Raw genomic sequence first — 55,628 nt, forward strand, 5'->3', positions numbered from 1 at the left:
CCTGCGCCTGCTCGATGCCCGCTACGAAATGTTCGGCGAAACTTCCGAGGAGGTCAGCGACGACTCGGCAAGGGGTTACTACCAGTGGAGCGCCTTGTTGCGCGCCCTGACGTCCTACGAAGCCTTCAACGAAATCTACCGCAACGCGCCCAGCGCACGGCCGGTGTCGGAGCTGTTACTGCTGCGCGTCGACGTGCCACGGTCATTGCATGCCTGCATCGAAGAGCTCGACCAGATCCTCGCCGCGCTGCCTGGCACTACCGGCCGCGCCGCACAACGGATGGCTGCCGAACTCAACGCGCGGCTGCGCTACACCGCCATCGATGAAATTCTCGAAGCCGGGCTGCACCTGTGGCTGACCGACTTCATCGGCCGCATCCACCAACTGGGCCAGACCGTGCACAATTCCTACCTGGAGGTCGTATGAAACTGTCCATTCGCCACGACACCACCTACAGCTACGCCAGTGACGTGTGCAACAGCATCCAGTTCCTGCGCCTGACACCACGCAGCAGCGAGCGCCAGCGCATCCTCGAGTGGCAACTGGACCTGCCCTGCAAGGTGAACAGCCAGATCGACCCGTATGGCAATATCCTGCACGTACTGACCCTGGACAAACCCCATGGCCACCTGGCCCTTACCGCCAGTGGCCAGGTGGAAATCGACCCGGGCTGTGAACATGAGGCCGGCGGCCAGTCGCCCCTGCCTTTTCTGCGCAGCAGCCACCTCACCCAGGCCAGTGACGCACTCAAGGCCTTTGCCACCCAGCAGTGCGGCGAGCGCCGCGACCGGGGCGCGCTGACCGCCCTGATGCAAGGGCTGGCCGACCATATGCCCTACAGCCCGGGGGCTACTTCGGTGGGCACCACCGCCAGCGAGTCATTTGCCGGCGCCGCCGGGGTGTGCCAGGACCATACCCACGCCTTCCTGGCCTGCGCCCGTAGCCTGGGCGTCCCGGCGCGCTACGTGTCCGGCTACCTGTGTACCGAAGACGAAACCCACCTGGCCAGCCACGCCTGGGCCGAAGCCTGGATCGATGATGCCTGGTACAGCTTCGACGTCACCAACCGCCTCACCCGGCCCGAACGGCACCTGAAACTGGCGGTCGGTCTGGATTACCTCGACGCCTGCCCGGTCCGGGGCGTGCGCCGCGGTGGCGGCGTCGAATCCATGCAGGCCAGCGTCCACGTGCACCGCCAGTAAGCGCCTGGCGCAACGCTAGCGGCCCCGTCGCGCCCTGCGCGGCGGGGCCGCTCCATTCCAAGAACAAGGTAGAAAGCATGACCTACTGCGTCGCTATGCATTTGGCGGACGGGCTGGTATTCATCTGCGACTCCCGCACCAATGCCGGGATCGACCAGATATCCACGTTTCGCAAACTGTTCGTTTTCAGCGTGCCGGGGGACCGGCTGATCGTCCTGCAGACCGCCGGCAACCTTGCCACCTCGCAATCGGTGGTCAACCTGCTTGAGCAACGTAGCCGAGGTACCGGCAGCCACCTGCTGAACGTCGGCACGCTCTACGACGCGGCGGCACTGGTGGCCGAAACCCTTCGCGAAGTCATCACCCGTGACCGCAGCAAGCTGACGGCGCAGATCGACCTGAGCGCCTCGTTCATGGTGGGCGGCCAGATCGCGGGCAGCGCCATGGGCATCTACAACGTCTACGCCCAAGGCAACTTCTTCCAGGCAACGCCGGACACGCCGTTCCTGCAATTGGGCGAGAGCAAGTACGGCAGACCGATTCTCGACCGCAACCTGACCTACGACACGCCCTTGGACGAAGCGCTGCGCTGCGGCTTGATCTCATTCGACTCGACCATTCGCAGCAACCTGTCGGTCGGCATGCCGCTGGACCTTTTGGTGTATGGCAGGGACAGCCTCACGGCCAGGGAGCCGGTGCGCATCCATCAAGACGACCCCTACTACAGCCATATCCGCAAACAATGGGGTGACGGTTTGAAAAGCCTGCTGGGCGAGCTGACCCCGCCACCGCCGGGCTTCATGGCCGAATGAGCCAGGCCCCCTCGGTCAAGCCAGTAGGCTTATCACCAGATCCGCGATGTTGATAGGCACGTATGCCACGGTCAACAGCGAATAGGCCTTACGCGACCGGGCTGCAAACACGCACAGGGGGATCACGATCATCATCACGTCAAAAGCGCCCCAAAGCGCCAGCGGCGAGGCGCCGAACAGCAGCATGTTGACGATGAACCCAAGCAGGTAAAAGCCCGACAGGAACAGCAGCGCGTACCGGCCATCCTGCTCGAAGTACAGGCGCAGCCCTCCCACTTCGTCCTCGCTTCGGCTGGGCAACATCAGCGCCGAGGAAACGAACAGCGAAAGCGCCAGCAGCACCAGCAGCAAAAATTCCTGGAACGAGAAGGTCGCCCTTACTTGTGGCAGTGCATTGACCGCCCACCAGAAATCCATCTGTGTGGTGAAGAGCATGACCGCCCAGACCAGGGCCACCCAATCAGGGGCAGCGCTACGCCGAATACGAAAGACCGTCAGCGCGCCCAGCAGCAGGCGGGTGACCGACAGCCCCAAGATCATCGAGAGGACGGTAGCAACGATAGGGAAATTGCTCATGGTGCTTCCTGCCAGCCACTGTTGTGGACAGCGTAGGCGGCGCACAGCAAACTTTGAAAAAATGAGTCGGTAGTTTGGGCTTGGCGTGGGATTTTCAGTGCCTGTGACCCCGAGCGCCACCCTGCGCCCGACGCAGGTGGTTGCGCCCCAGGAAAACAGCGGCGACATCAATCCAAGGAGCCTGCATGTCAGAACGCAGTAACAGCGAGGTGAAGTCCTGCGACTCTGCCTGGTCGGTCTTTCTGATTTTCCTGCGCCTGGGGCTGACTTCCTTCGGTGGTCCCATTGCGCACCTGGGCTACTTTCGCGAAGCGTTGGTATCGCGCCGCCAATGGCTCAGTGAACGCAGTTACGCCGAACTGGTCGCCCTGTGCCAGGTCCTCCCCGGCCCGGCGAGCAGCCAGGTCGGGATAGGCCTTGGCCTCTCACGCGCAGGTTTCGCGGGCGCGGTGGCTGCCTGGGCAGGCTTCACATTGCCATCGGCCATGATGCTGATCCTGTTGGCCCAGGGCATCTCGGCATGGGGCGGCGCCTTCCCTGGTGGTTTGCTGCACGGCCTGAAGATCGTTGCAGTCGCGGTTGTCGCCCAAGCGGTGTGGGGCATGGCACGCAGCCTTTGCACCGATGTTGCGCGTGTGACCATCGCCTTGTGCGCCACCTGCGCGGCGCTTGTGTGGCCCACTGCGCTGGGGCAGACCAGCGTGATCGTGTGTTCTGCCTTGGCAGGCTGGGTGCTGTTCAAGTCCACGCCACCTCCGGCAGCGGAAAGACTACCGTTTTCAGTCAGCCGCAAAACCGGCCTGATCGCGCTGACAGTGTTCTTTGCTCTGTTGCTCGGGCTACCGCTGCTGGCCCAGGTCTGGCCGTCGCAGGTCCTGGCGATGGTGAACGCCTTCTACAACGCAGGCTCACTCGTCTTCGGTGGTGGGCATGTGGTGCTGCCGTTGCTGCAGTCGGCGACAGTGCCCAATGGCTGGGTCAGCAACGACACCTTTCTGGCGGGTTATGGCCTGGCACAGGCGGTACCGGGGCCCCTCTTCACCTTTGCGGCATTTCTGGGGGCATCCATGACCGTGCAGCCCTCCGGCTGGGTGGGCGCTACGGTCTGCATTCTGGCCATTTTCACTCCCTCCTTCCTGCTGGTGGTCGGCGTCTTGCCCTTCTGGCAAACACTGCGGCACAGCGCGCGTAGCCAGGCCGCGCTGGGTGGTGTGAACGCAAGCGTGGTAGGGCTGCTATTAGCCGCCCTGTACCACCCGGTCTGGACGAGCGCCATTGCCAGCCCATCGGACTTCGCTTTTGCGCTCACAGCCCTCGTGGCCCTGATGTTCTGGAAGATGCCACCCTGGCTGGTGGTCCTGGGCTGCGGCCTGTTTGGCTGGCTGCTTACTGCAATGCAAACGTCAGGGTAGCTGCCAGCCCGCCGCTGGCCCTGTTCTCAAGGCGCACCTGGCCGCCCATGCGCTCGGTGATGGTAGCCACGATCGAGAGCCCAAGCCCTGCCCCATTGGGGCTATTGCGGCTGTAGAAGCGCTCGAACACCCGCCCGAGGCTGGCCTCGTCGATGCCCGGCCCTTCATCTTCGACAACCAGTTCGAGGCGATTGGCCAGGCGCTTGAGTGATACGGTGATGCGCCCACCGGGCGGTGAATGCTCCACTGCATTGGACACCAGGTTCTGCAGGGCGATGGCCAACGCACCAGCATCGATCAGCAGACCGTGGTCACCCTCGCTGATATCCAGCGAGGGCTCAAGGCCGCGGTCCAGTATCCAGGGTGTGAGATCCGCCAGCACATCGGTGACCACTTCACTCAGGTCGACAAGGGCGGTGGGACGCTGACCGAGGCGCGGCTCGACACGGGCCAAGGTCAGCAACTGGTTGACTACCCGGGTCAGCCGGTCCACACCGCCAATCAGAAAGCCCAAGGCTTTCTGGCGCTCGGCATCGGTAGTGGCGGCTTGTGCGTTTTGCGCATGCAGGCGCAGGATCGCCAGCGGGGTGCGCATCTCATGGGCGGCGTCTGCGATGAACCGATGCTCGCGCCGCAACAGGTCCTCGATCTGCGCCAGCAGGCGGTTGATGGCAGCCTGCATGGGTTCCAGTTCGGTCGGCAACGGCACCAGTTGCAAAGGCTCCAGGGAGTCGGCATGGCGCGCACGAATCACATCGGCCATGTTCTGCAACGGCCGCAATCCCCAGCCGATGGCTGCCCAGACCAGCACTACCAGGCCCAGGCTGCCGAGCAGAAACGGTAACAGGGTATGGCGCACGATGCGGTCGATCAGGTCGTAGCGCACATCGTCGCGCTCACCCACCCAGATCACCCATTGCTTCTCGGGCACCGGTAGAACGAAGCCACGCCATTGCTCGCCACCGCTGGCGAAATCATAAAAGCCAGGGGCCGTGGGCGGTGCGTCGAGCGTCGGCGCACTGGGCGTGTGCACCAGCAGCCGCCCTCCCTCACCCCATACCTGGAACGCCAGCTTGCTTTCATAGGGGTGGCCCACGCGATGGCGCCCGGCCTTGCCCAGCGCTTCGTTGAACGCCCGATACAGTTTTTCGCGATTGCCATCCTGCACCGGCAGGTTCATGACACCCTGCAGCAGCCGGGCATTCTGAGCCATGTGGGCATCGTAGACTTCGTTGATCTCGCGCCGGCTGTCGTGATAGTTGTACAGCGCCAACAAACCGGTGCCGAGCAGCATCAGCGCCATCACCCGCCACAGCGTACGCTGGCGCAGCGAGCTCATAGCTTGCCCTCGACCAGATACCCGATACCGCGCACCGTGCGGATCAGGCCGTTGAACAGCTTCTTGCGCAGGTGATAGATGTTCACTTCCAGCGTGTTGCTTTCAGGCTCCTCGTCCCAGCCGTACAGCAGCTGGGTCAGCCGCTCACGGGTAAACACTTTGCCCGGTTGCGCCAGCAGCTCGTGCAGCAGCCGATACTCCTTGGGCGTCAATACCACAGGTACGCCGTTGTAGTGCACCTGCTGAGTGGCAGGGTCAAGGCTTACGCCTGCGTGCTCGATGAGCACCGTGGCCCGGCCGGCACTGCGCCTGAGCAAGGCGCGCAGCCGAGCCTTGAGCTCGTTGAGGTCGAAGGGCTTGACCAGGTAGTCGTCGGCACCGGCATCCAGGCCGATGATGCGATCCTCGGTGGCATCGCGCGCGGTAAGGATCAGAACCGGCAGGCTGTCGCCTCCTGCCCTGACCCGTCGCAGCAACTCGATGCCACCCAGGCGCGGCAGGCCGAGGTCGAGGATCACCAGGTCGAACATTTCGTTTTGCAGGGCATGCAGCCCGCTCAGGCCATCGCGCAACCAGTCGAGGGTATAACCCTCCTGGCGCAACCCGTCGCAGATCCCCTCACCCAGGGCGGTATCATCCTCAACCAGCAGCAGCCGCATGTTCAGTCCTGTTTGTCCTTGATGGCCTTGAGTAAAGCATCGATATCCCTGCGCCGGCCTTGGTCGGCCAACTCGCGTCCCGGGCGTGGCGGCGCCTGCCGGGCTTTTTCCAGGGCGGCAGTGGCCTGCGCATAGCGCTTTTGCCGGAACAGATGATCGGCCCAGAAGTAGTTGCTGTCGATACCATTGGGGTTGATCTGCAGCGCCTTGCGCAACAAGGTGTCGGCCTTGTCACTGTCACCAAAACCGATAGGCCAGCCGGGCACCTGGTCGTACAAGGTACCCAGGCTGGTATACGCCGAGCCCTGCAGGGCACTGGGGTCGAGTTTGATCGCCTCTTCCAGGCTGGCCTTGGCCGACTTGACCTTGCCCAACGCCCCCAGCCCGCCAATGGCACCTGCCCAACTGCTGTTGATGATGCCCTCCCAGATCAAGGGTTCGGCCGAACCAGGGTGCTGATGAACCAGCGTGGAGGCGTCGCTTGCCAGTCTCTCGAACGCCCCGGCGCGCTTGCTTTCAGGCATCTGGTACTGAATCTGCGCCCAGCGCTGTTGCAAGTCAGCCAGTTGTTGGCTGCCAGCCTGGTCCAGCGCCCAGGTGAGCGGTGCGAAGGCCAGCAGGCCAGCGATGAACAGACCTTTCATTTGAGCGACTCCTTGGAATGACTGGCGATGTATCGATGGATCACCGGCAGTTGCTTGCGCAGCGCACGGTCGACCACACCGGGCAACATGCCGTTGATGCGCACGAAGAGCTTTTCCGGCCACCCCAGGTACAGCTCGTTGCGTTCTGACTGCACGGCCTTGAGCACCGCGCGGGCCACATCCGCAGGGTCGTCCATGCCGACCTTCAGTGCCTGGTTGAGCGCCGTGGCGGCGGTGCTGTTCATCGCGGTGCGGGTTGCCCGGGGTGCGGCGTACATGACATTCACCGAGGTATCGGCCAGCTCCCGGCGTAGCGCCTCGGAAAAACCGCGCAGGGCGAATTTGCTGGCGCAGTAGGTGGCGTAACCTGGGTAACCGATCGAGCCGTAGGTGGAGCCGACGTTGACCACCATCGCCCGGGGTTGTTCGCGCAGCAGCGGCAGGCACACACGGGTCAGTTGCACCGCGGCCTTGAGGTTGATGTCCAGCAGTTCGTCCAGCGCCTCCTCGTCTAGCTGATCAAGCAGGGCAAAGCGGTTCACGCCTGCAGCATTGATCAGGACGTTGACGCCCCCCATCGCCCGGGCGCGGGCAAGCACCTGTTCACGCCCCTGATGGCTGCGCAGGTCGGCCGACTGCCACAGCAGCCTGTCGTGGTAACGGTTCATCAGGCCGGCGAGTTTGCCCATCTGCCGGCTCACCGCCAACACCCGGGCACCGGCTGCGCACAACTGTTCGGCCAGCTCCAGGCCGATGCCTCCGCTGGCGCCGGTGAGGATCACTACGCACTCAGGCAAGCGCATGACGCACCTCATGCAGGCCCGCACGCGGCAGCCCCTGGAACATGTCGGTGTACAGGCGGTAAACCACTTTGGCCGCATGGATCACAGCGCGCTGGTCATCAGCGTCATCAAGGCGGTCCATCAGGCGCTTGTAAGTGACCATATGGTCCTGGTCCAGAGCGCCGTGGGAGCTGAGGTAACTGAAGGCCCGGTCCGGCAACGCCAACGTGCTCTGGATCGTGCCGGCAGCCTGGGTGGCCAAGGCAACGCTGGTGCCTTCGAGCACGTTGACCATGCCAAACAGCCCGACCGGGTTGCCACGGGCGATCAGGTCGTAAAGGTACGCGACCATCAGCTCGATCGGCAGTGCTGGCCGAGCGTCACGCACCGCTTCCCAGTCACCGCCACAGGCATTGATGTCATTGAGGATCCACTGCTCGTGGCCATACTCCTCCTCGATGTATTCGCACACAGCGCCGCGCAGCCATTCCAGGCGCGAAGGCAGGCGCGCCCCGCACGCCATCATCAGCGGCACAGTGTGGCGTACATGGTGGTATGCCTGGGTCAGGAAGGCCACATAACTGTCGAGGCTGACGTGGCCCGCCAACGCATCGCGTATGACCGGCACGGCGAACAGGGCCTGGCGCTCCTGGGTGGTTTGCAGTTGCAGCGTGTCGAAAAAAGACATGGCAGCCCTCACAACGGGGTATCGGATAACAGGGAGTGGTAACGCCGCAGGATGGCCTCGCGTCGCGGGCGGCCGTTGGCGGTCAGGGTGTCGTCGGTACTGGACAGCGGGCACGGCAGGCGACGCCAGGCATGTACCCGGGCATAGTCCGGCAGCAAGGCATTGCACTGCTGTACGGCCTGGTCGATGAGGGTGTCGGGGGTGGCAGGGTCCAGCGGCCAGAGCAATGCCAGGTTCTTTGGCTGGGCCTCGCCATGCACGAACGCTTGGGCGATCACACCGCCCTGGGTCAGTTCGGCCTCGACCCATTCCGGGTTGACGTTGCGCCCGAAACTGGTGATGAACTGGTGTTTCTTGCGGCCATCGAGGTACAGGTAGCCCTCCTCGTCGAGGTGGCCGAGGTCGCCTGTAGCCCACCAGCTATCGCAGACGGGTGGTTCCTCCAGGTAGCCGAGCAACACTGAGCCCGCCACCAGCACCTCCCCGTCCTCGGCGATACGCACCTGCACGTGGGGCAGCGGTTTGCCGACACTGCCCCGGCGGGTTGCGCCAGGCCGGTTCAAGGCCACCACCGAAGCGCACTCGGACAAGCCATAGCCTTCGAACACCGGCAGGCCGATCGCTTCGGCGCGGGCCAACAGGCTGGGCGCCACCCGGGCACCGCCGACCGCAACGAAGCGCAGCGCCCCCACCGGCATCAGCCCGCGCTCGATGGCAGTGACCAACCCCATCAGCAGCTGCGGCACCAGGATCAGGCTTTGCGCGCCGCTCAGGGCGATTGCCCCCAGCAAGCGCTTGAAATCGACCTGGCTGGCCCCCCCCATCCCCAGTTGTGCCTGGGGATACAGCAATACACTCGCGCCAGCCATCAGTGCGGCATAAACACCAAGGTTTTCCAGCAGCACACCCAGCGGCAGCACCACCAGGTAACGCTGCGGCTCACTGGGACGGCTGGCCACCTCCAGTTCTCGGGCTACCCGCAACAGGGCTTCGGCAGACAGGCACACGCCTTTGGGCTTGCCCGTGCTGCCAGAGGTGTAGGTGATCTTGGCAGTACCGGGCGGCAGCGCCGCAGTGGCGTCTGCCTCGCGAACCCAAAACCCATCCTGTTGGGCGAACCCAAGCTCAGCGAGCGGCGCGCACCATTGCGAGCCGCACAGCACATGGCTGGGGCCGCTCTGCGCGATGCAGTGGCTGAATTGGGCAACACTGAAGAACGGGGGCACGACCACGCAGGGGCGCTGGGTAAAAAGCGCCGCCAGATCCCAGAAGAGCAACTGCGGGCCATTATCCAGGGCCAGTACCAGCGTGCCTGGCGAACGCGTGCGCAAATCTTGGATGCGCAAACCCACTTCTGCCAGTAGTTGCCTGAATGTGAAGCGCTCTGTCGAATCTTGTACGGCGATTGCGTCACCGTGGTCGCGGGCATACGAGACCAGCAGCTGATGAAAACGCTCCAGCTCATGCGGCATGGCCAGTTTCCTCAAAAACCATTGGCAAGCCCAGGCGCTGGAACACCCCTGCCCTGCTCAAGGCATCGAAGCCACTACCGATATTGCCGGCAAAGACTTTCGGGTGCTGGGCGTAGTAGGTCCCCCACTGGTCCACCTGCCCGTTCAACCGGGCTGGGTCGGCCGACGCCAGTACCGATGGCACCAGCCCCAAGCGCTGAAAGCTGTTGATCAATGTCGTCGCGCCGGTGAACGCCACCCACCTCAAGCCGCGCAGGGCCAGCAACCAGGTCACCGCGATGATCATGATCCGCGCGCTACCGGCACTGAGCGCGGCCAAGTTGCCGACTTCGACCATGCACGCGCGCTCAAGGGTGCAGCCCGCCACGCGAGAAACTGCAGCTTCCAGCGGTTCATCCAGGTAGTGCTCCAGGAACAGCGGCCCGCTGCTGGCCGGGCGCATGCCTGCGGCAGCGACCAGCCGCCCCTGGCTGTCATGCAACGCCAGCAGTTCGGGCAGGTAATGGTGCACATCAGCGTGATGCACGTTGGCAAAACACTGATGGATGAAATGCTCAAGCTCATCGCGCCCCGGGGCCTTGTGCAGATGAAGCGACAAGTGAGCCTGGTGGTCGACGTGGCTGCCGATAGGCAATGGGAGCAGGCTGCTCCACTGAGACTGGGTCATGAAACTCCCCCCGTTTGGGCTTGATGGGGTGAGTATCTGTGGTCAATCTGAAGGCAATCTGAAGTTACGGATTTGACCTGCGTTGTTGGGCTGCTCCCCCACCATCGTCATCGCCGGCAAGCCAGCGCCTAATTGGCAGGTGGGTGATCTTTATCAATCCCCTGCTGATTTTCAGTTGTAGAACCGACACGATGGCCATTACCGGCCACACTTCGCTCAGAGCCGCAGGGGAGCCGTCGATGCTGACCGTCACGCTGATCAACGCGCTGGTCGTGGTGCTGGTGGTGGTGATCCATTATGAATGCCTGCTGCGCCTGAACGACTGGCTACCGCGGCTCAAGCTCTGGAGCCGGTTCCGCATCGTCATCGGGGTGCTCGGCGCACTGGCGGCCCATGCACTGGAAGTGTGGTGCTTTGCCCTGGCCTATTACCTGATGGCCAGTACCGAGGGCTGGGGCACGCTGAGTGGCAACTTCGACGGCACGTTCATGGACTGCGTGTATTTCTCGTTCACCACCTATACCACCATCGGTTTCGGCGACATCACGCCCAGCGGCGACCTCAAATACCTCACAGGCCTGCAGGCACTCACGGGGCTGGTGATGATCACCTGGACGGCCTCCTTTCTGTTTCTGGAAATGCAGAAATACTGGAAGGCCAAGTAGCGAGGCGTGGGCCTATCAACCCGGCAATTGACAACGATCAAGCGCGCCAAAGGCAACGCCTTGAAACTGAACCTCCTTTGAACACCCGCAAACTAAAAGGAGGCTTGCCATGGCATCCGCCGACACACCCCGTCCACAAGCAGCACCGGCATTTCCTGCGACCACCGGCGAACACTGGATCGAAGCACTCGGCAATGGCACCCATGTGCTGATCAGGCCCTTGCAGCCCAAGGATCGTGAACGCGAAAAGAACTTCATCGAACGCCTGTCTCCTCAGTCGCGCCACTTCCGTTTTCTGTCCCAGCTCAAGGAGCCTGGGGAAGCCCTGCTGGACCAACTGATGGTGGTTGATCAGGACCAGCATATGGCCTATGTGGCCCTCGCGCATGTCGACGGTGAGCTGCAGGAAGTCGGTATCTCCCGCTACGCCACCGGTGCGGATAACCAAGCATGCGAATGCGCCGTTACCGTGCTCGACAGCTGGCAGCGTCACGGCCTGGGTACATTGCTGCTCCGGCACCTGATCGACCACGCACGGGCCAAGGGCCTGCGCCAGATGTATTCGATTGACGCTGCGGCCAATGTGGCGATGCGCGACCTGGCCCAGGCAGCTGGGTTTACCACGGCCAGAGACCCGGACGACCCAAGCCAGGTGATTCACCGGCTATCGCTGGCCTGAGGCGGTGCTGCGGCGGTAGCCTCGGGCAGCAGGTCCAGTTGCTCCAGGCACCGCCGCTCATCAGTCTCGGTCAGCCCTTTGAAAGCACTGACCTCCAGCAACGGCGTATTGAACAGCGCCAGCCGAAGGACGCCATTGCGCTCCAGAAACGTCTGCGCCAGGCACTGACAGACGGGCTTGGCGATCAACGCGGCGAGCGCTTGGTCCTCTGGCAGATCGACCTGTGCCTGCAGGTTGGTCTCGCAGCCGTTGACGATGCCTTGCACGGAGCGGCTGGCGAGCCCTAGTGTGCCGACGCCCAGCATCGCCAGCAGTAGCAGCATGCCCAGCAGAATGTTCGACTCTCTGGCCACATCCCGGACAATGGCAAGCCTTGCCTGCCAACCTGTGGCCTGCCCGGAAAAAATGGTGGTGCCCACTGTTTTCTTGAAAACCCGGTGCACGCCCAACCCGACCGCCGCGCTCAGCGTCAGCAGCGTCAACGCAATGGCCGGCTCATGCATCGGCAGGCGCCAGGCTGGGCCCAGTACCTGGTAAACCGAGGCGGCAATGGCCAATGTGGCGATGGCCGCGATCCACCCAATGCTGCCCTTGGGCCGTCTTGCCCAGGCGCTTAGCCTGACCCTGGTTTGCATGTTCATGAAAGCCTCCAGCCCCGGGTCAACGCACAGGGTCTATGGCAACGGTTTCCATGTGCTCGGGCACGCACACCTGCCAGCCGAGCTCAAGGCTTATCCGCCGACGCAAGGTGTCCGCAGCATGCGGTTCGCCATGAATGACGTAGGTTTGCCGCGGTGGCCGGGTGAAACCGCGCAACCACTCCATGATTTCGTCCGCGTCGGCATGGGCCGACAGATTGTCCATGGCGAAGACGTGCGCGCGAATCGGCACGTCTTCGCCATGCAGGCGCACGCTGCGCGCCCCGGCAACGATATCCGCGCCCCGGGTCCCACCCGCCTGAAAACCAGAGAACAGGATGCTGTTGTGCGCGTTGGGCGCCAGCGCTTTGAGGTGATGCAACACCCGCCCCCCCGTGGCCATGCCGCTGGCGGCAATGATCACCGCTGGTTCGCGCAACTGGTCCAGGCGCCTGGACTCATCGACCGTGCGGATGATCTGCGTACCCTTGCACATCTGCGCGCATTCCAGCGCCGTCAGGCGGTGCTCACGCCTGAACTGCTGGTACAGGGCGGTGGCATCCGTGGCCATCGGGCTGTTCAGGTACACGGGGATGTCGGGTATCAGCCCGTCACGCTTGAGCCTGTACAGGTAATACAGCAACAGTTGCGCACGGCCCACCGCGAAAGACGGCACCAACGTGATGCCATGGCGCAGCAGGGTCTGGTTGATCACGTCGGCCAAGTAGCGTTCCGGGGCTTGGGCGGGGTGTGAGCGGTCACCGTAGGTCGACTCCACCAGCAGCACATCGGCCGCACCGATCAGCTCGGGTGCACGCATCACGGGATCGTTGGGCCGCCCCAGGTCACCTGATGACACCAGCGTCTGACCATCCACCGTCAGTTGCACGGTCGCCGCGCCCAGAATGTGCCCGGCCGTGCGCAGCAACAGTTCGACACCCGGTGCGATCGGGGTACGCTGGTGCAACTCGACGGGCCTGAACAGCTGCAGCGCACGTTTGGCATCCTGCTCGGTGTACAAGGGCCGGGCCGGCGAATGCTTGGAATAGCCATGACGATTGGCATGGTCGGCCTGTTCCTCCTGCAACCGGGCGCTGTCGAGCAACAGGATTTCAGCAAGGGCACAGGTTGCCGGGGTGGCATACACAGGCCCGCTGAAGCCCTCGCGCGCCAGCACCGGCAGGTAGCCGCTGTGGTCCAGGTGGGCATGTGTGAGCACTACCGCATCGACCGCCCGCAGCGCCGCCGGCAGTGGCTCCCAATTACGCAGGCGCAGTTGCTTGTAACCCTGGAAAAGCCCGCAGTCGATCAACACCCGTGTCGAATCACGCGTCAGCAGGAACTTGCTGCCCGTCACCGTGCCCGTACCGCCGAAGAAGGTCAGTTGCATGGTGGCGGCTCCCAAGTATCGATCACGCAGGGGTGAACGGACAGCACGCTGCACGGTGGGTCGCTCACTATGCGCTCGGTGGTGTCGCCCAGCAGCTTGCTCAGCCCCCTGGGCTGCACAACCCCCATAACCACCACGTCGATGTCCAGGGCCGCCACTTGCTCGCGAATCACTTGCACTGCCCCTCCTTCCTTGAAGTGCCGGCAATCGTGGGGCACACCTTCGGCATCGGCCAATGCATCGAACGACACCTGCAAGGCATCTCGCATCTCCTCGACCCAGGTCTGCGTCACCAGCATTTCTGGGGCGAACACACCCGCCAGGTCATATGCACCCAGCAGATGCAACTGCGCATCGCATTGCAACGCCAGGGCATCGGCTGCACGGATGAGGGCGCGATTGAACAGCATCTGGTCATGGGGTTCATCGTGCAGGGCGGTGTCCACGGCGACCAGTATGCGTTTTGGCAAGGACGCGGCTGCCCGAGGTACGAAATGCAGCAAGCACTGGCACGCTCGCAGCAGCGCGCAGTCCAGTGGCGTGGCGAAAAATCGGGCCAGTGCCGGTGTTTTTTCGGTGTCCTTGATGACCATATCGGGCTTGAGCTCGCGGATGTAATCGGCGGCCTGCTCGCGCAGGTCTTCGGCCTTGACGGTATCGAACGTCAGGCAGGCATCGCTGGGCCGGTGACGCTCGACCAGGGCCTCGAGCTGCTCGCGATAGCGCCCGTATTGGCGCTGCATCTCGGCTTCGTTCAGCTGTTCCTGGCGTAACGAATGGTCCGCGTGTGGCTCGAACAGCCCAACGATATGCACCGCTGCGCCGCTGACATGCGCCAGGGCAAGCGCCCGGCGCAAAGCCGCCGAGTGCGGGTCGATGTCGGTAAGCAGCACCAGCAGTTGTCGATACTGACCCATGGGAAACCTCCGGCCGCACGCGGCGATGGCAAGTAGCATCGATCTTCGAACACCCTGCCATAGCGCGTTTGATGCAGATCAGAAAGTCACCAGTGGCGCACCAAGTTGATCAATGTCAGAACCATGACGCCGCCTCACGGTACAACCAGTACAGCCCACGTTGGTCGAGCCCTCTGGAGGCCCTATGAACAAGCCGTTGCTGGAAACCGAAGATTCAAGCGAGCACTGGATAGACACCCTTGCTGACGGCACAGCCGTGCTGATTCGGCCGCTACGCGATGATGATCACGAACGGGACAGTCGCTTTGTGAGCACGATCAGCCATGAGGCCCGCCGTTTTCGTTTTCTCGCCGGGCTCAGCGGTGGTTTGCCCGGCCTGGACGCGCAGTTGATGCCGGTCGACGGTCACCAGCACATGGCCTACGTAGCGCTGGCCCATGACAATGGCCAGCTGCATCAGCTTGGCGTCAGCCGCTATGCCGCGATACCGGGCAGCCACAATTGCGAATGCGCCGTGGCTGTCGACGAGCGCTGGCAGCGCAAGGGGCTGGGCAAGCTGTTGCTGCAGCACCTGATCGCCGCGGCACGGCGCAATGGTTACCAGTGCATGGTGTCCAGGGACCTCTCGAACAACTACGCCATGCACCGGCTGACCAAGGCGCTGGGGTTCACATCGCGCTACCTGGGCGGCGATGTCAGCGAAATCCTCCATGAACTTGACCTGCGCAGGTGAAACAAGGCCCTTGCGGGCCTTGCCCCTCTAACCTTGCGAATGTTCGGGTGATAACACCAGCACACTGGTGCTGAGCCGGTGCAGGATCCGCTCGGCCGTACTGCCGATGAACCAGCCGATGCCGTGATGGTGGTAGCTGCCCATCACCAGCACATCGATGTCGTTGTTGTCCATGAACAGCGCCAGCACCTTGGCCGGGTCCCCCACCCGCATGTGGCGGTGCTCGAAGGCAATCCCGTTGCGCTCGGCCAATGCCTGGAAGGCATCGGCCTGGGCCTCGTGAAGTGTCCGCGAACGGTTCGAATCGAACAGGAACGAATGCTCCCGAGTGCCTTCGGCGTTCAGGTACATCGCGCCCATGTCGTAGGCATACAGCAGTTCGATCTGAGCGTTGCATTGCAGGGCCAGCTTGAGCGCTTCGCTGATGATCAGGTCGTTGAAGCCTTCGAACTGATCCTCCGGCCGCGACAGGTCGACCGCTGCCAGTATCCGGCGCGGCAAGGCATTACTGGCGTTGTGCACCAGGTGCAGCGCAATCCGGGTGTCACGCAGCAGCTGCACGTCCAGCGAGGTGAACATGGCTCGTATCCACCAAGGCTCATGTTCGAGCCCCTTGATCAGCATGGCAAACGGCTGTTCACGTAGATGCACCTGGATCTCGTCCAAGGGGTGCTGTACCCACAACACCTCGGTAGTGACCGTCACACCATTGCGGCGCATCGACGATGCCTGGGTTTCCAGCCATTGACGATGTTGCTGCACATACCCCTCGCGCATGACTGCCAAGGCCTGGTCGTTGACCAGGCCGGCAGTGGCCAGGCCCTCGAGGTAGTCGAACGCCACGATGTGCAATGGCATGCCCTTGGCTTTGGCCAGCGCCGCCGCTCGATCAAAGACCGGCGTGCGGCGCATCAAGGGCGAAGCGATGAAAAGAAGTCTTTGCGAGTTGGTCATGGCACACCTCTGCGGGCTCGATGAGTACCTCGATGCTCTGCTGCCGGCGGCTGCCCGGTTTGATGTATGTCAACAGTGCAAGCGAGCAGACCAACGGCTGTTGCCGCTTACCGGGCAATTGACACGGATCAAGACTTATTGGTTTTTTCGGCGCACGCTGTACCTAGCCTCGCTGCTGACAAGGACGCCATTGCGCCTCGAATCAATCGCTATTGCTTGCCCATGCAGGCACTGGAGGTTCCGATGAACGTCTACGTCGAGAAAAGCGCCAATGACAACCGCTGGTGGGTCCACATGGACGAATGGCGGGTGAGTTTTAGAACCCCCATAGAAGCCGAACAGTTCGTCGGCGTGCTGACCGCCCGGCTTAACGCGCCCCATTCACTGAGCAAGATCGCCACCGTCGCTTCCAGACCGGCGAGGGAGGCCTGAGATGTCGGGCCTGATCGACGTTCAGTCGCTCGGCGAGCCGGTACAGCTGCGCCCGCCCCCACCCATTCACCTGCAACCACTGGCATCGCGCTGCAATGGGTGCCGGGTCAATGGCTTGTGCTTGCCCACGGGGTTGCCGCTGCGCGACAACAGCAGCCTGGGCACATTGATCGGCCCGCGCATCCGCATCAGGAAGGGGGCTGCGCTCTTCAATGCCAATATGCCCCTGAGCGCTTTGTACGCCGTGTATTCAGGCAGTTTCAAGACCAACCTGAACAATGCCGAAGGCCAGGGTGTTGTCATCAATTTCTGGATGCCGGGCGACGTACTGGGGCTCGACGCCATCGCCACCGAGCACCATGTCTGTGACGCCATTGCCCTGGAAGACAGCGAAGTCTGCCCCGTCCCATACCATCGGCTGCAGGCCCTGGCGCGTGATTTTCCCACGCTGCAGCAGAGTTTGAACCGCCTGATGAGCAGGGAAATCATCCGCGAGCATGAGCGCGTGCTGATGCTGTGCAACCTCTCTGCCGAGCAGCGGCTGGCCAGTTTTCTGCTGGGCTTGTCCCGACGCTTCGTCAGTCGCGGCTATTCATCCCACGGCTTCATGCTACGCATGTCGCGCGAGGACATGGCCTCCTACCTGGGGCTGCGCCTGGAAACCATCTGCCGCTCGGTCGCCCACTTGCGCGCCCTGGGTATCGTCAACCTGCACGGTCGGCTGGTGGAAATTCTGGACATGCCTGCGCTGATGGCACTGGAACTGGGTTACCCAAACAGCCCGCCTCACTGAACTGCCAGTTGCCTGCGTGCACCTGGCTTGCAGCGCATCGCCTCGCAACAGCTGAAGGTATCGGACATGGCAAATTTTCATCTGGCTTACCTGCCGTTGGTCACCTATCCGGATGTGCTCCCCGATGACGCTGTGGCAGCCGGTGTACACCTGGCCGTCGCGCTGGGGTATGACCTGCATGTCATGACCTTTGCGGTAAGGATCCCCTACCTTTCGCCGTCCATTGGCAGCACCCTGCTGAATATCCCCGACATGATTCAAACCACCGAAAGCAACAGTCGAACGCAGTGCAAAGCGCTGCAGGCCATGGTGGGCGGCCTGGAACACGGCCAGAGCAGTGTGGAATTCTCCACCAGAGAGGTAGTGCCGGGCCTGACGGGTACCGCAGCGGCGGAGGCGTCAAGGTATTTCGACCTGACCTTCCTGCCGTGGGCAGTCGACAAACCCGTCATCCAAGAGCTGGCAGAGTCGGTGATTTTTGGCGCTGGCAGGCCATGCGTCCTCGTTCCCCCTTTGCCCAGCAAGCCCATCAGGCACATGGCGTTGGCCTGGGACGGCAGCCGCGTCGCGGCGCGAGCACTCGCTGACGCGTCACACCTGATGACTGCCGACATGCTCATCACGGTCCTGACCGTGCAGGGCGAAAAGCCACTCGAGCACGCCGACATCGCGCAGGACATGGCCCATGCCTTACAGCACCGAGGCCTGAACGCTCGGCCGCTGAGCGTGAAGCTGGCCGGGCGACCGATCGCTGAGTGCCTGCAGCAAGAAGCCCTCACCGTCGGGGCCGATCTGCTGGTCATGGGCGGGTTCGGTCATTCGCGCTTGAAAGCATTCGTCCTGGGCGGCGCTACCCGCGGGGTTCTGCAAGCCCTTCGAATGCCCATACTGCTGTCGCACTGAACCCCGGCGATCAGTGCCTTCATCACAACATGCGATACAGGGAAAATCGTGTAGCCCAGAAAGTGATGCTTTGCCTTGGCTGACAGATCATTGCAGCCAAGGCGGCGGCGGTTCTTCGCCCTTGACCGGCCCATGCTCGGCTTCGGTCCGTGCAGCTCGGCGGCGGGCATCGTCCAAGCGGGCAGCGTCGATTTCGCGCATCACGCCCCCCACGTCCGCGACATGCTCATCGTCCTCGAATTCGCCTGTCAACGGGCTGTCCGCACGCAGTTCACCGGCCTCGTACAGCGCCCACATTTCCTGGGCAAAGCGGGTGTCTTTCAATTCCGGGGCAAAGCGCCCGAAATAGTGAGCCATGTTCGCCACGTCACGCTGCAGCATGCTGAATGCATGGTTGTTGCCGGCTGCATCCACCGCCTGTGGCAGGTCGATGATCACCGGGCCGTCCGGGCCCAGCAGCACATTGAATTCGGAGAGGTCGCCATGCACCAGGCCGGCACACAGCATCAGCACGATCTGGCGAATGACGAAGGCGTGGTACTCACGCGCCTCCTCAGCCTCCAGGTGCACGTCGTTCAGGCGCGGGGCCACATCGCCATCGGCGTCGGTCACCAGCTCCATCAGCAGTACGCCATCCTGGAAATCATAGGGTTTGGGCACCCGCACTCCGGCATTGGCCAGGCGGAACAGCGCCGCCACTTCAGCGTTCTGCCAGGCGTCCTCGGCTTCCTTGCGGCCGTACTTGCTGCCCTTGGCCATCGCCCGGGCCTGGCGGCTGTTGCGTACCTTGCGGCCTTCCTGGTATTCGGCGGCCTGGCGGAAACTGCGCTTGTTGGCCTCTTTGTAGACCTTGGCGCACCGTACCTGGGCGCCGCAACGCACCACGTAGACGGCTGCTTCCTTGCCGCTCATCAAGGGTCGCAGTACTTCGTCGACCAGTCCGTCTTCAATCAGCGGTTCGATTCGTTTTGGCGTCTTCATCAGGCTTGTGTTCGGGGTCCTGTCTGGCCTTATGGCTTGGTTGGCGAACATCCTCTCACAGGCTGATGCGTCTTGCTCGTTTGTCTGCTCAGGCGGCGGCCCAGCGCTGCGGTATCCAGTGCCGAACCTCATGTGTAACCGGGGCCGCTTCGCGGCCCATCGCCGTCAAGCGCGGCGCCCACAGGTACACGACATGCCTGAAGGCTGCCTGGACTGCCCACAAGGGTCGGATGGGGTCCAAGGTCTTGGGGGCAGTCCATTTTGTGTGAGCCGGCTTGCCGGCGATGAGGCCGGTACTGACTCATCAGGGCGTGAGGCGGACGCTCGTGGTAAATGGCTAGCGGCCAATGAAGGCCATCAATCGAAGGTGGTCTGCGAGCACGCCGATAGGCTGAGGAACCTTCGGTAATGCAGGCCATAACAGATGCATGAATTCCACTGCCAGCCGCCCCTCCCGGAGTTCCACGAGAGATAAGCATCATGGACTTTGCAGCAATCGTGCTTCTTGGCATATGGCCCTACGCGATCGATTGCCGTGCAAAATCTTCGCTGAAAAGCCACGGAAAAACTTCGGAAAATAGGTAGATCATGTAGCCGAGCAACATGTGCGGCATATCGACAGGAATTGTGGACGTCCTTGTAATTCCTAATGCAGACCACGCAAAATAAACCAGCTCGCACTGATGCACCACGCCCGACCCTGGAAGTCGGATGTGTGCTGCCAGGGCGCCCTGATTGAGCTTCATCGCCACGGACGACAACTAAATCTACAAGGGAATGTATGCCGGCAAAAATTCTGTTGCTTTTAACCGTGTTATCGCTAGGCGGCTGCTTCAGCACGATTGGCCACATGAGTGGAGAACGTTGCGTATATCACGGTACCCGCGCATCCTGGGCCTGGGCAAATCACCCAAAAACGTTGAGCAGTTGGCCATTTCTAATCGATACGCCGTTTTCTTTTGCGTTGGACACGCTGTTGCTGCCCTATGACCTGACGGCCTTTTTACCCGACAGCCTGGGTGGCGACCGAAGCGAATGCGTAATCAAGGGCGGGTTGAACGTCATCATGTAACCCGCCCCTTTACCCACGAACACGGGTAAAGCCCGTGCCGTCGTCCGAGTTACCAGCTTCGCCGTGAACCAACACAGGAGTGACGATGAAAGAACACAACTACGCTGTAACCATCAATTGGATAGGCAACACAGGTGAGGGTACTGCCAGCTATATGGCTTACCAGAGAGACTTCACTGTCGAGGCGCCAGGGAAAGCGCCTATCCTTGGTTCAGCCGACCCTGCTTTTCGTGGTAAACCCGAATGCTGGAACCCTGAAGACATGTTGCTGGCCTCGATCTCGGCCTGCCACAAGCTCTGGTATCTTCATCTGTGCGCCGTCAACAATGTGTGCGTGCTGGAGTACGTCGATTACCCGGTGGGCCGGATGGTCGAAGGAGATGGCGAGCGCAAGGGCCATTTCGTGGAAGCAGAGCTAAGACCTCAAATCATCATTGGTAGCCAATCAGATAAAGATCTTGCAATGCGCTTGCATGACGATGCTCACCACGAGTGTTTCATTGCCAACTCGGTCAACTTCCCAATCAAATGCAGGCCTGTTATCAACTATCGAAGCTAACGAAAGACTGGGGCTACGGGGATGGTACAAATCTCTGCGTAGCCCCTCTGGAATCCACCATGAGTCACCTGCGATAGCTTCATCGATAACAGCGACTCTTGCGACTTGGCTTTCCTTTAGAAATGCCAACCTTGAAAAGCATTGATGTAAGGTAGGCGGTGGCAGCTTTTGATCAAATGATCATATCGCTGCGACCTACTCACACCTCTTCGCGAGACGGTGCCTTATAGAAGCTGGGAGCGAATCGCCGAGCTTCTGCCGAATCAGTGGAACGCGCTCAGAAATCGTCCCTCCTGATGGCTATCGACGCGCCGTGCAGTGCATTTCCGGAGCCTGATAGCCCCACACTACGGTGGCCTCGCCATGGTGCTCCCATAAACTCTCATTTTGCCCCTTGTAGCGCGCGCCGCTGGCGCTCTGTTCTATGTACATCAGCGAACTGCGGTCACCGAACTCGACGATAGCCGTGGGCGGCTCGGTGCGGAAGAAGAAGGCAACCACTTCCTTGGCCGGGTTGCCGTCACACTGGTAGGACACCGGACCGATGGCCTCGACCAGCCGATAGCGAGCCTGCAGTTCGGCGATGCGCAGGCGGTAGCTGTCGGCGATGCAAGTGGGCTGGTCCGCGCTTTTCCAGCAATCGTTGCGACCCTTGATCCAGCCCCGTTGCTCGGCCTTGAGCACCGGCGGATGTTCATTGCCGGCCTTCTGCTGTGCGGCTGTGTAGGCCTCGGCCATTTGCCGGTCCAGTGCCGAGAGCGACTCGCTCTGGCAGATCTGTTGTTCGATGCTGCCGGCCTCGACCTGAGTGCAGTTGAAGGCAGGTCCCGCAGCTTGGGCGTGCGACTGAGGCAAGATGAGCAGCAGGGGAAGAAGCCAGTGCTTCATGGGAGCCACCATTAGCGATTCAGAATACTGGGCTCAGTCTAGCGCTGTGCTCAGTTGCGTGGAGGATGCCCCAGTTTTTTTCGGCGGCTAATAGCTGCTAATGGCCATAGCTGCCCTCCATGAAGGGCAGCTATGGGCCGTTGGCAGTCATCCACCGCCACCGGCGGTAGCACGCTGCACATTCGACAGTGGTTGGGCGTCGCTGATGTCGCTGCCTGACTGTTCGAACGAGGAAAACCGACGATGTGCCGTTGGTCGCAAATCAACTCAACCCGCTGCCCATCTACGCCTGCCGCTGACTCGCTATTACTAGGGTGTGTCGCAGGATGCGCTGGCCGAATCACAGGTATTCATCGACTGAGCTTGCAATTGACCTCCTCGCCCATTGCCGTAAAATCCCGCGCCCGAAATTTAGCAGGCATGGCGAGAGGGAGCTTCAATGCAACGGGTGATGATCGTTGGTCAGCCAGGGTCTGGGAAAAGTACCCTCGCGCGCAAACTCGGTGAACGTACAGGCTTGCCGGTCGTGCATATCGACACGATTCATTGGCAGGCAGGGTGGGTCGAGCGGAGCCGGGACGAGAAGACGCGTCTTTGTCACGAGGTCGAGGCCCGTGAGAGCTGGATCTTCGAAGGCGGGCATTCGGCCACATGGAACAACCGAGTGGCCCGGGCTGACATGTTGATTTGGATTGATCGCTCGGCACCGCTTCGATTCTGGCGCGTGTTCCTCAGAGCGATGTGGAACCGCGGTCGCACCCGACCCGACTTGCCGGACAACTGTCCGGATTTACTGGCCAACCTGCCGGAGTTTTTCAGGTTCATGTGGCGGACGAAAACCTCGTCGCGGGAGGCGATGAAGCGATTGGTGCTAACGGCCCCGTCGAGCTGTCGCGTGGTCTGCCTGCGGAGTAATCGAGATACCGATGTTTTTCTCGCGAGTGTGGGCACACAGCCCGGTCAGGTTACCCCAGGTCATTAGATGCTAAATCGCGAGTGAGGCGCTGCTGCGTGAACGCCAAGAATTTTTGATGGATCGCTAATGAAAGCGTAAGGAAGACACCGAGTAGCTATATGCTCGTGTGAAACAGCGATCAGTCTGAAGCCGTGTCCCGAATGTCTGCTATGTATCGATAGCGGCCTGTCGTGAACGGCTATCGACCCATAGCGGCCAGCTGCGGAAGATAAACTTCCCAGGTTAATCAGGCGGCCCACAATCCAAAGCGCCGCGTAGGACCCCAATAACGTCATCAACAGAGGGGCCTTGTACCGATGGTGGCACAGGGCGTTCACAAAATTCCCGCCAGACAAACAGCATCAGTTCTGCACCATCCGTTTGCAGTAGCGCGCTGTCGATCGAGCCGAAGGTTTGCAGCAGCCTATACCTTTCGTCCAGCCAGAATAATGCTTCCACCCAGTCATACACTGGGATGAAGTGGAAGTGTATGGAGTAACCGGCATCATGCCCAAAGCGACCGATATACAGGCGTTTGGGTCGAAGATCAGCTTCAATGGCATGCTGGATTCGCGCCTGCAACACGCCCAGCTCCGCTTGCGCTTTGATCGGCAGCGCTGCCAGGGAACTGGTCATCTGCTTGGCACTGAGTATCAAATAGCCCGGCAACGCACTGTCCGTGCGGTGATTGAGAATCCAATACCTGGATTCATGGATGATGAAGCTAGACGGTACGTCCATTGGGCTGCCCTGAGTGGATCAGCTGCAGGGTAGCATTGCGACAGATCGATGTCCGATTATGGCGGTTTGCAGCCCTTCTAGAAGGGCTGCTAGGGGTCAAGATCTGCCGACCGTGACTGGCTGCTTTCGACCTAAAGCGACCCTTGATGGAAGGCAGCAAACGGTTGCAGGGCTTCCAGGCCGAGACCCGCAAGGTGCCGCACCTGCTCATCGGTATCCTGGGTTGCCAGGCGTAGCGCCTCGATAGCTCGAAGCGCGTCGTCGGGCAGCAGGCCACGGTTATTCAACCCACTCACGGCGTGACGACGAATGGCTACGTGGGGTGAAGCCAAACCGCGCAAGGCTTCGTTGACATCGGCGGTGGTGGTGTCGATCTGACCGTAGACGTCTTCAAGGGCCCCTTCAACAGCAGCCGCGAGCTCAGGACGCTGATCCAGCAGACGCTCAACAGGCGTGTAGTCCAGCACCGGTGGCTCCACGCCCCGCCAGCGGAAACCGTCAAAGTTGGCGCAGACTCCCGCCACAGCGACGTCGAACGCTTGCTGCATGAGCCAGTCGAAATCCTTGAGGTAACCCAAGGCCTTTGCGCACCAGTTGCGGGTCGGTTGTTCACAGGCCTCTGTAGCCTGCCGGCGCAGAGCCTGAATGACGGGCTCATCAGCCATGCCAGCCAGCCCGAGAATGCGCGCAGCAGCGGTAGGCTCTTTGTGCCCGTTGAGCTGTTCGATAAGCGCTGCCTGTGCCGGACGGCCGTTGGCAATCAGCCAGCGCTCTGCGCCCTCCCCCGAAACGCCATCCGAACAATGCAAACGGCTGACGTAGAACGCGGCCTGCTCGGCGAGCGGCAAGGCAGCGACTGCGCGCTGGGTGTTTTCAATGGCCAGTTCGACCGGGAAATTTTCCTCGAACTGCTCGCGGGTCATGCTGCGCTTGGCCAAGGCCATATAGCCAGCAAAGTCATGAAAGATCACCACGAAACCAGGCGTCACGCCAGGATGCTGAGCGAAATGGCGGCCCAGCGCCCTGGCGGCACGGCTAACGGTGACCAGCAAGCGTTGCTCAGCCGCTTGCCATTGGCGCGGGCCAAGCCGGTTGGCGTGGGCTTGCAGCTCATCATCAATCCGCGTGAACGACTCACCCGCGCAAATCTCCCAATCCCAGCGCCAGTCCACCGGGTTCCACTTCACCGAACTGAAGCTTTCATCTTCCTCGTCGGGGTAGTCTTCGCTGAGTGCTTGCAGGCTGTTTGCGGCAAAGCTGGGCAGCGACAAAACCGCTCCTTCTTCTCGGTAGCTGGCATGAAGGCTGCGGCGTACAAAGGGCTGCCGCCCTCATCGAGCAGCGTTTGCAATGCCTGCCTGGCGGCGTCGAACAGCGCCAGTTCCAGAGCTTTCCAATTCATCATTCAGGTCCTTGCCGACAAGTAGAGTTCAGCCGAGCAGATCGAGCATTCCCTCAAGAGTGCTTTCCAGACGGGCTAATTCAATGTGCGTGCCATCGCCATATTCAGCGGTACGCAGCGCACATTCAATGATCACCGTGAGCCCCCGAGGGGCTCGATGGCCGGGGTATTTGCGCAGCTTGAGTTCGACCCGGGTCGGGCTCAACCAGGTGCTGAGGTCTGCTGACCATAGAGGATCCTGAAAACCAAACACCACGTTTGCGTTTTGGGTATCGATGATTTGCGGCGGGAACACCCAGTGCGTGTTGCCTGCTTCCCACGGCGTCGCCTGGACTTGGTAGCGACCGTCTGGAGACGAGGACAGTGTTTCAATTTCACTCATGAGTGTGCGTTCGCAAAGGAGTGGCCATCGAAGGCGCCTACTTGGAACGGGTCGAAGATGTATTTGACATGGCAGGTAATCATGAAATCAGTCCTTGATTCGGGAGCCCATCATAGGGGGTAACGGCTTCCGGTCAAGACTGACTGCTTTCGGCCCAGGCTGTGTGAAAACGCCCGCAGTTGTCTAACCTTCTGACCGTCGTGATCGTGGCGGGGACAATCATGAAGCGGTTCATCGAAGGTGAAGCTCGGACGCAGGTCACATTGCTGCCAGAGTGCCTGGATGACTACATCACCAATGAAAACCCAGTGCGAGTGGTCGATGTCTTTGTTGATGAACTCGACCTGAGCGCGCTCGGTTTCGCAGGCGTCGATCCGGCAGCAACAGGTCGCCCGGCCTACCATCCAGCGGTCCTGCTGAAGATCTACATCTACGGCTACCTAAACCGCATTCAGTCCAGCCGCCGGCTCGAGCGTGAAGCTGAACGCAATGTCGAGTTGATGTGGCTTACGGGGCGTCTGGCTCCAGATTTCAAAACCATCGCCGACTTTCGCAAGGACAACGGTAAAGCCATTCGCAGTGTCTGCCGTCAGTTCGTGATCCTCTGTCGCAACCTCAACCTGTTCTCTGACTCAATCATTGCCATCGACGGCAGCAAGTTCAAAGCCGTGAACAATCGCGACCGTAACTTCACCCAGGCCAAGGTGAAGGCCCGTATGCAGCAAGTCGAGCAGAGCATTGAGCGCTATCTGACAGCGATGGATTCGGCGGACCGGGCAATGCCGGAGGTGGCTGTGGCCAAGGCCGAGCGACTGAAAGAGAAGATCGAAACGCTGAAACAGCAGATGCAGAAGCTCAAAGACATTGAAACGCAGCTACTTCAAACCCCAGACAAACAAATTTCTCTCACAGATCCCGATGCTCGCTCCATGTCAGTTGGTGGTCGGGGCAGTGGCACCGTTGGCTATAACGTGCAGACGGCCGTTGACGATCAGCACCATCTGATCGTTGCACATGAGGTGACGAATGTCGGTCATGATCGCGGCCAGTTGAGCAACATGGCGAAGCAAGCGCGTGACCAAATCGGTACTGAATCGCTGAATGTCGTTGCCGACCGGGGCTACTACACAGGCACGGAAATCGTTGCATGTGAGCAAGCTGGAATCTCGCCCTTCGTACCGAAACCACTGACCTCTAGCAGCAAAGCCGAAGGTCGATTTGGCAAGCAGGATTTCCTATACGTCTCGGCATCGGATGAGTATCGATGCCCTGCGGAGCAATTACTGACCAAGCGTTACTCAACTTGGGAAGACGGGATGCTGATGCATGTTTATTGGTTCTCGGGCTGCCAGTCCTGCGCGATGCACAAGCAATGTACGACGGGCAAAGAGCGCCGGTTGAAACGCTGGGAACATGAAGCGACCCTCGACTCGATGCAGGTTCAACTGGAGCACGATCCGGGGAAAATGAAGGTGCGCCGCCAAACCGTTGAGCATCCATTTGGAACGCTCAAGTACTGGATGGGGGCGACCCACTTCCTGACCAGGACCCTGCCAAGGGTCAGTACTGAAATGAGCCTCCATGTGCTCGCTTACAACCTCAAGCGAATGATGAGCATCTTGGGCATCAGGGGGCTGCTCGAAGCGCTCAAAAGGTGAAATGGCCTACTGAGCCGCCAGTTAGGGGCCCCAAAGTCTCCACGAAGGACTCATACCGGCCAGATGCACCCTTGCGAGGCCAACTGAGCTAATCCAGGCAATTTCCTGCCAGTTTTGCAAGCGCCCCTAGATAGCCACGACCTTCAACGCATTCCGCGAGTTTTCACACAGCCTGGGTCGCAAGCTTCCGGTCGTGGATGACCGCTACCGACCCATTGCGGTCGTTTGTGAAAGGGAACAAACGCCGGTTAGCGACCGTCCATCGTATCGAGTTCATCCTGTTCTCCCTTAACGCGGAGGACAACCCATGAAAACCGCTGCTACCTACACTCATCGCCTATGGAACAAGGGAAAGCTAGTCGGGCAGAAAGCCCCGCTCCGACTCAGAGATATCTGGGCCATCCGGGTAAGGCTCCAGATCGCGGAGAAATCTAGGGATCTGGCGTTGTTCAACTTGGCCATCGACAGCAAGCTGCGAGCCTGCGACTTAACTAAGCTTCGTGTACGGGACGTAGCCCATGGAGAGCATGTGCCGTCACGAGCGATCATGATGCAGCAGAAAATTCAACATCCGGTGCAATTTGAGATCACCGAGCAAACCCGTATGGCTTTGGAAACCTGGATGCATCAGGCTCACCTCCGTAGCGAGGACTGTCTGTTTCCGAGTCGGCTACACGGTTCAGATCATCTCTCCACCAGACAATACGCTCGAATAGTGAAAGCCTGGGTGACAGCCATTGGCCTTGACCCAGTCATGTACGGCACTCACACGCTGCGGCGAACGAAGGCCTCCTTGATCTATCGTAGAACAAAGAATCTAAGGGCAGTCCAACTCCTGCTTGGCCACACGAAGCTTGAAAGCACCGTCAGATATCTAGGCATTGAGGTCGACGATGCCTTGGAGATGGCAGAACAGACTGAGGCCTGACCATCCAAAGCGACGGTCGAGATCAGACCGTCGCTGCACTCTCAATACTTAGTCTGAGACTTGCAGGAGTGGAGATTGGATTACTGCGAACGCTTTAGCCTCCCCTTACATGGTCGGCCGAACTACAATTTGATTGGTCTTGGTGCAGTTACCAATGAACAATAATCAGCCCACTCCATCTCGAGCATGTTTGCAAGCTGGCCATGGGCAGCCAGCAGCGCACTGCTGAACTGTTCGACGCTTCGAGAGGCGCAAATGACCTCCAGCTCCCACTGAGCAATATGCAATTGGCGCGCTACCTGACTCATGCGTTCATCCCGGTGAGCTGAAGGGGTGAGGACGTCGTCCATAAGGCGCTCAAGCTTGTTCAGCCCATGGTTGTGCGCAACCATGGCGGCCAAGTGGCACGCGACATCTGGACAGTTTGGAGCACGGACGTCTTTCAGAAACTCGAACATGGCTGACGTGCCTCTTTGAACGAATGCTGTGAAGCGGATTTCCGTATGCGGTCCATTACCAAACCTGCCAGCTCGTCAGGACGAAACTTGGCGAGAAACTGGTCCGCGCCGACTTTTTTCACCATGCTCTCATTGAACGCGCCGGATAGGGAGGTGTGCAGCACGATGTGCAAGCTCGATAAATACGGGTCGGAGCGAACCTCGGCGGTAAGTGTGTAACCATCCATCTCCGGCATTTCGATGTCAGAGATCATCATCAACAGGTCCTCGGGCTGTTGGCTGCCGTCCTTGAGCATCTCTTTTAGCAGTGAAAGGGCTTGGCGGCCGTCATTGCAGGTCAATACCTGTACCCCCACTGCCTGCAGGCAGCGGCTGACCTGCCGTCGAGCCACCGAAGAATCATCGACGATCAGGACCCGAAACCGGCTCGCCTGCTGCCGAATGTCTTTATCAATGCTGCCATCGCTAAGGTACTCCGGTACAGGTGAAACCTCGTTGAGCACTTTCTCCACATCGATGATCTCGACTAGCTCACCATCCATATTTGTTACGGCAGTCAGGTAATTATGCTGGCCACTACCACGGGGGGGAGGATGAATGCCTTCCCAGTTCAGATTGACGATGTGTTCGACGGAGCTGACCAGAAAGCCCTGCGTGCGGCCGTTGTACTCGGTGATGATCACATAGGCATTCTCGCGGTCACGCAGCGCTAGCAGTCCAGTGGCCTGCGCAAGGTCAAGGATCGATATTGACTTGCCGCGGACATTCGCTACGCCGCATACCACGTGGTGGGAGCCAGGCAGGTGAGACATTGGCGGGCATTTAAGAATTTCTCGCACTTTGAACACATTGATACCGTAGAGCTGCTTGTCGTCAAAACGAAATAGCAACAGCTCCAGGCGGTTTTTACCAGCCAGTTGCGTCCGGCTGTCGACGGTTTCCAATAGACCAGCCATTTTTCACCTCGTGGATGCAGCTGGGTGTGGGTCAGCCGTTGAAGCGGGTGACCAATGCGTTGAGTGCGTGCGCCGTGTTCTCCAGGTCCCCGCCCAACGCGCAGGAGTTCTCAGCGATATCGGCGTTCTGGTCCGAAACCTGTGCAATGCTGGTGATCTGTCGGGAGATTTCTTCCGCGACGTGGGCTTGCTCTTCGGAGGCAGTGGCCATTTGCTGGCTCATCTCGTGAATACGACCGACTGCAGTGTTGATACCGTCTAACGCCTGCTGGGTGCTGATCACCTGTGCAACCCCATTGACGGCCTCACCGCTACCCTGACGTGCGACTGTGACCGCCTGGTTGGCCACATCTTGAAGGGTCTGGATAATGCGCTGGATGGTTTGCGTGGACTCTTGGGTTTTGGACGCAAGTGCCCGTACCTCATCGGCAACCACGGCAAACCCCCGTCCTTGTTCGCCTGCCCGAGCGGCCTCGATCGCAGCGTTGAGTGCGAGCAAGTTGGTCTGTTCGGCGATCGATCGAATCATGTTTGCCGCTTGCTGGATGGTCTGGGTTTCATTGGCCAAGCCTTCCACCGAGTGGCTTACTGCTTCCACCGTATCAGCCAGCTTCTCGATCACATTGCGGGTTTTTTGGGCTTCCTGCGAACCGGTTTGGGTGAGCAGATTGACTTCATCGGCTGCTTTGGCAGTGTGATTGATATGCACTGCAACTTCGGCAATAGACATCGCCATCTGGTTCATGGCGGTGGCAGCCATGTCGGCTTCATCACGTTGTTTGGTCAATGCTTGCTCTGACTGACGCGACAGCGACTGGCTCTGTGTGGCAAGGGCAGCGGTCTGGTTCGCAAAGTCGCCTAAGCGGCTCAATGCGGTGCGGATCTTGGCCTGCTCGCTGATCAGGATCATCTGCAGTTGTCCAGCCATGCCGCGCTCGTCGGTGTAGGTCCGGGCGATTAGCTCACTGTCGAAGCTGCCTGCAGAGACACTGCGGATACTGTTGAGGGTCCTGCGGGTCAACAATTCGGCAAATCCTTGCAAGGCAAACATCCCGACTGCAGCAGTGAGCGCGCCAGGTATTGTGCCTGCCAGTTCGAAAACCCCTGCACTGGCTGCAGCAACCAGTGCCGGCGGCAACACCATTCGAACCCAGAAACCGACACGCTCGCGTACAGGTCGGCTTTGCTTGTTGTCTCTGAGCCTGGCGTATAAATTGATCGCCCGTTGCACCTGCTCTCGTTCAGGCTTTACCCGAACCGACTCATAGCCGGTGAGTACACCCTGAGCGAATATCGGCGTGACGTAGGCGTTGACCCAGTAATGATCGCCGTTGCTACAACGGTTTTTCACCACCCCCATCCAGCTTTTGCCGTCCTTGAGATAGGACCACATGTGGGCAAAAACTGCACTGGGCATATCAGGGTGGCGGACGATGTTGTGGGGGCTACCGAGCAGTTGCTCGCGTGTGTAACCGCTTACCGCAACGAATTCGTCATTGCAGTACGTCAGTTTGCCGTGCAAATCGGTAGCGGAGATCAGGCGCTGGCCTGCTGAGAATTCGAGTTCTTTCTGGGTGACCGGAAGGTTAGTTCGCATGATGCAAACCTCTGTGAACGCACTGGGCAATTTTTTGTAATGCTTATCCATTAGCTCAATTGCGCGTCCTGCAGTTTTCGCGAGCGGGTCGGTGAGGGTCTAAGTGGTGGCACCTGCATGGCTGGGTTGATGAATTGGAGGTTAATTGATGGCCTTATGATGTCAAACAAGGCGAGAGAAAAATCTTGTTACACATGCTCGAATCCTTACCTTTCGTTGAGCTGAATCAGTATTTAGCGAGCTAATCATTGGTAAGGACGACCCATCTTCATCCGAGAGTTGAAAGCAGCTGGTAGCCGGTGTGATTTGCAAATGGATGTTATTTGCCATGGCTCTAATACAACCAATTGACGGTTGGCAATGTAAAAAAGCTTTCTAAAATGAACCGACGAAGGGACTTTGTATTTCTGGCCCATTGGCGATAAAAATAGTGTCGAATGGCCATTATCGTTCATGTCAACTGGCATGCAGGAGGCGAAATGAGCAAGGGCCCTGGTCGGATCCTGTTGCGCCAGTGGATGTGGCGAGCGTTCTTGCGCAGCGCGCTTATTCCCTTGATTCTCGTTGAGACAGTACTGATAGGTTGCTACCTGTTCACCAACCAGGCTATCCGGGATGCCCAGTTGGGCTATCTTGACCGCAGTGCCAGCCAGAGCCTGTCTGCGAGTGCAGAGCAGAATGCGCGCATAATCGAGAACCAGTTGAAACATATCGGTGATACGGCAAGCTTGCTTGCCCGGCTCACCGTACTTGTCTTGGAGCAACCGCCAGCAGTTTCCACGGAAACCCTGGCAGTATCCCCGCAAGGCGCTCGGTTCAGCCCTGCCGACCGGGGGGGGTCAGCGTCTTTCTATTCCTCGGCAACGCCTCTGGATCAGCAGGACCTCGATAAGGTCCGCCGTCTAGCATCCCTCGATCCCATGCTCAAGGAAATCAAGACTCACGATTCAACCATCGCCAGCCTGTATTTCAACAGCTGGGACAGCTATAACCGCATTTATCCGTGGTTCCGCACTGAGGAGCAGTACCCGCATGACATGCGTATCCCGGACTTCAACTTCTACTACCTGGCTGATCTGGCGCACAACCCGGAGCGCAGCACCCGCTGGACCGAGGTTTACCTAGACCCGGCAGGCCACGGCTGGATGATGTCGGCAGTGGCACCTGTTTACTCCGGGGATTTTCTGGAAGGTGTAGTGGGTATTGATGTGACCATTGGCGGAATTTTGCCGCAGCTTGAAGAGTTAAAAGTGCCTTGGGACGGCTACCTACTGCTCGTGGGGCGTGATGGGACGATCATGGCCATGCCCAAGAAGTCCGAGCACGATTTCGATCTTCAGGAACTGATCGATGTACCGACCCAGAGCAAGCTCAGTAGCGAGCATTTCAAACCGCAGAACTTTAACTTGATGTCGCGGGACGATACCCGGCAATTGGCGGCCCGGTTGAGCGAAGGCGGCTCCGGCAATATGCAATTGCCCCTGAAAGGGCGTGAGCATCTTGTCGCCTGGAGCGCGATCAGCAGTACCGGATGGCACTTGTTGGCTGTGGTCGATAAAGAAAGTGTCATGAGCGTTACCAATGAGCTGGCTGCCCATTACCGTACGATTGGCTATCTCATGATTGGCGGCCTGGTCGTGTTTTATTTGGCCTACTTCAGTGTGTTGTGGGTGCGTTCGCGAAGGCTGAGTGAGCGCTTGCGCGAAACCATTGCTGATATCAGCTCAATGCTCAGAGAGATCGGGCGAGGGCATTGGCAGCCCGAGCGGGCCCGATCGCAAATCCACGAGCTGGATCAAATGGCCGGCGATGTACTGACCATGGGAGGGCAATTAGCGACCAGCGATTTGCATCGACGAATGGCCCAGCAGCGGCTGATGCTGATCATGGACTACCCCACCTCGGGAATGTGGGAGTTCCATCTGGATGATGACTGTCTGAGCCTGCATGGCGGGTTGTGCAAGCGTCTGGGCTGGACAAGCAACCATATTTCCCGAGAAGCGTTTCTGGAGAAACTTGACGCGCAAAGTGCCGGGCAATTCCAAGGGGTGCTCGATCGCCTGCGCTCAGGGATGCAGCAGCGTATCGAAGTGGAGTTGAGAGTATGCAAGGGCGATGGCAGCGCATTATGGCTGCTGTGCCAAGGTCAAATGCTGGACGTCTCGTTCGACGCCGGTCGAACAGCGCTCGGCACCTTGGTCGATATCGATATGCTCAAACTGGCCGAGGCGGATCTCAAGGAGCGAACACATCAAGCGCAAGCGGCGAACCAGGCGAAGTCCCGGTTTATCTCCAGTATCAGCCACGAACTACGCACGCCTCTCAACGCCATTCATGGCTTCGGCCAGCTGTTGCAACTGCAAGTGCAGGATGCCGTTGCCAAAGATCAGGCCCAGGAAATTCTGGCTGCGAGCAGCCACCTGACTACATTGGTCGACGACTTGCTGGACTGGTCGAGTCTGCAGGCAGAACCGCAGCACCTCAGCCTAGTATCGGTTCCGGTCGCCAGTTTGCTGGAGCACTGTTCTGAGATGATGGCTCCCCAGGCTATGGCAGCAGGACTGGAGCTGCGGCTTTGTCCAGTGCCCAGGGACTGTTGCGTGCAGTCGGAGCCCAGGCGTCTGCGCCAAGTAATGTTGAACTTGCTTTCCAACGCCATCAAGTACAACCGACCTGGAGGCAAGTTGCTGGTCGGCGCCGAGTTGCTCTCTGGTGTTGTGCGCCTATATGTCGAGGACGGTGGCATGGGTATCGAGCCTGAACTGCAGGCGGAACTGTTCGAGCCGTTTCAACGTTTGGGCAAGGAAAACACTTCGATTCAGGGCACCGGTATCGGGCTGGCGCTGTGCCGTGAGCTGGCAGGCCTCATGGGTGGCTCAATGGGGCTGCGCAGTACACCGGGTGAGGGCAGCCGCTTCTGGATCGAATTGCTCGACGCCACACAGCTAGAGTGCCCCGAGGAAGTGAGCGATCCGCTCCTGTTTTATGCTGGTAGTGATGTCGAAATCATCACGCAACTGCCAGATTTGCTAAGCGTTGCGACCCGCTTCGAGTATGGCACGCTAGATGAGTGCCTGATTCAGGCTCGCGAACAGGGTGCCCCCAATGTACTGCTGCTCGACTGTGATGGGTACGAGGCACCCGCACTTGGTGCATTGGGACGAATCCGTCGCACTGCTGGTGCGCAATTCATGTCGCTGGTGCTGGTCGGCAGCCAGCCGCGCAAGCTGGCGTTACTGGGCGTTGAGTTTCAGGGGGTTCTCGCCAAACCTGTGGCCCGGGAAGAGCTAGCCGGATTGCTTGGGGCATTATTGGAAAAGGAGTCCACCGATGTTCACTGATATTCCTGACGATGTGCGAATTGTCGTGATAGACGACGTTAGCGCCAACTTGCGTTTACTGGCCTCGAGCCTGAAAGCTTTTGGTTTGACCAATGTGGTGTCATTCTCGGACTCCGCAGCTGGGCTGCAATGGTTGATCAATAATCCATGGGATCTATTGCTGCTCGATCTGGATATGCCGGAGCCGGATGGTTTTCAAATTCTCGAGCGGTTGAAGGGGAGGGACCGCTCCCGCCAGCCGGTCATCATCCTCACCGCGTTGACCGACGCACTTAGTAGACGCAAAGGGCTGGAATCAGGCGCCAATGACTATCTGCCTAAGCCTTTGGACCTGCCTGAGCTGGTATTGAGGGTTCGCAATTGCTTGCGGTTGGCTCAGGCAACGCGCAACTTGCAGGAAGCCAATCTGAATCTGGAGTTGCAAGTATTGCAGCGCACTGCGCAGTTGCAGGACAGCTACTGCGCTGCCATTCGTGCGTTGGGCAGAGCGGCAACCTATCGGGATAACGAAACCGGCGATCATATTCAGCGTATAGGTAATTCAGCCGCGTTGATCGCACACGCGATTGGGCAGCCTGCCAGCTGGTGTGAGCGCCTAAGAATGGCGGCGCCAATGCATGACCTGGGTAAAATCGGCATTGCCGACCACATTCTCCTCAAGGAAGGTCCCCTTACGGCAGAAGAACGGCAAGTAATCATGGAGCATCCAGGCATCGGTTATAGCATATTGCACACCGAGAACATGGATGAGTTGACCGAAATGGCCGCGGAAATCGCTTACTGTCATCACGAAAAATGGGATGGTTCAGGCTACCCGCGTGGCCTGAGCGGCGAGGCTATCCCCCTTGCTGCCAGGATTGTTGCCCTGTGTGATGTTTACGACGCGTTGCGGATATCCCGCCCGTACAAAGCAGCTTGGAGCGTAATGCGAGCACAGGCATTCATCAGGGAGCAATCTGGTCGGCATTTCGATCCCAATCTGGTCGAGGCCATACAGGGATGTTTTGAGCAAATTGAGAAGTACTTTGAACAGTCCAAGATAATTTCGGATGCGCCCAAAAGGGAAGAGCTTCACAGCAAGCAAGGGCAGTCTCGTGCGGCTGGGCCTGACTAAGTGAACCTCAGTAAAATATCAGCGCTATAATTGCTTGTTAGTAAGCGCGGATGAAATGCAACTGAGGTTCACTCCACCATCGGGCATTTGACTGCTATGGGTCAGTAAAGACGTTGGCTGAGCGTCCGCTTCTGGCTCAAACACCCGCTGGGTGGCTGAAGATAGAGTTCGTCGAACGGCCGCTCTGGGTCCAGGCTGTGTGAAAACTCGCGGAATGCGTTGAAGGTCGTGGCTATCTAGGGGCGCTTGCAAAACTGGCAGGAAATTGCCTGGATTAGCTCAGTTGGCCTCGCAAGGGTGCATCTGGCCGGTATGAGTCCTTCGTGGAGACTTTGGGGCCCCTAACTGGCGGCTCAGTAGGCCATTTCACCTTTTGAGCGCTTCGAGCAGCCCCCTGATGCCCAAGATGCTCATCATTCGCTTGAGGTTGTAAGCGAGCACATGGAGGCTCATTTCAGTACTGACCCTTGGCAGGGTCCTGGTCAGGAAGTGGGTCGCCCCCATCCAGTACTTGAGCGTTCCAAATGGATGCTCAACGGTTTGGCGGCGCACCTTCATTTTCCCCGGATCGTGCTCCAGTTGAACCTGCATCGAGTCGAGGGTCGCTTCATGTTCCCAGCGTTTCAACCGGCGCTCTTTGCCCGTCGTACATTGCTTGTGCATCGCGCAGGACTGGCAGCCCGAGAACCAATAAACATGCATCAGCATCCCGTCTTCCCAAGTTGAGTAACGCTTGGTCAGTAATTGCTCCGCAGGGCATCGATACTCATCCGATGCCGAGACGTATAGGAAATCCTGCTTGCCAAATCGACCTTCGGCTTTGCTGCTAGAGGTCAGTGGTTTCGGTACGAAGGGCGAGATTCCAGCTTGCTCACATGCAACGATTTCCGTGCCTGTGTAGTAGCCCCGGTCGGCAACGACATTCAGCGATTCAGTACCGATTTGGTCACGCGCTTGCTTCGCCATGTTGCTCAACTGGCCGCGATCATGACCGACATTCGTCACCTCATGTGCAACGATCAGATGGTGCTGATCGTCAACGGCCGTCTGCACGTTATAGCCAACGGTGCCACTGCCCCGACCACCAACTGACATGGAGCGAGCATCGGGATCTGTGAGAGAAATTTGTTTGTCTGGGGTTTGAAGTAGCTGCGTTTCAATGTCTTTGAGCTTCTGCATCTGCTGTTTCAGCGTTTCGATCTTCTCTTTCAGTCGCTCGGCCTTGGCCACAGCCACCTCCGGCATTGCCCGGTCCGCCGAATCCATCGCTGTCAGATAGCGCTCAATGCTCTGCTCGACTTGCTGCATACGGGCCTTCACCTTGGCCTGGGTGAAGTTACGGTCGCGATTGTTCACGGCTTTGAACTTGCTGCCGTCGATGGCAATGATTGAGTCAGAGAACAGGTTGAGGTTGCGACAGAGGATCACGAACTGACGGCAGACACTGCGAATGGCTTTACCGTTGTCCTTGCGAAAGTCGGCGATGGTTTTGAAATCTGGAGCCAGACGCCCCGTAAGCCACATCAACTCGACATTGCGTTCAGCTTCACGCTCGAGCCGGCGGCTGGACTGAATGCGGTTTAGGTAGCCGTAGATGTAGATCTTCAGCAGGACCGCTGGATGGTAGGCCGGGCGACCTGTTGCTGCCGGATCGACGCCTGCGAAACCGAGCGCGCTCAGGTCGAGTTCATCAACAAAGACATCGACCACTCGCACTGGGTTTTCATTGGTGATGTAGTCATCCAGGCACTCTGGCAGCAATGTGACCTGCGTCCGAGCTTCACCTTCGATGAACCGCTTCATGATTGTCCCCGCCACGATCACGACGGTCAGAAGGTTAGACAACTGCGGGCGTTTTCACACAGCCTGGACCCATACCAGTCATCCCTTTCATCGGCTTCGCGGCAATTACGATTACCTTGACCGGGCGCTCCTCTGACCTCCTGCGCCAGTTTCAGACGACGCACAGGCATGCCCATGATGTGACCTGGCGTGCGGTCGAAATCAGCCTGATCCAGGCGCTGCATGCCATAGGGCACGGGATCGCCGGACAGGTCGTTGAAAGGCTCCAGATCTGGCAGATGGACTCGCGTACCAGGCGCAAGCACCAAGTCACCAAGCACTTCCTCCCACAGAGGTATCACCAGTCACCGGGCCTGCGCAGTACCTGTGGGAGCCGGGCTTGCCGGCGATGGGCCGCGAAGCGGCCCCGGCCTTCGGATGTCCGCCATGAGCCGAAATAAGTCATTGCTGACTGAGTGCTTTCGACCCAGAGCCGCCGGTGAAGTTGGCAGTGATTCTGTGGGAGCGGGCTTGTCCCGCGAAGAGGCCGACCCATGCGATGGAGTTACCTGGCACGGGCTTGCCCCGCGAAGAGGTCGGCCCATGAAATACAGTTGCCTGGCACGGGCTACCCCCGTGATCGCGGAACAAGGCCGCTCCCCCCAGCTCAGCGGCGGTTGTTCCAGGGCCGAATTAGTAATCGGTTTGCGATGTCAGTCAAACGATCAGAACGCCGGAACCACATCGCCGTGATAACGCTCAAGGATGAACTGCTTGACCTGAGGCGAGTTCAACAACGCACCAAGCTTCTGCACAGCTGGGTCACTGGCTTTGTCCCTGCGCACGTACAGGTAGTTGGCGTACGGCGATTCCGAGCTTTCGATGAACAGCGCGTCCTTGTGCGGCACCAGCTTGGCTTCCAGCGCGTAGTTGGCATTAATCAGCGCCATGTCCACCTGGCCCAGGACACGTGGCAGCATGGCCGCTTCAAGTTCCCTGAACTTCAGGCGCTTCGGGTTACTGGTGATGTCGGCGGCGGTTGCCATGATGTTGCTGGGGTCTTTAAGCGTGATCAGGCCCTGTTTGGCTATCAGCAGCAGTGCACGCCCGGAGTTGGTGGGGTCGTTGGGAATGGCAACGGTGGCGCCATCTTTCAGCTCGGCGACCGATTTGACCTTACTCGAGTAAGCGCCGAACGGCTCGATGTGAACGGCTACAATCGGTACCTGGTCGCTGCTCGGGCGGTCTTTCTTGTAGGCCTCGTAATACGGCTTGCTCTGGAAGTAGTTGGCATCCAACCGCCCCTCGTCAACCTGGCGATCCGGCTGGATATAGTCGGTGAATACCTTCACCTCCAGCTCAACGCCCTGCTTGGCCAACTCAGGTTTGAGGAACTCCAGAATCTCGGCGTGAGGCACGGGCACTACGGCAATCTTGAGCGTTTCGGCCTGTGCAGCACCGAGGGAGGCAGCCAGCAAGGCAAGGGAAAGGGCAATTCGCTTCACAGTTTTTTTCCTTCGAATCGTTCAAGGGTGAAAGAGGAAAGATCAAGGTCGGTAGTGCCGCGTGTACACCACTGCGCGAAGGCCTCGCCCAGGGCCGCCGAGTGTTTGAAACCGTGGCCAGAGCAGGCGGACACCACCAGGGTGTGCTTGAGTGTGGGGTGCTGATCTATGATGAAATGTCGGTCCGGGGTAACGGTATAGGCGCAAACGGCCGATTTGAGGACCTTGTTTGTGACCCCGGCAATACGGCCCAGCACCTGCTGCTGGTACATCTCGAGTTCTTCCTCGGCAGAAACCGTGCGGTCCAGCAGGTCGGGCTGCGAGACCGTGTGGTACTGGGCCGTGGCGATCTTCAGGCTGCCCTCGCCGGGCTGCGCAGGGAAGCCGTAGTTGATTTTGTCGTCTCCCCGCCCATGGGTGAGGATGAACGTGGGCGACGCGCCCTCTAGGCCCGAGCCGTCTTGAAGCTCAAACCAGAACAGCTTCTGCCGGTAGACACTCAGCAACCGGTCAAAAGGCTCACCCAGCAACCCACCGGCCCAGTTTCCGGCGCTGAACACCAGCTTGCGGGCCTTCACCGTGCGCAGGTCGGTCGTGACAGTCACGCCTTGTTCATCCGAGCTGATCTGGGTAACCGTTTCGCCTGTGTGCAAGGTCGCGCCGTGCTGCACCGCCAAACGCAACTGCACCTCAATGCAACGCTCTGGGCGCACGAAGCCACCTCCCGGCTCGAAGTAACCGATAGCGTCGTCGTGTACGTTCGCGAATTGCGGGAAGCGCTGTCGGATCTGTTCGGCGTCGAGCACTTCGTGATCGATCCCGTAGGTCTGGGCCAACCCTATGGTGCGCAAGGTGAAGTCGGTTTTATCCTCGGGATCGAAGTCGGGGCTGGAAGTCAGGGCAAGCAAGCCGGACTGTTCGAACAAAGACTCGCCAGACTGCGCTTCCAGATCTCGCCAGATCTGCTGAGCCCGCTTCACGATAGGCACGTACTGCGCACCCTCGCCCACGGAGAGTCGGGTAATTCGCGTATCACCGTGGCTTGAGCCAAAGGTATGCGGGGGATGGAAGCGGTCGATGCCCACCACATCGACACCCGCCTTGGCCAACTGAAACGTGGTGGCGGCGCCCATGGCGCCCAGACCGATGACAACTACTTCACAGTGTTCCACGAACAGCGCTCGCTCAAAAAGGCGCTAGTTGAAAATATATGCTCTCATGTGACAAAGAATTTAAGGGTATATGGTTATTTCTTAATGCTTTGCTATTGCCTGGTAGCGCGTAATCAAACCAGGAACGGGGGCACGCTGCATAGGTTGCTCGACATTTGAAGGTCGAGAAAGACCGCTACGGCTTGCACAATGGCAGCTATGGGTCGAATCACGACGGTCATTCCTCGACCGTCGCTGGACGCTGTCAGACCTCCGTCTGCTCTGCCATCTCCAATGCGTCATCGACTTCAATGCCCAGGTATCGCACCGTGCTTTCAAGCTTTGTATGGCCGAGCAGGAGCTGAACTGCTCTCAGGTTCTTTGTCCTGCGATAGATCAGCGATGCCTTTGTACGTCTCATCGTGTGGGTGCCGTACATAGCAGGATCTAGCCCAATAGACTTTATCCACGCTTTGACGATTCGGGCGTACTGCCGGGTGGAGAGATGCGCTGAGGCGTGTAGCCGGCTTGGAAAAAGACAATCCTCGCTGTGGAGTTGGGCTTGATGTATCCAGGCCTGTAGGGCCAGCCGCGTTTGCTCTGTAATTTCAAACTGTACGGGACGTTGGGTTCTCTGCTGCATCACTATCGCCCGCGATGACACGTGCTCCCCATGAGCAACGTCGCGTACGCGAAGCTTGGTCAGATCGCAGGCTCCAAGCTTGCTATCGATGGCCAGATCGAAAAGGGGTAAATCACGAGCTTCCTCCGCGATTTGGAGCCTTACCCGAATGGCTCAGATATCTTTCAGTCGGAGCGGAGCTTTCTGCCCGACCAATTTTCCTTTGTTCCAAGACTGATGGTTGCTGGTCGTAATGGCGTTCATGGCTTGTTCTCCATGTGAGGTAGGACAAGGATGGTCAACCCAATCCAGAGGCGCTAACCGACCCAAAACTGCCGTTCGCGACAGGCAGCTAACGGCCAGAAGGAGGCGCTGGCAAGTGCACAAGTTTTGAGGGAACATTCGGATCATTGGGTACTAGCCACCAAGGAACGGAAATGGCATTGACCAGCAAGATCACCCCCTACAACCCCACGTGGCCCGCCCGCTTTCTGGCAGACAAGCCACTCATCGCTTCGGCCTTTGGCGATGAACTGATTGCCATCCAACATGTTGGAAGTACCTCCGTTCCAGGACTCGCGGCGAAGCCCGAGATCGATGTACTCATCGAGGTTCACGATCATAGCAACGTCTCGGCGCGGGACGAGGTGTTGATGGGTTTGGGGTATATACGAGGAAGTGATCTGTCGGAAGGGCATCATTTCTATCGGCGTAATGTGGATGGGATTCGCACGCACAAGCTCCACGCTTGTGTTCGTGGCCACATTGCGATCACCCAGATGCTGGGGTTCAGAGATTTGCTCAGATGCAATGCCTCAACGCGCCAGCAGTATGAAGCGTTGAAGCTCCAACTGGAGTCGAGCAATACGGGTGGAATGGCTGAGTATCTGGAGAAAAAGTCTCCGTTTATTATCGCGGCACTACTACATGCCGGTATTGCCGTTCCTGGATGACTGAAAGATCGCTAAGCGACCCAATATCAAGTGTCTGCATTGGGTGGAAAGCAACTCATCCCGACCGGCAGCTTTCAACCCGAAGCAGGCATTGGTAACGGGGGCCGCTTTGCGGCCCATCGCCGGCAAGCGCGGCTCCCACAGGGGGGGGCGCAGGCCCGGAGGCTGGTGACATACCTCTGGGCGACGTGTGCCGCCGGTGTAGGCAGCTACCGACGCGTCGCGCAAATGCCAAAATTGCTCAACTGCAGCTCGTGGAGTTCAGGTCGTTGATCACATCGTCGAACGCGCTACCGAAGAACTTGGCATCATGTTCGATCGGGTTGTTGTGCTTCCATGCCATCTGGCGTTGCTCATTGTATTTGTAGCCACCGGATCTGGCGGTATCGATAGCTTCACGGCCCTTGCCGACAAACTGATTCAGGCGGCTGAGCATCACGCTGCAGCCTGGGCCGGTTGCCGTGTTCTGCTTGTGCCAGCCTTCAATCATCTGCGCGGTTTTACCCAGGCTTTCTTCAAACGGCTTGACCGACGCCTCGGCCCCGGCCGACTGGAAGAAGTCGGTGGACAAGCGCATCGATTGCTTGGCGTATAGCACGATCCCGGCGCGGTAATACGCCAGCGAGTCCTTTTCGGCCTCGTCGAACGCCTGTCGGGTGTTGACTTCATCGCGCTTGGCCAGGCCGTCATAGAACTTGGCCTGCTCGATGGCAACGCCCTCGAGCGCTGCATCCAGGGCCGGCTCCATCGCCCTGGCCTTCTGGCCACCATCGCTCAGGTAGCCTTTGGAGGCGGCGTAGTTGGCGAGTTCGCTGTGGACGGGCTGGAGCTTGTCCAGCGCCACCAGCATCGCTTTTGCTGGCGCGTCCAGGTCCGGCATGGGTGACGGCAAGGCCAGGGCCTTGTTCAGGTTGTCGCGCAGGAGGCTGATGTCGTAGGCGTTGAACAGGTAGTACTCCGACAGCTTGTTCTTGGACTGCAGGTCCTTCGAATACTCTGTTCGGCGGTGATCCAGAATGGCCGCAAAATTGCCACCGCTGTTGGCGGCATCGACATAGGCGTTGTACTTCTCGATCTCGATTTGTTCGGCGCTGGGTTGTTCGGCCGCAACCTGGCCTTGAGGGGCCGTCGCACTGCGAGGTGCTTGCGCGTTGTCACAACCGGCCAGCAGAACCCCTGCGGCGATCAGCAGTCCTAGCCATACCCTGCTTGCTTGCATCGTCTTCATCCTTGTCTTGTCCTGGGGCGACCAGCTGCTGACACATTGCCATCAGCCGGGCGCGGTATTCTAGAGGCTCAATACTCGATGAAGTTCAAGCAGGGCCTGCCTTTTTACATTTTTGTGGCCGGTCTCGCATTCTGCCTCGGTGACAGCACCGTAAACTTGCATTCGGAACGAAAAGGAATTCGCCATGATTGTCGGGATTGACCTTGGTACGACCAACAGCCTGGTCGCGGTATGGAACGAAAACACCAGTGAGCTGGTGCCCAATGCCCTGGGGCAATTGCTGACGCCCTCTGTGGTCGGGCTCGACGACGAAGGCCGGATACTGGTCGGGCAGGCTGCCCGCGAACGCTTGTGCACGCACCCGTCACTGACCGCAGCGCTATTCAAACGGCATATGGGCAGTGCCCGCACGCTGCAGCTGGGCGCGACGCCGTTTCGTGCCGAAGAGCTGTCGGCGATGCTGCTCAGAAGCCTCAAGGCAGATGTCGAGCGCGCCTATGGCGAGGTAGTCACCGAAGCGGTGATCAGCGTGCCGGCCTACTTCAACGATGCCCAGCGCAAGGCGACCCGCATCGCCGGTGAGCTGGCCGGACTGAAAGTCGACAAGCTGATCAATGAGCCTACCGCCGCGGCGCTCGCCTACGGCCTGCCCCAGCACGGCAGTGAGTCGTCGTTTCTGGTGTTCGACCTGGGCGGTGGCACCTTCGACGTGTCGATCCTCGAGCTGTTCGACGGCGTGATGGAGGTACGTGCCAGCGCAGGCGACAACTACCTGGGTGGCGAGGACTTCGATCAATTGCTGGCCAGGCAGTTTATCCAGGCCCACGCTGAAGATCCGGACTTCCCGGATAGCGCGTCGATCAGCCCGCTACTGCGCCGCGAGGCCGAGCGGGTACGCATCGCACTGGGCCACTCCCCCACCAGCGAATTCGTGCTGCAGGTCGGTGCGCGACGCTGGCAGCACACCTTCACCCAGCAGGCCATGGCCACGCTGTTCGAGCCCTTGCTGGAGCGGCTGCGCAACCCTGTGGAACGCGCCCTGCGCGATGCCCGCATACGCAGCGACGAGCTGGACCAGGTGCTGCTGGTGGGCGGCGCCACGCGCATGCCGCTGGTCCGCAAGCTGGCTGCCAGCCTGTTCGGCCGCTTCCCTTCGGTGCAGTTGAACCCGGACGAAACCGTAGCGCTGGGCGCTGCGGTGCAGGCCGCCTTGAAGGCACGGCACGCGGCCCTGGAAGAAGTGGTGCTGACCGACGTCTGTCCCTATACCCTCGGCATCGCGACCCTGCGGCGGGTGGGCAACGAACATGAGAGTGGGCACTATCTGCCGATCATCGAGCGCAATTCCACCGTCCCCGTCAGCCGGGTGAAAACCGTGTGCACGGTGCATGAGGCGCAAGAGCTCGTGCGGGTACAGATCTACCAGGGCGAGAGCCGCCTGGTGCGTGACAACATCGCCTTGGGCGAACTGGAAATCCCGGTGCCGCCGAACAAGGGCGTGGTTGAAATTGATGTGCGCTTCACCTACGACAGCAACGGCCTGCTCGAATGCCAGGTCAGCATCCCCGTCACAGGCGAGCAGTACGCGCTGGTCATCGAGAACAACCCCGGCGTGCTCAGCGCCGATGAAATTGCCGAACGCCTGCACAAGCTCGAAGCCCTGAAAGTGCACCCACGCGACCAGCAGGTCAACACCCTGCTGGTCGCCCGCCTGGAGCGCTTGTATGAAGAAAGCCTGGGCGAGCGTCGTGAGCTGGTAGACCACTGGGCCACACGGTTCCAAGAGGCGCTTGCCAGCCAGGATGAACGTGTCATCGGCCAGGCGCGCCACGAGCTGAACGCGCGCATGGCAGCATTCGAAAGCAGCGACGGGCGCTGACCGATGAGCTCGGTTGCCGATTGCTGGCAGGTGCTGGAGCTTACATCCGCGTGCGACGCGCGAAGCCTCAAGCGTCAGTACGCCAAGCTGCTCAAGGTCACCCGACCGGACGAAGACCCGGCCGCGTTCCAGCAGCTGCGCGACGCCTATGAAGAGGCCCTGCAGGCTCTGCAGGGGGAACGCACGGATGCTCGAGTTACCGAACGCGCGCCAGCGCCCGACACACCACCTTCCAGCCGTACGCTCCACGCGGGTTCAGCCCATGAGCAAGCCGTTGCCTTGCTGGACGGGTTCGTCGACTCGGCCATCGAACAGGCCTGGGCCCAAGCGCAAGCAAAAGGCATCGAGGGCGTCTTCGAACGCCTCTTGTTCGAGCGTTGCCTGCGCGCCGCATCAGCCCATTGCCATACCCTGCACTGGGGTATCGAACAGCGTCAGTGGCTTACCCCTTGGCAGCAGTTTCCCGCCTCGCACGCCGAACAGCAGCACCTGTCGCTCATACTCGCTGCCACCCTCTACAACGCGCTCGAACAATTATTGGCCGCAGGCGAGCATGAGCGCTTTAGCGGCATGCTCGAACGGGCCAGTCGCCAAGGCTGGCTAGCGGACCTGGAGCGTCGCCAAGCGCTTCAAGTGCACGTGCTGACCCTGTTGCTGAACGATGAAGGCTGGCCGCCCGAGCTGTTCGAGCACCTGTGCCAGACATTCGCCTGGAACGCATCAGGTGCCGAGCCGCCGATTGCAGGCGAGCACTGGCAAACCCTGCGCAGGCGTTACCAACAGCGAGCCTGGCTGAGCCACCTGCGCAGCCTGGCGGATCGCCGCGAGGCGCAGGCCAGCCCCGATGCCAACGCCGCCGCGCTGTTTCTGTCGGCGCCTCACCCTGAGCAGCAAAAGGCAATGGCCGCCGCCTTCGTCGAGGCCGACTGGCAAGCCTGCGAGCGCCTGTCAGAGGCGTTCGCAGCGCGCTACCCCGACCTGCTGGGGATGTTCCCCAACCATGACGCCTGGTTCTGGAAAGCGCTGGTCGAGCCCCGCGACCCGCCCCACGGCGTCAAACGCGCCGCCGCTGTGATCACACTGGCCCTGGCGCTTAAAAGCTTGCCCAATCTGGACCCTGTCACCACCTTGATCCTGCTCCCGCTTTACGCGATGGGCGGGCTGCTTGCAGCGAAGATGGGCCAGTGGCTGTTCGGCCACTGGGCGCAGATTGCAGCCAGCCTTGAGGACATCGATCAACGCCTCAGCGCCTGGTGCGTCAGCAAGCGCATCACCCGCGACCGCCGCTACCTGGTCATACGCAACGCAGGGCCGTTGCTTGGGCTGGCCGTGCTGTTATGGCACTGGCTGGGGCCGCTTGGCCTGGGCACCTACGTGCTCATTGGCACCATCGGCCTGCTTCAGCCCGCCGATTGGGGGCCGCAGGCCCGCGACTATCGCTGGCGCCGGCCGCTGCAAGCGGTCTATCGGATTGCCGGGCTCAGTGCCGTGCAGTGGCTGCTTTGTAGCGTGATGGTGGTGGTGATCGCTTGGATGCGGTGGGTAGCCTGATCGCCTTTGACACCTGAGTGAGCCACGAGACATGACAATGGCACGCGCATCCCAGTATCTCTCAGGCCCGTACCGCGTGGCGCTTAGGGTTAGCAAAGCCTGCCGTTCTCACACGGTGCAATCGATAGTCACTATCGAGAATGGCAATTTCTAATGATCGCGGCCGCTCAATAACCTTGCTCCATCGATTCGTCATACACCCCCCCCCCCGAATCCTGGAGCTTCGCGATGAACACCACGGCCCGCCTGCTGCTCGCCACCTTGTCCGCTACAGCCATTGCCGTGCTCAGCGGTTGCGCCAGCCACCCGGAATTGCGCCCTTACACCGCGGAAGAAACCCGCCAGCTGCAGCTCGAAGCCATCCAGCGCCAGGCACTGTCCCTGGATGAGTACGAACTGCGCAAGCGCGTGATCTTGCGCGCCGGCAGTGAGCAGGTGGTGACCGAGGTGGCCGAAACGCCCGGGGCGATCGAAGGTTGAATTCAAAACCAGGCAGTACGTTCGCCACCTGGGCCAGAACCTGATCGAACCCGCCTGAATCCGCTGGAATACGCCGTATTGTTTTCCCCACCCGCCAACACAGGTATCCTGTGCCGCTCAAGCGCAAGCCTTCCAGGACGGTGACCATGACCAGGCCCTTTCTGTTGCTCAGTGCGGCTCTGCTGTTCAGCACAGCGCTGCAGGCGCAGCAAATACAGCGCGAACTGGGCGATTTCGACTTCAAACTTGGCACCACGCCTTCACGCAGCATGGCCCAGGGGCTGATTTCGCCCAGCGCCAGCGGCGCCTTTCACGGTGGCCTGGACCTCACCCACCCCAGCGGTTGGTACGTGGGCCAGTATGCGCCGAGCATGGGGGTAACGCCTGACTCGACACTGCGCCTCGACAGCTACCTGGGCTACAAGCACCACTTCGACAGCACACTGGGTTACGAGGTAGGCCTGATCCATTACAGCCAGCCGAACATCGCAGGGCCGGACAGCTATGCGTTGTATGGCGGCATTTCGGTCATGGGCAGCCGGATCGGCGGGGCCTGGCGTGACAACCCGGACAATCGCACCGGTACGCTGTTCGCCGATTTCGGCCAATTGCCGTTGTTCGACATCGACCTCACGGTCAAACTCGCCCATCATCGCCTGGGCACGCCCTTCACCATCGGCGACGGCAGCCAGGTCAATGCCTTCTCCGACTGGTCACTGGAGCTGTCGCGGCCCTGGCTGGGCATCGACCTGAACCTGATCTACAGCAACTCCGACCTCAACGGCGGGGGCTGCGATGCCTATGCCGGGATCAACGCGTATTGCGAGAGCATGGTGACGTTCAAGGCTCAGCGTAGTTTCTTCTAGGGGGCCGGGGGCGGTTGCAATGGGCTGTCTGCACCCTCAGGCATCAAGGTGGCGATCAACGCCCTCACCGTCCCAGGCAGCGCATCCAGCTCACGCACCAGTATGCTCCGCTCGCGCACGGCCCAGGCTTCATCCAGTTCGATGGTGACCAGGTTCATGGTCTGGCTGTGGCGGATCGCCGCCGACTCGGGGATGATGCCAATCCCCACGCCCGCCTCCACCAGCCGGCAGATGGCCTCAAAGCTCGACAGCTGGATACGCAGCGACAGGCTCAGGCCCATGCGCTCGACATGGTCGCGCAGGAAGCTGAGCAAGGTGCTGCCGTCGTGCAGCCCGATATGCTGGAACGCCAGCGTCTGCCTCAACGTGACCTGCCGGCTGCCAGCCAGCTCATGCCCTGCCGGCACGATCAGCACCAGCCGGTCGGTACTGAAGTGCAGCACTTGCAAGCCGCTGGCTTCCACGGGGCCGGCAATGATGCCCATGTCGGTGCTGCCATCGAGCACACCGCGCACGATATCCCGCGACAGGCGCTCCTGCAGGTCCACGGTCACGCCGGGACGTTTGGCGAGAAAGCCCGCCAGCACTTCGGGCAGGAACTCGGTCACGGCAGTGGTGTTGGCAAAGATGCGGATATGCCCGGCCGAATCGGTGCCGAACTGGGCGAATTCGGCTTTCAGGTAGTCCACCTGGCGCATGATCAACCGCGCATGCATGAGCAGTTTCTGCCCCGCCGGCGTCAGCTCGACACCCCGGCTGTCACGGTACAACAGGCGCGTGTCCAGCTGCGCTTCCAGGGCCTTGACACGTGCACTGGCGGCGGCCGGCGAGAGGAATGCCCGCCGCGCGCCTTGGGTCAGGCTCGGTGACTCGCCGATATGAATGAACAGCCTCAGGTCTGCCAGATCGAAATGCATCGGCCTATCCGAAAGGGGTACAGGCGTTCAGCATACACGAACGCTGCTTTACACAAATGCAAATTCACAGAATGCCAGGTGCCTCGCATGATCGCTGCATAACAACAAATGCAGAGGCCAATGGTTATGACTGCTACGCACCCGCCCACGGATTACAGCGCCTGGATCGGCCGCACCGAAGAAGCCGTCGATGAGCTCAGCCGCAACCTGATCAAGCGCATCGCCGCCACGCTCGGCGAAAGCGCCCCTGCCGTGGGGCAACCCTTGCCACCGCTGTGGATGTGGTGTTTTTTCCAGGAGCCGGTGGCCGAATCGCAACTGGGCGGCGATGGCCACCCGACGCGCGGCGGCTTCCTGCCCCCCGCCGACAACCGCAACCGCATGTGGGCCGGGGGCCGTGTCGAGTTCATTGCCCCGCTCAAGGTCGGTGCCGAGGCCCAGCGCCTGTCGACCATCGTGAATATCGAAGAAAAGCACGGGCGCAGTGGCGCATTGCTGTTCGTCACCGTGCGCCACGAGTATTCACAGCACGGCGCACTGTGCGTGCGTGAAGAGCAGGATATCGTCTACCGCGAACCGACCCCGCCCAAACTCAGCAGTGCCGTGCCAAGCGCACCAAGCGACTGGAGCGAGGCCGTTACGCCCTCCCCGACCCTGCTGTTCCGTTACTCCGCCGTCACCTTCAACGGCCACCGCATCCACTACGACTACCCCTATGTCACCGGCACCGAAGGCTACCCCGGCCTGGTGGTGCACGGCCCGTTGATCGCCACCCTCACCCTGCGCGCCTTCCAGCGCGCCAACCCTGGCAAACGCCTGCGCCAGTTCGCCTACCGCGGCGTACGCCCACTGACCGTGCCCACCCCATTCGACGTGGCCGGGCGCATGGGCGCACCGGGCCAGGCGCAACTATGGGCCGGCAATGCCGACGGCGTGGCGCAGAGCGCCGACGTGCTTTTCGACTGAGAACTGGACAGGGAACCCCCGCATGCATACGTACGACAGCGATGATCTCAATGCCATCCGCGAAGGCGTGCGCGCCTTGTGTGCCGAATTCGACGCCGGCTACTGGCGCAAGATCGATGAAGAAAAAGGCTTCCCCGAAGCCTTTGTAAAAGCCATGACCGACGCTGGGTGGCTGTCGGCGATGATCCCCGAGCACTACGGCGGATCGGGCCTGGGCCTGGCCGAAGCTTCGGTGATCCTGGAAGAAGTGAATGCCTGCGGTGGCAACTCCGGCACCGTGCATGGGCAGATGTACAACATGTTCACCCTGCTGCGCCATGGCAGCGAGGAGCAGAAGCGCCACTATCTGCCCAAACTGGCCAGTGGCGAACTGCGCCTGCAGTCGATGGGCGTGACCGAGCCGACCACCGGTACCGACACCACCAAGATCAAGACCACGGCGGTGCGCCAGGGCGACAAGTATGTGATCAACGGGCAGAAGGTGTGGATCTCGAGGGTCCAGCATTCCGACCTGATGATCCTGCTGGCCCGCACCACGCCCTTGCCTGAGGTGAAGAAAAAGTCCGAGGGCATGTCGATCTTCCTGGTCGACCTGCGCGAGGCCATCGGCAAGGGCCTGACCGTGCAGCCGATCGCCAACATGGTCAACCACGAGACCAACGAGCTGTTCTTCGACAACCTCGAGCTGCCGGCCAGCAGCCTGATCGGTGAAGAAGGCAAGGGCTTCCGCTACATCCTCGACGGCCTCAACGCCGAGCGCACCCTGATTGCCGCCGAATGCATCGGCGATGGCCGCTGGTTCGTCGAGAAAGCGAGCCAGTACGCCCGTGACCGCGAGGTGTTCGGCCGGCCGATCGGCAAGAACCAAGGCGTGCAGTTCCCCATCGCCGAGGCGCACATCGAAATCGAGGCCGCCGACCTGATGCGCTGGCGCGCCTGCGCGGAGTACGACAGCGGGCAGCCGGCCGGGGCCAGCGCCAACATGGCCAAGTACCTGGCGGCGAAGGCTTCCTGGGAGGCTGCCAATGCGTGCCTGCAGACCCACGGCGGCTTTGGCTTCGCTTGCGAATACGACGTCGAGCGCAAGTTCCGCGAGACCCGCCTCTACCAGGTGGCGCCTATTTCCACCAACCTGATCCTGTCCTACGTGGCCGAGCACCTGCTCGAACTGCCGCGCAGCTTCTGAGGGCTTGAGCATGCAGCATACCCATGCCCTGGCCGGCTTTCTCGCCGACCTGCGCTACCCGCACCTGCCCGGCCACGTGCTGGACCGCACCGAAGACCTGTTCCTGGACTGGCTTGGCTCAGCCCTGGCAAGCCAAGGCGCGCATCCGATCCCGCTGGTCGAGCGCTATGCCGAACGCATGGGGCCTGCGCAAGGCCGTGCGCAGGTGCTGACCAACGGGCGCACGTCATCGCCCTACTTCGCCGCCCTGGTCAATGGCGCGGCCTCGCACCTGGTCGAGCAGGACGATTTGCACAACAGCTCGGTGCTGCACCCGGCCACCGTCGTGTTTTCTGCCGTTCTGGCGGCGGCGCAGGACTTGGGCAAGTCTGGCCAGGACCTGCTGCTGGCTGCGGTAGCCGGCTATGAAGCCGGCATCCGCATCGGTGAATTCCTCGGCCGCTCGCATTACCGCATCTTCCATACCACCGCCACTGTCGGCACCCTGGCCGCCGCCGTGGGTGTGGGCAAACTGCTGGGCTTCAACCAGGCGCAGTTCATCAACCTGCTCGGCAGCGCTGGCACCCAGGCCGCCGGGCTCTGGGAGTTTCTGCGCGACGCCGCCGATTCCAAACAGCTGCACACCGCCAAGGCTGCCGCCGACGGCCTGCTGGCCGCCTACCTCACCGCCGATGGCCTGAGCGGTGCGCGCAATATCCTCGAAGGCGAACAGGGCATGGCCGCCGGCATGTCCTGCGATGCTGACCCGGCGCGCCTGAGCGACCGCCTGGGCACCCGCTGGGCCCTGGTGGAAACCTCATTCAAGTATCACGCGTCGTGTCGCCATACCCACCCCGCCGCCGATGCCTTGCTGGTGCTGATGCAGCGCGAAGGCCTGCGCCATGATCAGATCGCCAACGTCGTCACCCGCGTGCATCAGGGCGCGATCGATGTGCTTGGCCGCGTTACCACACCGGCCACCGTCCACCAGGCCAAGTTCTCGATGGGCACCGTACTTGGCCTGATTGCGGTGCATGGCAGCGCTCAACTCATCGACTTCCGTGACCTGGCGCTGAACGACCCACAGGTTGCGCACTTTCGCGAGCGCGTCGAGATGCACCTGGACACCGAAGTGGACGCCGCCTACCCCAAGCGCTGGCTGGGCCGCGTGGAGGTCACCAGCAACGACGGCCGGCGCTTCAGCGCCGCCATCGACGAACCCAAAGGCGACCCCGGCAACACCCTGTCGCGCCCTGAGCTCGAGGCCAAGTTCCAGCGCCTGCTGGCCTATTCCGGCGCGCGCAGCCCGGCCCAGGGCCAGGCATTGATCGAGAGCGTGTGGCAACTGCGCGACGCCCGCTCACTGGCTGATCTGCACTGAACACCAACAGGTGACCCTATGACTCAAACAACGCCCCGCCCGCTGGACGGCATCACCGTGATCAGCCTGGAGCACGCCATCGCGGCCCCCTTCTGCACCCGTCAGCTAGCCGACCTAGGCGCCCGCGTGATCAAGGTCGAGCGCCCTGGCAGCGGCGATTTCGCCCGCGGCTACGATCAACGTGTCGATGGCCTGGCCTCGCACTTCGTATGGACCAACCGCTCAAAGGAAAGCCTCACCCTGGACCTCAAGCAGGACGCCGCCGACGGTATTCTCCAGGCCCTGCTGGCCAAGGCGGATGTGCTGGTGCAAAACCTCGCCCCGGGTGCAGCCGCACGCATGGGGCTGTCGTTCGAGGCCCTGCACGCGCGCTTCCCACGGCTGATCGTGTGCGATATCTCCGGCTATGGCGAAGGCGGGCCTTATGAAAAGAAAAAAGCCTATGACCTGCTGATCCAGAGCGAAGGCGGCTTTCTTTCGGTGACCGGTGGCTCGGGCGAAAACGACATGGCCAAGGCCGGCTGCTCGATCGCCGACATCGCCGCCGGCATGTACGCCTATACCGGCGTGCTCTCGGCGTTGCTGCTGCGGGAGAAAACCGGTGTCGGCAGCCGCATCGACGTCTCGATGCTCGAAAGCCTGGTGGAGTGGATGGGCTACCCGATGTACTACGCCTACGACGGCGCGCCGCCGCCGCCGCGTGCCGGCGCTTCGCACTCCACCATCTACCCGTATGGGCCGTTCCCCACCGGCGGTGGCGGCACCATCATGCTTGGCCTTCAGAACGAACGGGAATGGGCGCTGTTTTGCGAAAAGGTGCTGCTTGACCCGAAGCTGGCCAGTGATGACCGCTTCAATGCCAACTTCAAGCGCTCGGATAACCGCGAGGTGCTGCGCCAGATCATCATCGAGGGCTTCGCCACCCTGTCGCTGGACCAGGTAGTGGCACGCCTTGAAGAGGCGCAAATCGCCAACGCCCGGGTCAACGACATGCACGGGGTTTGGCACCACCCACAATTGCAGGCCCGCGACTGCTGGCGTGAAGTGGACAGCCCTGCCGGCAAGCTGCCCTCGCTGCTGCCACCAGGGCGCAATGCAGCCTTTGCCCCGCGCATGGACGCCGTGCCGGCGCTTGGGCAACACACCCAGGGCATCCTCGGCGAACTGGGCTTGAGCCCGGCAGAGCAGGCCAGCCTGGCCGCAAGCGGTGTGGTATGAACGCCGTCCGCTCTGCGCTGTTCGTACCCGGCAGCCGGCCTGAGCGTTTCGCCAAGGCGCTGGCGGCGGGGGCTGATGCCGTCATCGTCGATTTCGAGGATGCCGTGGAGGAGCCCCTCAAGCGTCAGGCCCGGGACAACCTGGAGGCTTTCCTGCAGGCCACGCCACTGGCGTCGGTGTGGGTCCGGGTGAACGCGCCGCAGCACCCGGAACATGCCTCGGACCTGGCCTTTTGCGCGCAGCAGCCTGGCATCGCCGGCGTGCTGCTGCCCAAGGTGGAAAACGCAGCCCAGGTGGCCGTAGCACGGCACACCGGCAAACCGGTATGGCCCATCATCGAAAGCGCCAAGGGGCTGTTGGCGCTGGAGCAGATCGCCCATGCCGAGGGGGTCGAGCGCTTGTCGTTCGGCAGCCTGGACCTGGCGCTGGACCTTCACCTGAACACCGACAGCGCTGCTGCCCGGCAATTTCTCGATCAAGCACGCATGGCCGTGCAGCTACACTCGCGGGGTGCCGACCTGCTGCCACCGCTCGATGGGGTATTTCCGGCCATTGCCGATGCCGAAGGTTTGCACCAGGCGATGCGCCATGCCTACGACCTGGGGTATGGCGGGGCGTTGTGCATTCACCCCGCGCAGGTGGCGGTGATTCACGCGGCTTTCACCCCCAGCGCCGAAGTGCTGGCATGGGCCCGCCGGGTGCTGGCGGCGAGCGCCGCAGCCAACGGGGCCGGTGCGTTTCAGCTGGACGGGCAAATGGTGGATGCGCCGGTGGTGTTGCGGGCGCAACGGTTGTTGGCACAGGCGCCCGCTTGAACCGCGCGGGCGTTCGGCTATACCGAATGCTGTCTTATACAAATGCTAATTCACCACACGCAAGCCATTGGTCCATCTTTACCTCCAATCCTCCTACAACAATAAATCAGAGGTGACATCGATGTTGAAGCTGACCCAGGCGCTGTTCTGCGCCGCTGCAGTGTCCATGGCCAGCCTTGCACAGGCTGCCGATCCGATAATCATCAAGTTCGCCCACGTGGTGGCCGACAGCACGCCCAAAGGCCAGGGTGCGCTGATGTTCCAGAAGCTGGTGGCGCAAGACCCGAAGCTCAAGGACAAGGTCAAGGTCGAGGTCTACCCCAACTCGTCACTGTTCGGCGACGGCAAGGAGATGGAGGCACTGCTGTTGGGTGATGTGCAGATGCTGGCGCCTTCCCTGGCCAAATTCGAGCACTACAACAAGCAGGTGCAGATCTTCGACCTGCCGTTCCTGTTCGACGATCTGGCGGCCGTCGACCGCTTCCAGCAAGGGCCGCAGGGTAAGGCATTGCTGACCTCGATGGACGATAAAGGCATCCACGGTTTGGCCTACTGGCACAACGGTCTCAAGCAGCTGTCGGCCAACAAGAAAGTGATCCTGCCCAAAGATGCCCGCGGCCTGAAGTTCCGCGTGCAAGCCTCCAGCGTGCTCGAAGAGCAGTTCAAGGCGATCCGCGCCAACCCGCGCAAGATGAGCTTCGCCGAGGTTTATCAGGGCCTGCAGACCGGCACGGTCAACGGCACCGAAAACACCTGGTCCAATTACGAAAGCCAGAAGGTCAACGAGGTGCAGCCGTTCTTCACCGAGACCAACCATGGCCTGATCGACTACATGGTGATCACCAACGCCAAGTTCTGGAGCGGCCTGCCTGAGGATGTACGTACCGAGCTGCAAACGCTCATGGACCAGGTCACCGTCGAGGTGAACAAGCAGGCCGAAGCCCTCAACCAGACCTCCAGGCAGAAAATCATCGATGCCAAGACCAGCGAGATCGATGCCCTGACTGCCGAGCAGCGCCAGCAATGGCGTGAGGCCATGCGCCCGGTGTGGGACAAGTTCTCCGACCAGATCGGCGCAGACCTGATCAAGGCCGCCGAGGCGGCCAACAAGGCTTCCTGACAGCCGCCCGCCCTGCCCCGGCCACCTCTGGCACAGGTGGCCAACCCTCTCTCTGTGTGGAGAATTCCTATGCAATCGCTCAGGCGTGTCTGGGAGCACTTCGAGGAAGGCATGATCGCCTTTCTCCTGGCGGCCATGACCTTGGTGACCTTCGTCTACGTAGCACTGAACAACCTCTATACCGTGTTCTACACGCTCAGTGATCACTGGAGTTTTGCCAGTGACCTGCTGCTGGGCATCGGCGACCACCTGATGGGTTACGCCCAGGAAATGACCTGGAGCATAGCCCTGACCAAGGCGCTGTTCGGCTGGCTGATCTTTTTCGGTATTGCCTATGGCGTGCGCACCGCCGGCCACCTAGGGGTCGACGTTTTGGTGCGGCGCACCCGCAAGCCTGTGCAACGCGTGCTGGCGATGATCGCCTGTGCCTGTTGCCTGGCGTATGCCGGGCTGTTCCTGGTGGCGAGCATCAAGTGGGTAAGCGCGGTGCTGGTCGCCGGCATCGGCGCCGAAGACCTTGACCGCTACGGCATCAAGGTCGGCCATATCGCACTGATCGTGCCCTTCGGTTTCGCTTTGGTCATCGTCCGCTACCTGCAGATCCTCTATCGCCTGTTCACCCATCGCCAGTATGGCCTG

At 60.6% G+C, this 55,628-nt stretch carries 54 protein-coding genes and 2 pseudogenes (2 of these 56 only partly in view); 29 read left to right on the forward strand and 27 right to left on the reverse strand.

Annotated elements, in window-relative coordinates:
- The 3 genes from OSW16_RS15660 to OSW16_RS15670 all read left to right on the forward strand — a co-directional run.
- A protein-coding gene (locus OSW16_RS15660) for an alpha-E domain-containing protein (RefSeq protein WP_267816578.1) crosses the window boundary here: on the forward strand, positions 1-427 show its 3' end. The gene continues 524 nt to the left of window position 1, outside the view; 427 of the gene's 951 nt are visible here — the last part of the coding sequence; its start codon lies off the left edge, out of view; its stop codon occupies positions 425-427.
- Positions 424-1,203 carry a transglutaminase family protein gene (locus OSW16_RS15665; RefSeq protein WP_241803770.1) on the forward strand — a complete coding sequence of 260 codons (780 nt, stop codon included), beginning with the start codon at positions 424-426 and terminating at the stop codon, positions 1,201-1,203. The genes OSW16_RS15660 and OSW16_RS15665 overlap by 4 nt, the downstream gene beginning before the upstream one ends.
- 77 nt (positions 1,204-1,280) lie before the next feature.
- Positions 1,281-2,015 (forward strand): proteasome-type protease, encoded by a 735-nt coding sequence (locus tag OSW16_RS15670; RefSeq protein WP_267816580.1) that lies wholly within the window; start codon positions 1,281-1,283, stop codon positions 2,013-2,015.
- Between the two features lie 15 nt (positions 2,016-2,030).
- On the opposite strand, the gene OSW16_RS15675 is transcribed toward OSW16_RS15670, so the two are convergent.
- A complete protein-coding gene (locus OSW16_RS15675; protein WP_267823992.1) occupies positions 2,031-2,591 on the reverse strand; it encodes a hypothetical protein in 561 nt (186 codons plus the stop codon).
- Positions 2,592-2,776: 185 nt separating this feature from the next.
- Between OSW16_RS15675 and chrA the strand changes: the two genes are divergently transcribed.
- On the forward strand, positions 2,777-4,003 hold the full coding sequence (gene chrA / locus OSW16_RS15680) for a chromate efflux transporter (protein ID WP_267816582.1): 1,227 nt from the start codon (positions 2,777-2,779) through the stop codon (positions 4,001-4,003).
- Here chrA and OSW16_RS15685 read toward each other — a convergent pair.
- Genes OSW16_RS15685 through OSW16_RS15715 form a run of 7 tightly spaced genes read right to left on the reverse strand, consistent with a single transcriptional unit; the run spans position 3,978 to position 10,254 of the window.
- On the reverse strand, positions 3,978-5,342 hold the full coding sequence (locus tag OSW16_RS15685; RefSeq protein ID WP_267816584.1) for a sensor histidine kinase: 1,365 nt from the start codon (positions 5,340-5,342) through the stop codon (positions 3,978-3,980). The genes chrA and OSW16_RS15685 overlap by 26 nt on opposite strands.
- Positions 5,339-6,001, reverse strand: coding sequence for a response regulator (locus OSW16_RS15690; protein WP_267816586.1), 663 nt, complete (start codon positions 5,999-6,001; stop codon positions 5,339-5,341). The genes OSW16_RS15685 and OSW16_RS15690 overlap by 4 nt, the downstream gene beginning before the upstream one ends.
- Positions 6,002-6,003: 2 nt before the next feature.
- Positions 6,004-6,645 (reverse strand): hypothetical protein, encoded by a 642-nt coding sequence (locus OSW16_RS15695; protein ID WP_267816588.1) that lies wholly within the window; start codon positions 6,643-6,645, stop codon positions 6,004-6,006.
- Positions 6,642-7,448 carry an SDR family oxidoreductase gene (locus OSW16_RS15700; protein WP_267816590.1) on the reverse strand — a complete coding sequence of 269 codons (807 nt, stop codon included), beginning with the start codon at positions 7,446-7,448 and terminating at the stop codon, positions 6,642-6,644. Before OSW16_RS15700 ends, OSW16_RS15695 begins: the two co-directional genes overlap by 4 nt.
- Positions 7,435-8,115 (reverse strand): TenA family transcriptional regulator, encoded by a 681-nt coding sequence (locus OSW16_RS15705; RefSeq protein WP_267816592.1) that lies wholly within the window; start codon positions 8,113-8,115, stop codon positions 7,435-7,437. The genes OSW16_RS15700 and OSW16_RS15705 overlap by 14 nt, the downstream gene beginning before the upstream one ends.
- Positions 8,116-8,123: 8 nt before the next feature.
- Entirely contained in the window at positions 8,124-9,587 is a 1,464-nt protein-coding gene (locus OSW16_RS15710) for an AMP-binding protein (RefSeq protein ID WP_267816594.1), read from the reverse strand.
- Positions 9,577-10,254, reverse strand: coding sequence for a thermostable hemolysin (locus OSW16_RS15715; protein ID WP_267816596.1), 678 nt, complete (start codon positions 10,252-10,254; stop codon positions 9,577-9,579). The genes OSW16_RS15710 and OSW16_RS15715 overlap by 11 nt, the downstream gene beginning before the upstream one ends.
- Positions 10,255-10,493: 239 nt before the next feature.
- Between OSW16_RS15715 and OSW16_RS15720 the strand changes: the two genes are divergently transcribed.
- A complete protein-coding gene (locus OSW16_RS15720) occupies positions 10,494-10,919 on the forward strand; it encodes a potassium channel family protein (RefSeq protein WP_267816598.1) in 426 nt (141 codons plus the stop codon).
- Between the two features lie 109 nt (positions 10,920-11,028).
- A complete protein-coding gene (locus OSW16_RS15725; RefSeq protein WP_267816600.1) occupies positions 11,029-11,598 on the forward strand; it encodes a GNAT family N-acetyltransferase in 570 nt (189 codons plus the stop codon).
- On the opposite strand, the gene OSW16_RS15730 is transcribed toward OSW16_RS15725, so the two are convergent.
- From OSW16_RS15730 to OSW16_RS15740, 3 genes are read right to left on the reverse strand one after another with little or no spacing between them, the layout of a single operon-like run.
- Complete coding sequence (locus OSW16_RS15730) at positions 11,577-12,239, reverse strand: hypothetical protein (protein ID WP_267816602.1); 663 nt, start codon at positions 12,237-12,239, stop codon at positions 11,577-11,579. The two genes, OSW16_RS15725 and OSW16_RS15730, sit on opposite strands and share 22 nt — an antisense overlap.
- Before the next feature lie 19 nt (positions 12,240-12,258).
- Entirely contained in the window at positions 12,259-13,626 is a 1,368-nt protein-coding gene (locus OSW16_RS15735; RefSeq protein WP_267816604.1) for an MBL fold metallo-hydrolase RNA specificity domain-containing protein, read from the reverse strand.
- Positions 13,617-14,543 carry a universal stress protein gene (locus tag OSW16_RS15740; protein ID WP_267816607.1) on the reverse strand — a complete coding sequence of 309 codons (927 nt, stop codon included), beginning with the start codon at positions 14,541-14,543 and terminating at the stop codon, positions 13,617-13,619. The genes OSW16_RS15735 and OSW16_RS15740 overlap by 10 nt, the downstream gene beginning before the upstream one ends.
- A gap of 184 nt (positions 14,544-14,727) precedes the next feature.
- Here OSW16_RS15740 and OSW16_RS15745 point away from each other — a divergent pair, with 184 nt between their 5' ends.
- Positions 14,728-15,276, forward strand: a complete 549-nt coding sequence (locus OSW16_RS15745) for a GNAT family N-acetyltransferase (protein ID WP_267816609.1) — start codon at positions 14,728-14,730, stop codon at positions 15,274-15,276.
- 27 nt (positions 15,277-15,303) lie between these two features.
- Here the strand turns inward: OSW16_RS15745 and OSW16_RS15750 are convergent, their stop codons facing one another.
- Positions 15,304-16,230: a universal stress protein gene (locus OSW16_RS15750; RefSeq protein ID WP_267816611.1), complete on the reverse strand. Its 927-nt coding sequence runs from the start codon at positions 16,228-16,230 to the stop codon at positions 15,304-15,306.
- Between the two features lie 243 nt (positions 16,231-16,473).
- On the opposite strand from OSW16_RS15750, the gene OSW16_RS15755 reads away from it, so the two are divergent.
- The 3 genes from OSW16_RS15755 to OSW16_RS15765 are packed head-to-tail and all read left to right on the forward strand — an operon-like array spanning position 16,474 to position 18,358.
- Positions 16,474-16,662, forward strand: coding sequence for a hypothetical protein (locus tag OSW16_RS15755; protein ID WP_267816613.1), 189 nt, complete (start codon positions 16,474-16,476; stop codon positions 16,660-16,662).
- Position 16,663: 1 nt separating this feature from the next.
- Positions 16,664-17,455, forward strand: coding sequence for a helix-turn-helix domain-containing protein (locus tag OSW16_RS15760; RefSeq protein ID WP_267816615.1), 792 nt, complete (start codon positions 16,664-16,666; stop codon positions 17,453-17,455).
- Positions 17,456-17,482: 27 nt separating this feature from the next.
- Positions 17,483-18,358 carry a universal stress protein gene (locus OSW16_RS15765; protein ID WP_267816617.1) on the forward strand — a complete coding sequence of 292 codons (876 nt, stop codon included), beginning with the start codon at positions 17,483-17,485 and terminating at the stop codon, positions 18,356-18,358.
- Positions 18,359-18,445: 87 nt separating this feature from the next.
- On the opposite strand, the gene OSW16_RS15770 is transcribed toward OSW16_RS15765, so the two are convergent.
- A complete protein-coding gene (locus tag OSW16_RS15770) occupies positions 18,446-19,339 on the reverse strand; it encodes a PA4780 family RIO1-like protein kinase (protein ID WP_267816619.1) in 894 nt (297 codons plus the stop codon).
- A gap of 850 nt (positions 19,340-20,189) precedes the next feature.
- Between OSW16_RS15770 and OSW16_RS15775 the strand changes: the two genes are divergently transcribed.
- A complete protein-coding gene (locus OSW16_RS15775) occupies positions 20,190-20,411 on the forward strand; it encodes a YceK/YidQ family lipoprotein (RefSeq protein ID WP_267816621.1) in 222 nt (73 codons plus the stop codon).
- 85 nt (positions 20,412-20,496) lie between these two features.
- A complete protein-coding gene (locus tag OSW16_RS15780) occupies positions 20,497-20,970 on the forward strand; it encodes an OsmC family protein (RefSeq protein WP_267816623.1) in 474 nt (157 codons plus the stop codon).
- Positions 20,971-21,270: 300 nt separating this feature from the next.
- Here the strand turns inward: OSW16_RS15780 and OSW16_RS15785 are convergent, their stop codons facing one another.
- Positions 21,271-21,858: an MliC family protein gene (locus tag OSW16_RS15785; RefSeq protein WP_267816625.1), complete on the reverse strand. Its 588-nt coding sequence runs from the start codon at positions 21,856-21,858 to the stop codon at positions 21,271-21,273.
- Between the two features lie 439 nt (positions 21,859-22,297).
- On the opposite strand from OSW16_RS15785, the gene OSW16_RS15790 reads away from it, so the two are divergent.
- Complete coding sequence (locus OSW16_RS15790) at positions 22,298-22,840, forward strand: AAA family ATPase (protein ID WP_267816627.1); 543 nt, start codon at positions 22,298-22,300, stop codon at positions 22,838-22,840.
- A 216-nt stretch (positions 22,841-23,056) separates the two neighbouring features.
- Here OSW16_RS15790 and OSW16_RS15795 read toward each other — a convergent pair whose 3' ends face one another.
- The 3 genes from OSW16_RS15795 to OSW16_RS15805 all read right to left on the reverse strand — a co-directional run bounded on the left by OSW16_RS15795 (position 23,057) and on the right by OSW16_RS15805 (position 25,338).
- A complete protein-coding gene (locus OSW16_RS15795; protein WP_267816629.1) occupies positions 23,057-23,554 on the reverse strand; it encodes an HIT family protein in 498 nt (165 codons plus the stop codon).
- Positions 23,555-23,685: 131 nt separating this feature from the next.
- On the reverse strand, positions 23,686-24,825 hold the full coding sequence (locus OSW16_RS15800) for a hypothetical protein (protein WP_267816632.1): 1,140 nt from the start codon (positions 24,823-24,825) through the stop codon (positions 23,686-23,688).
- A gap of 159 nt (positions 24,826-24,984) precedes the next feature.
- Positions 24,985-25,338: a hypothetical protein gene (locus OSW16_RS15805; RefSeq protein ID WP_267816634.1), complete on the reverse strand. Its 354-nt coding sequence runs from the start codon at positions 25,336-25,338 to the stop codon at positions 24,985-24,987.
- 221 nt (positions 25,339-25,559) lie between these two features.
- Between OSW16_RS15805 and OSW16_RS15810 the strand changes: the two genes are divergently transcribed.
- Together OSW16_RS15810 and OSW16_RS15815 are read left to right on the forward strand one after the other, a co-directional pair.
- Positions 25,560-26,996: an IS1182 family transposase gene (locus tag OSW16_RS15810; RefSeq protein ID WP_267816637.1), complete on the forward strand. Its 1,437-nt coding sequence runs from the start codon at positions 25,560-25,562 to the stop codon at positions 26,994-26,996.
- A gap of 307 nt (positions 26,997-27,303) precedes the next feature.
- A complete protein-coding gene (locus OSW16_RS15815; protein WP_267816639.1) occupies positions 27,304-27,924 on the forward strand; it encodes a tyrosine-type recombinase/integrase in 621 nt (206 codons plus the stop codon).
- A 122-nt stretch (positions 27,925-28,046) separates the two neighbouring features.
- Here the strand turns inward: OSW16_RS15815 and OSW16_RS15820 are convergent, their stop codons facing one another.
- The 4 genes and pseudogenes from OSW16_RS15820 to OSW16_RS27135 form a co-directional block, all read right to left on the reverse strand.
- Positions 28,047-28,382, reverse strand: coding sequence for a hypothetical protein (locus OSW16_RS15820; RefSeq protein WP_128610526.1), 336 nt, complete (start codon positions 28,380-28,382; stop codon positions 28,047-28,049).
- Complete coding sequence (locus OSW16_RS15825) at positions 28,367-29,338, reverse strand: chemotaxis protein CheV (protein ID WP_267816643.1); 972 nt, start codon at positions 29,336-29,338, stop codon at positions 28,367-28,369. The genes OSW16_RS15820 and OSW16_RS15825 overlap by 16 nt, the downstream gene beginning before the upstream one ends.
- A gap of 31 nt (positions 29,339-29,369) precedes the next feature.
- Positions 29,370-29,855: pseudogene (locus OSW16_RS27130) on the reverse strand (methyl-accepting chemotaxis protein); the annotation flags it as partial.
- Between the two features lie 810 nt (positions 29,856-30,665).
- Positions 30,666-30,986, reverse strand: a pseudogene (locus OSW16_RS27135) (PAS domain-containing protein); the annotation flags it as partial.
- A gap of 428 nt (positions 30,987-31,414) precedes the next feature.
- On the opposite strand from OSW16_RS27135, the gene OSW16_RS15835 reads away from it, so the two are divergent.
- Positions 31,415-34,276, forward strand: a complete 2,862-nt coding sequence (locus OSW16_RS15835; protein ID WP_267816647.1) for a sensor histidine kinase — start codon at positions 31,415-31,417, stop codon at positions 34,274-34,276.
- On the forward strand, positions 34,266-35,390 hold the full coding sequence (locus tag OSW16_RS15840; protein ID WP_267816649.1) for an HD domain-containing phosphohydrolase: 1,125 nt from the start codon (positions 34,266-34,268) through the stop codon (positions 35,388-35,390). Before OSW16_RS15835 ends, OSW16_RS15840 begins: the two co-directional genes overlap by 11 nt.
- Before the next feature lie 366 nt (positions 35,391-35,756).
- Here OSW16_RS15840 and OSW16_RS15845 read toward each other — a convergent pair whose 3' ends face one another.
- The 4 genes from OSW16_RS15845 to OSW16_RS15860 form a co-directional block, all read right to left on the reverse strand.
- On the reverse strand, positions 35,757-37,193 hold the full coding sequence (locus OSW16_RS15845; protein ID WP_267816637.1) for an IS1182 family transposase: 1,437 nt from the start codon (positions 37,191-37,193) through the stop codon (positions 35,757-35,759).
- 704 nt (positions 37,194-37,897) lie between these two features.
- Positions 37,898-38,677: a MetQ/NlpA family ABC transporter substrate-binding protein gene (locus OSW16_RS15850; protein ID WP_267816651.1), complete on the reverse strand. Its 780-nt coding sequence runs from the start codon at positions 38,675-38,677 to the stop codon at positions 37,898-37,900.
- Entirely contained in the window at positions 38,674-39,810 is a 1,137-nt protein-coding gene (solA, locus tag OSW16_RS15855) for an N-methyl-L-tryptophan oxidase (RefSeq protein ID WP_418942012.1), read from the reverse strand. Before solA ends, OSW16_RS15850 begins: the two co-directional genes overlap by 4 nt.
- A 283-nt stretch (positions 39,811-40,093) precedes the next feature.
- Positions 40,094-40,621 carry a tyrosine-type recombinase/integrase gene (locus OSW16_RS15860; RefSeq protein WP_267823994.1) on the reverse strand — a complete coding sequence of 176 codons (528 nt, stop codon included), beginning with the start codon at positions 40,619-40,621 and terminating at the stop codon, positions 40,094-40,096.
- A gap of 266 nt (positions 40,622-40,887) precedes the next feature.
- Here OSW16_RS15860 and OSW16_RS15865 point away from each other — a divergent pair, with 266 nt between their 5' ends.
- Positions 40,888-41,403, forward strand: a complete 516-nt coding sequence (locus tag OSW16_RS15865; protein WP_267816655.1) for a GrpB family protein — start codon at positions 40,888-40,890, stop codon at positions 41,401-41,403.
- A gap of 241 nt (positions 41,404-41,644) precedes the next feature.
- On the opposite strand, the gene OSW16_RS15870 is transcribed toward OSW16_RS15865, so the two are convergent.
- Positions 41,645-42,622 carry a DUF3829 domain-containing protein gene (locus OSW16_RS15870; RefSeq protein WP_267816657.1) on the reverse strand — a complete coding sequence of 326 codons (978 nt, stop codon included), beginning with the start codon at positions 42,620-42,622 and terminating at the stop codon, positions 41,645-41,647.
- A 193-nt stretch (positions 42,623-42,815) separates the two neighbouring features.
- Here OSW16_RS15870 and OSW16_RS15875 point away from each other — a divergent pair, with 193 nt between their 5' ends.
- The 4 genes from OSW16_RS15875 to OSW16_RS15890 all read left to right on the forward strand — a co-directional run bounded on the left by OSW16_RS15875 (position 42,816) and on the right by OSW16_RS15890 (position 47,407).
- Positions 42,816-44,510, forward strand: a complete 1,695-nt coding sequence (locus tag OSW16_RS15875) for a molecular chaperone HscC (protein WP_267816659.1) — start codon at positions 42,816-42,818, stop codon at positions 44,508-44,510.
- Between the two features lie 3 nt (positions 44,511-44,513).
- On the forward strand, positions 44,514-46,061 hold the full coding sequence (locus OSW16_RS15880) for a J domain-containing protein (protein ID WP_267816661.1): 1,548 nt from the start codon (positions 44,514-44,516) through the stop codon (positions 46,059-46,061).
- Positions 46,062-46,289: 228 nt separating this feature from the next.
- Positions 46,290-46,541: a hypothetical protein gene (locus OSW16_RS15885; protein WP_267816663.1), complete on the forward strand. Its 252-nt coding sequence runs from the start codon at positions 46,290-46,292 to the stop codon at positions 46,539-46,541.
- A 146-nt stretch (positions 46,542-46,687) separates the two neighbouring features.
- Entirely contained in the window at positions 46,688-47,407 is a 720-nt protein-coding gene (locus OSW16_RS15890; protein ID WP_241805198.1) for a TorF family putative porin, read from the forward strand.
- Here OSW16_RS15890 and OSW16_RS15895 read toward each other — a convergent pair.
- The gene (locus OSW16_RS15895; protein WP_267816667.1) at positions 47,404-48,324 is read right to left on the reverse strand and encodes a LysR family transcriptional regulator; all 921 of its coding nucleotides are present in this window, start codon (positions 48,322-48,324) and stop codon (positions 47,404-47,406) included. The two genes, OSW16_RS15890 and OSW16_RS15895, sit on opposite strands and share 4 nt — an antisense overlap.
- A gap of 126 nt (positions 48,325-48,450) precedes the next feature.
- Here OSW16_RS15895 and OSW16_RS15900 point away from each other — a divergent pair, with 126 nt between their 5' ends.
- The 7 genes from OSW16_RS15900 to OSW16_RS15930 all read left to right on the forward strand — a co-directional run.
- A complete protein-coding gene (locus OSW16_RS15900; RefSeq protein ID WP_267816669.1) occupies positions 48,451-49,290 on the forward strand; it encodes an FAS1-like dehydratase domain-containing protein in 840 nt (279 codons plus the stop codon).
- Positions 49,291-49,312: 22 nt separating this feature from the next.
- A complete protein-coding gene (locus OSW16_RS15905; RefSeq protein ID WP_267816672.1) occupies positions 49,313-50,476 on the forward strand; it encodes an acyl-CoA dehydrogenase family protein in 1,164 nt (387 codons plus the stop codon).
- A gap of 10 nt (positions 50,477-50,486) precedes the next feature.
- On the forward strand, positions 50,487-51,836 hold the full coding sequence (locus tag OSW16_RS15910; protein WP_267816674.1) for an MmgE/PrpD family protein: 1,350 nt from the start codon (positions 50,487-50,489) through the stop codon (positions 51,834-51,836).
- Between the two features lie 18 nt (positions 51,837-51,854).
- Positions 51,855-53,054: a CaiB/BaiF CoA transferase family protein gene (locus tag OSW16_RS15915; RefSeq protein WP_267816676.1), complete on the forward strand. Its 1,200-nt coding sequence runs from the start codon at positions 51,855-51,857 to the stop codon at positions 53,052-53,054.
- Complete coding sequence (locus OSW16_RS15920) at positions 53,051-53,869, forward strand: HpcH/HpaI aldolase/citrate lyase family protein (RefSeq protein ID WP_267816678.1); 819 nt, start codon at positions 53,051-53,053, stop codon at positions 53,867-53,869. The genes OSW16_RS15915 and OSW16_RS15920 overlap by 4 nt, the downstream gene beginning before the upstream one ends.
- 121 nt (positions 53,870-53,990) lie before the next feature.
- Positions 53,991-54,989, forward strand: a complete 999-nt coding sequence (locus OSW16_RS15925) for a TRAP transporter substrate-binding protein (protein WP_241805205.1) — start codon at positions 53,991-53,993, stop codon at positions 54,987-54,989.
- A gap of 69 nt (positions 54,990-55,058) precedes the next feature.
- Positions 55,059-55,628 carry the 5' portion of a TRAP transporter small permease gene (locus OSW16_RS15930; protein ID WP_267816681.1) on the forward strand. Its footprint extends 63 nt past the window's final position, so 570 of the gene's 633 nt are visible here — the first part of the coding sequence; its start codon is at positions 55,059-55,061; its stop codon lies off the right edge, out of view.

This window comes from Pseudomonas putida, assembly GCF_026625125.1.
Taxonomy (GTDB): Bacteria; Pseudomonadota; Gammaproteobacteria; order Pseudomonadales; family Pseudomonadaceae; genus Aquipseudomonas; species Aquipseudomonas putida_X.

Excerpts from the sequence above, each read along its gene's own strand:
- OSW16_RS15805 (WP_267816634.1), bottom strand. The coding sequence starts at position 25,338 with ATGAGTGAAATTGAAACACTGTCCTCGTCTCCAGACGGTCGCTACCAA.
- OSW16_RS15875 (WP_267816659.1), top strand. The coding sequence starts at position 42,816 with ATGATTGTCGGGATTGACCTTGGTACGACCAACAGCCTGGTCGCGGTA.
- OSW16_RS15870 (WP_267816657.1), bottom strand. The coding sequence starts at position 42,622 with ATGCAAGCAAGCAGGGTATGGCTAGGACTGCTGATCGCCGCAGGGGTT.
- OSW16_RS15915 (WP_267816676.1), top strand. The coding sequence starts at position 51,855 with ATGACTCAAACAACGCCCCGCCCGCTGGACGGCATCACCGTGATCAGC.
- OSW16_RS15735 (WP_267816604.1), bottom strand. The coding sequence starts at position 13,626 with ATGCAACTGACCTTCTTCGGCGGTACGGGCACGGTGACGGGCAGCAAG.
- OSW16_RS15920 (WP_267816678.1), top strand. The coding sequence starts at position 53,051 with ATGAACGCCGTCCGCTCTGCGCTGTTCGTACCCGGCAGCCGGCCTGAG.
- OSW16_RS15720 (WP_267816598.1), top strand. The coding sequence starts at position 10,494 with ATGCTGACCGTCACGCTGATCAACGCGCTGGTCGTGGTGCTGGTGGTG.
- OSW16_RS15910 (WP_267816674.1), top strand. The coding sequence starts at position 50,487 with ATGCAGCATACCCATGCCCTGGCCGGCTTTCTCGCCGACCTGCGCTAC.
- OSW16_RS15900 (WP_267816669.1), top strand. The coding sequence starts at position 48,451 with ATGACTGCTACGCACCCGCCCACGGATTACAGCGCCTGGATCGGCCGC.
- OSW16_RS15785 (WP_267816625.1), bottom strand. The coding sequence starts at position 21,858 with ATGAAGCACTGGCTTCTTCCCCTGCTGCTCATCTTGCCTCAGTCGCAC.
- OSW16_RS15820 (WP_128610526.1), bottom strand. The coding sequence starts at position 28,382 with ATGTTCGAGTTTCTGAAAGACGTCCGTGCTCCAAACTGTCCAGATGTC.
- OSW16_RS15670 (WP_267816580.1), top strand. The coding sequence starts at position 1,281 with ATGACCTACTGCGTCGCTATGCATTTGGCGGACGGGCTGGTATTCATC.
- OSW16_RS15705 (WP_267816592.1), bottom strand. The coding sequence starts at position 8,115 with ATGTCTTTTTTCGACACGCTGCAACTGCAAACCACCCAGGAGCGCCAG.
- OSW16_RS15885 (WP_267816663.1), top strand. The coding sequence starts at position 46,290 with ATGAACACCACGGCCCGCCTGCTGCTCGCCACCTTGTCCGCTACAGCC.
- OSW16_RS15725 (WP_267816600.1), top strand. The coding sequence starts at position 11,029 with ATGGCATCCGCCGACACACCCCGTCCACAAGCAGCACCGGCATTTCCT.
- OSW16_RS15730 (WP_267816602.1), bottom strand. The coding sequence starts at position 12,239 with ATGAACATGCAAACCAGGGTCAGGCTAAGCGCCTGGGCAAGACGGCCC.
- OSW16_RS15925 (WP_241805205.1), top strand. The coding sequence starts at position 53,991 with ATGTTGAAGCTGACCCAGGCGCTGTTCTGCGCCGCTGCAGTGTCCATG.
- OSW16_RS15780 (WP_267816623.1), top strand. The coding sequence starts at position 20,497 with ATGAAAGAACACAACTACGCTGTAACCATCAATTGGATAGGCAACACA.
- OSW16_RS15835 (WP_267816647.1), top strand. The coding sequence starts at position 31,415 with ATGAGCAAGGGCCCTGGTCGGATCCTGTTGCGCCAGTGGATGTGGCGA.
- OSW16_RS15760 (WP_267816615.1), top strand. The coding sequence starts at position 16,664 with ATGTCGGGCCTGATCGACGTTCAGTCGCTCGGCGAGCCGGTACAGCTG.
- OSW16_RS15665 (WP_241803770.1), top strand. The coding sequence starts at position 424 with ATGAAACTGTCCATTCGCCACGACACCACCTACAGCTACGCCAGTGAC.
- OSW16_RS15750 (WP_267816611.1), bottom strand. The coding sequence starts at position 16,230 with ATGACCAACTCGCAAAGACTTCTTTTCATCGCTTCGCCCTTGATGCGC.
- OSW16_RS15845 (WP_267816637.1), bottom strand. The coding sequence starts at position 37,193 with ATGAAGCGGTTCATCGAAGGTGAAGCTCGGACGCAGGTCACATTGCTG.
- OSW16_RS15790 (WP_267816627.1), top strand. The coding sequence starts at position 22,298 with ATGCAACGGGTGATGATCGTTGGTCAGCCAGGGTCTGGGAAAAGTACC.
- OSW16_RS15715 (WP_267816596.1), bottom strand. The coding sequence starts at position 10,254 with ATGACCCAGTCTCAGTGGAGCAGCCTGCTCCCATTGCCTATCGGCAGC.
- OSW16_RS15755 (WP_267816613.1), top strand. The coding sequence starts at position 16,474 with ATGAACGTCTACGTCGAGAAAAGCGCCAATGACAACCGCTGGTGGGTC.
- OSW16_RS15890 (WP_241805198.1), top strand. The coding sequence starts at position 46,688 with ATGACCAGGCCCTTTCTGTTGCTCAGTGCGGCTCTGCTGTTCAGCACA.
- OSW16_RS15880 (WP_267816661.1), top strand. The coding sequence starts at position 44,514 with ATGAGCTCGGTTGCCGATTGCTGGCAGGTGCTGGAGCTTACATCCGCG.
- OSW16_RS15775 (WP_267816621.1), top strand. The coding sequence starts at position 20,190 with ATGAGTGGAGAACGTTGCGTATATCACGGTACCCGCGCATCCTGGGCC.
- OSW16_RS15745 (WP_267816609.1), top strand. The coding sequence starts at position 14,728 with ATGAACAAGCCGTTGCTGGAAACCGAAGATTCAAGCGAGCACTGGATA.
- OSW16_RS15825 (WP_267816643.1), bottom strand. The coding sequence starts at position 29,338 with ATGGCTGGTCTATTGGAAACCGTCGACAGCCGGACGCAACTGGCTGGT.
- OSW16_RS15865 (WP_267816655.1), top strand. The coding sequence starts at position 40,888 with ATGGCATTGACCAGCAAGATCACCCCCTACAACCCCACGTGGCCCGCC.
- OSW16_RS15795 (WP_267816629.1), bottom strand. The coding sequence starts at position 23,554 with ATGGACGTACCGTCTAGCTTCATCATCCATGAATCCAGGTATTGGATT.
- OSW16_RS15810 (WP_267816637.1), top strand. The coding sequence starts at position 25,560 with ATGAAGCGGTTCATCGAAGGTGAAGCTCGGACGCAGGTCACATTGCTG.
- OSW16_RS15770 (WP_267816619.1), bottom strand. The coding sequence starts at position 19,339 with ATGAAGACGCCAAAACGAATCGAACCGCTGATTGAAGACGGACTGGTC.
- OSW16_RS15815 (WP_267816639.1), top strand. The coding sequence starts at position 27,304 with ATGAAAACCGCTGCTACCTACACTCATCGCCTATGGAACAAGGGAAAG.
- OSW16_RS15685 (WP_267816584.1), bottom strand. The coding sequence starts at position 5,342 with ATGAGCTCGCTGCGCCAGCGTACGCTGTGGCGGGTGATGGCGCTGATG.
- OSW16_RS15695 (WP_267816588.1), bottom strand. The coding sequence starts at position 6,645 with ATGAAAGGTCTGTTCATCGCTGGCCTGCTGGCCTTCGCACCGCTCACC.
- OSW16_RS15700 (WP_267816590.1), bottom strand. The coding sequence starts at position 7,448 with ATGCGCTTGCCTGAGTGCGTAGTGATCCTCACCGGCGCCAGCGGAGGC.
- chrA (WP_267816582.1), top strand. The coding sequence starts at position 2,777 with ATGTCAGAACGCAGTAACAGCGAGGTGAAGTCCTGCGACTCTGCCTGG.
- OSW16_RS15710 (WP_267816594.1), bottom strand. The coding sequence starts at position 9,587 with ATGCCGCATGAGCTGGAGCGTTTTCATCAGCTGCTGGTCTCGTATGCC.
- OSW16_RS15690 (WP_267816586.1), bottom strand. The coding sequence starts at position 6,001 with ATGCGGCTGCTGCTGGTTGAGGATGATACCGCCCTGGGTGAGGGGATC.
- OSW16_RS15840 (WP_267816649.1), top strand. The coding sequence starts at position 34,266 with ATGTTCACTGATATTCCTGACGATGTGCGAATTGTCGTGATAGACGAC.
- OSW16_RS15905 (WP_267816672.1), top strand. The coding sequence starts at position 49,313 with ATGCATACGTACGACAGCGATGATCTCAATGCCATCCGCGAAGGCGTG.
- OSW16_RS15895 (WP_267816667.1), bottom strand. The coding sequence starts at position 48,324 with ATGCATTTCGATCTGGCAGACCTGAGGCTGTTCATTCATATCGGCGAG.
- OSW16_RS15675 (WP_267823992.1), bottom strand. The coding sequence starts at position 2,591 with ATGAGCAATTTCCCTATCGTTGCTACCGTCCTCTCGATGATCTTGGGG.
- OSW16_RS15740 (WP_267816607.1), bottom strand. The coding sequence starts at position 14,543 with ATGGGTCAGTATCGACAACTGCTGGTGCTGCTTACCGACATCGACCCG.
- solA (WP_418942012.1), bottom strand. The coding sequence starts at position 39,810 with ATGGGCGCCGCCACCACGTTTCAGTTGGCCAAGGCGGGTGTCGATGTG.